At 66.9% G+C, this 57671-nt stretch carries 47 protein-coding genes, 1 other RNA gene and 1 pseudogene (2 of these 49 running past the window's edge); 18 read left to right on the forward strand and 31 right to left on the reverse strand.

Going from position 1 to position 57671, the window contains the following annotated elements; all coding sequences use genetic code 11:
* The 7 genes and pseudogenes from PT282_RS05530 to PT282_RS05560 form a co-directional block, all read right to left on the reverse strand.
* Positions 1-1831 carry the 5' portion of a hypothetical protein gene (locus PT282_RS05530; RefSeq protein WP_277168541.1) on the reverse strand. It extends 806 nt beyond the left edge of the window, so 1831 of the gene's 2637 nt are visible here — the first part of the coding sequence; the start codon lies at positions 1829-1831; its stop codon lies beyond the left edge, outside the window.
* Positions 1832-2023: 192 nt separating this feature from the next.
* On the reverse strand, positions 2024-3082 hold the full coding sequence (locus PT282_RS05535; RefSeq protein ID WP_277168543.1) for a class C sortase: 1059 nt from the start codon (positions 3080-3082) through the stop codon (positions 2024-2026).
* Between the two features lie 113 nt (positions 3083-3195).
* Positions 3196-3579, reverse strand: coding sequence for a 50S ribosomal protein L20 (rplT, locus tag PT282_RS05540; protein WP_277168544.1), 384 nt, complete (start codon positions 3577-3579; stop codon positions 3196-3198).
* Between the two features lie 54 nt (positions 3580-3633).
* Positions 3634-3828 carry a 50S ribosomal protein L35 gene (gene rpmI / locus PT282_RS05545; protein ID WP_277168545.1) on the reverse strand — a complete coding sequence of 65 codons (195 nt, stop codon included), beginning with the start codon at positions 3826-3828 and terminating at the stop codon, positions 3634-3636.
* 90 nt (positions 3829-3918) lie between these two features.
* Positions 3919-4702, reverse strand: a pseudogene (gene infC, locus PT282_RS05550) (translation initiation factor IF-3).
* 376 nt (positions 4703-5078) lie between these two features.
* Positions 5079-5609 carry a GNAT family N-acetyltransferase gene (locus PT282_RS05555; protein ID WP_277168547.1) on the reverse strand — a complete coding sequence of 177 codons (531 nt, stop codon included), beginning with the start codon at positions 5607-5609 and terminating at the stop codon, positions 5079-5081.
* Positions 5610-5616: 7 nt separating this feature from the next.
* On the reverse strand, positions 5617-5985 hold the full coding sequence (locus tag PT282_RS05560) for a VOC family protein (protein WP_277168548.1): 369 nt from the start codon (positions 5983-5985) through the stop codon (positions 5617-5619).
* 199 nt (positions 5986-6184) lie between these two features.
* Here PT282_RS05560 and PT282_RS05565 point away from each other — a divergent pair, with 199 nt between their 5' ends.
* The 6 genes from PT282_RS05565 to PT282_RS07610 all read left to right on the forward strand — a co-directional run bounded on the left by PT282_RS05565 (position 6185) and on the right by PT282_RS07610 (position 11116).
* Positions 6185-6955, forward strand: a complete 771-nt coding sequence (locus PT282_RS05565) for a thiamine diphosphokinase (protein ID WP_277168549.1) — start codon at positions 6185-6187, stop codon at positions 6953-6955.
* 165 nt (positions 6956-7120) lie between these two features.
* Positions 7121-7549 (forward strand): arsenate reductase family protein, encoded by a 429-nt coding sequence (locus PT282_RS05570; protein ID WP_277168550.1) that lies wholly within the window; start codon positions 7121-7123, stop codon positions 7547-7549.
* A gap of 75 nt (positions 7550-7624) precedes the next feature.
* Complete coding sequence (gap, locus tag PT282_RS05575) at positions 7625-8680, forward strand: type I glyceraldehyde-3-phosphate dehydrogenase (protein ID WP_277168551.1); 1056 nt, start codon at positions 7625-7627, stop codon at positions 8678-8680.
* A gap of 273 nt (positions 8681-8953) precedes the next feature.
* Complete coding sequence (gene ybaK, locus PT282_RS05580) at positions 8954-9463, forward strand: Cys-tRNA(Pro) deacylase (protein ID WP_277168552.1); 510 nt, start codon at positions 8954-8956, stop codon at positions 9461-9463.
* Positions 9464-9807: 344 nt separating this feature from the next.
* Positions 9808-10761: an aldose 1-epimerase family protein gene (locus PT282_RS05585; RefSeq protein WP_277168553.1), complete on the forward strand. Its 954-nt coding sequence runs from the start codon at positions 9808-9810 to the stop codon at positions 10759-10761.
* A gap of 280 nt (positions 10762-11041) precedes the next feature.
* Entirely contained in the window at positions 11042-11116 is a 75-nt protein-coding gene (locus PT282_RS07610) for a 50S ribosomal protein bL37 (RefSeq protein WP_369803150.1), read from the forward strand.
* 247 nt (positions 11117-11363) lie between these two features.
* Here PT282_RS07610 and PT282_RS05590 read toward each other — a convergent pair whose 3' ends face one another.
* Positions 11364-11627, reverse strand: coding sequence for a hypothetical protein (locus PT282_RS05590; RefSeq protein WP_277168554.1), 264 nt, complete (start codon positions 11625-11627; stop codon positions 11364-11366).
* Between the two features lie 90 nt (positions 11628-11717).
* Positions 11718-12416: a sigma-70 family RNA polymerase sigma factor gene (locus PT282_RS05595; RefSeq protein WP_308201376.1), complete on the reverse strand. Its 699-nt coding sequence runs from the start codon at positions 12414-12416 to the stop codon at positions 11718-11720.
* A 103-nt stretch (positions 12417-12519) separates the two neighbouring features.
* Between PT282_RS05595 and PT282_RS05600 the strand changes: the two genes are divergently transcribed.
* The 4 genes from PT282_RS05600 (at position 12520) to PT282_RS05615 (ending at position 17016) form a co-directional block, all read left to right on the forward strand.
* Positions 12520-13266 (forward strand): exonuclease domain-containing protein, encoded by a 747-nt coding sequence (locus PT282_RS05600; protein ID WP_374114144.1) that lies wholly within the window; start codon positions 12520-12522, stop codon positions 13264-13266.
* Positions 13267-13323: 57 nt separating this feature from the next.
* On the forward strand, positions 13324-14895 hold the full coding sequence (locus PT282_RS05605; protein ID WP_277168556.1) for a UDP-N-acetylmuramoyl-L-alanyl-D-glutamate--2,6-diaminopimelate ligase: 1572 nt from the start codon (positions 13324-13326) through the stop codon (positions 14893-14895).
* A gap of 148 nt (positions 14896-15043) precedes the next feature.
* Complete coding sequence (locus PT282_RS05610; RefSeq protein ID WP_277168557.1) at positions 15044-16288, forward strand: carboxylate--amine ligase; 1245 nt, start codon at positions 15044-15046, stop codon at positions 16286-16288.
* Complete coding sequence (locus tag PT282_RS05615; RefSeq protein WP_277168559.1) at positions 16285-17016, forward strand: aspartate/glutamate racemase family protein; 732 nt, start codon at positions 16285-16287, stop codon at positions 17014-17016. Before PT282_RS05610 ends, PT282_RS05615 begins: the two co-directional genes overlap by 4 nt.
* Before the next feature lie 225 nt (positions 17017-17241).
* On the opposite strand, the gene PT282_RS05620 is transcribed toward PT282_RS05615, so the two are convergent.
* Together PT282_RS05620 and PT282_RS05625 are read right to left on the reverse strand one after the other, a co-directional pair.
* Entirely contained in the window at positions 17242-21033 is a 3792-nt protein-coding gene (locus PT282_RS05620; RefSeq protein WP_277168560.1) for an AAA family ATPase, read from the reverse strand.
* 198 nt (positions 21034-21231) lie between these two features.
* On the reverse strand, positions 21232-22848 hold the full coding sequence (locus tag PT282_RS05625; RefSeq protein WP_277168561.1) for a folylpolyglutamate synthase/dihydrofolate synthase family protein: 1617 nt from the start codon (positions 22846-22848) through the stop codon (positions 21232-21234).
* Positions 22849-23056: 208 nt separating this feature from the next.
* On the opposite strand from PT282_RS05625, the gene PT282_RS05630 reads away from it, so the two are divergent.
* The 3 genes from PT282_RS05630 to PT282_RS05640 all read left to right on the forward strand — a co-directional run bounded on the left by PT282_RS05630 (position 23057) and on the right by PT282_RS05640 (position 27122).
* Complete coding sequence (locus tag PT282_RS05630; RefSeq protein WP_277168562.1) at positions 23057-24655, forward strand: aminopeptidase P family protein; 1599 nt, start codon at positions 23057-23059, stop codon at positions 24653-24655.
* A gap of 294 nt (positions 24656-24949) precedes the next feature.
* Positions 24950-26209, forward strand: a complete 1260-nt coding sequence (locus PT282_RS05635) for an ROK family transcriptional regulator (RefSeq protein ID WP_277168959.1) — start codon at positions 24950-24952, stop codon at positions 26207-26209.
* 13 nt (positions 26210-26222) lie between these two features.
* Entirely contained in the window at positions 26223-27122 is a 900-nt protein-coding gene (locus PT282_RS05640; RefSeq protein ID WP_277168564.1) for a carbohydrate kinase, read from the forward strand.
* Positions 27123-27263: 141 nt separating this feature from the next.
* Here PT282_RS05640 and PT282_RS05645 read toward each other — a convergent pair whose 3' ends face one another.
* From PT282_RS05645 to ssrA, 3 genes are all read right to left on the reverse strand, one after another.
* The gene (locus tag PT282_RS05645) at positions 27264-27593 is read right to left on the reverse strand and encodes a type II toxin-antitoxin system YafQ family toxin (protein ID WP_277168565.1); all 330 of its coding nucleotides are present in this window, start codon (positions 27591-27593) and stop codon (positions 27264-27266) included.
* 1 nt (position 27594) lies between these two features.
* A complete protein-coding gene (locus tag PT282_RS05650) occupies positions 27595-27852 on the reverse strand; it encodes a hypothetical protein (protein ID WP_277168566.1) in 258 nt (85 codons plus the stop codon).
* A 371-nt stretch (positions 27853-28223) separates the two neighbouring features.
* Positions 28224-28619: a transfer-messenger RNA gene (ssrA, locus tag PT282_RS05655) on the reverse strand.
* Between the two features lie 138 nt (positions 28620-28757).
* Between ssrA and dtd the strand changes: the two genes are divergently transcribed.
* On the forward strand, positions 28758-29246 hold the full coding sequence (gene dtd, locus PT282_RS05660) for a D-aminoacyl-tRNA deacylase (RefSeq protein WP_277168567.1): 489 nt from the start codon (positions 28758-28760) through the stop codon (positions 29244-29246).
* 16 nt (positions 29247-29262) lie between these two features.
* Here the strand turns inward: dtd and PT282_RS05665 are convergent, their stop codons facing one another.
* The 12 genes from PT282_RS05665 to mraZ all read right to left on the reverse strand — a co-directional run bounded on the left by PT282_RS05665 (position 29263) and on the right by mraZ (position 43825).
* Complete coding sequence (locus tag PT282_RS05665) at positions 29263-30201, reverse strand: cell division protein FtsQ/DivIB (RefSeq protein WP_277168568.1); 939 nt, start codon at positions 30199-30201, stop codon at positions 29263-29265.
* A gap of 308 nt (positions 30202-30509) precedes the next feature.
* Positions 30510-32135: a UDP-N-acetylmuramate--L-alanine ligase gene (gene murC / locus PT282_RS05670; protein ID WP_277168569.1), complete on the reverse strand. Its 1626-nt coding sequence runs from the start codon at positions 32133-32135 to the stop codon at positions 30510-30512.
* A gap of 81 nt (positions 32136-32216) precedes the next feature.
* Positions 32217-33383 (reverse strand): glycosyltransferase, encoded by a 1167-nt coding sequence (locus PT282_RS05675; protein ID WP_277168570.1) that lies wholly within the window; start codon positions 33381-33383, stop codon positions 32217-32219.
* Positions 33384-33462: 79 nt separating this feature from the next.
* Positions 33463-34800, reverse strand: coding sequence for a putative lipid II flippase FtsW (gene ftsW / locus PT282_RS05680; protein WP_277168571.1), 1338 nt, complete (start codon positions 34798-34800; stop codon positions 33463-33465).
* Complete coding sequence (murD, locus tag PT282_RS05685; protein ID WP_277168960.1) at positions 34793-36253, reverse strand: UDP-N-acetylmuramoyl-L-alanine--D-glutamate ligase; 1461 nt, start codon at positions 36251-36253, stop codon at positions 34793-34795. The genes ftsW and murD overlap by 8 nt, the downstream gene beginning before the upstream one ends.
* 56 nt (positions 36254-36309) lie before the next feature.
* On the reverse strand, positions 36310-37413 hold the full coding sequence (gene mraY, locus PT282_RS05690; RefSeq protein ID WP_277168572.1) for a phospho-N-acetylmuramoyl-pentapeptide-transferase: 1104 nt from the start codon (positions 37411-37413) through the stop codon (positions 36310-36312).
* Between the two features lie 19 nt (positions 37414-37432).
* A complete protein-coding gene (gene murF, locus PT282_RS05695; protein WP_277168573.1) occupies positions 37433-38980 on the reverse strand; it encodes a UDP-N-acetylmuramoyl-tripeptide--D-alanyl-D-alanine ligase in 1548 nt (515 codons plus the stop codon).
* 108 nt (positions 38981-39088) lie between these two features.
* Positions 39089-39979: a UDP-N-acetylmuramyl peptide synthase gene (locus PT282_RS05700; protein ID WP_277168574.1), complete on the reverse strand. Its 891-nt coding sequence runs from the start codon at positions 39977-39979 to the stop codon at positions 39089-39091.
* A 21-nt stretch (positions 39980-40000) separates the two neighbouring features.
* Positions 40001-41797 carry a penicillin-binding protein 2 gene (locus tag PT282_RS05705; RefSeq protein WP_277168575.1) on the reverse strand — a complete coding sequence of 599 codons (1797 nt, stop codon included), beginning with the start codon at positions 41795-41797 and terminating at the stop codon, positions 40001-40003.
* Positions 41797-42255 carry a hypothetical protein gene (locus tag PT282_RS05710; RefSeq protein WP_308201369.1) on the reverse strand — a complete coding sequence of 153 codons (459 nt, stop codon included), beginning with the start codon at positions 42253-42255 and terminating at the stop codon, positions 41797-41799. The genes PT282_RS05705 and PT282_RS05710 overlap by 1 nt, the downstream gene beginning before the upstream one ends.
* Positions 42252-43328 (reverse strand): 16S rRNA (cytosine(1402)-N(4))-methyltransferase RsmH, encoded by a 1077-nt coding sequence (rsmH, locus tag PT282_RS05715; protein WP_277168576.1) that lies wholly within the window; start codon positions 43326-43328, stop codon positions 42252-42254. Before rsmH ends, PT282_RS05710 begins: the two co-directional genes overlap by 4 nt.
* Positions 43328-43825 carry a division/cell wall cluster transcriptional repressor MraZ gene (mraZ, locus tag PT282_RS05720; RefSeq protein ID WP_277168962.1) on the reverse strand — a complete coding sequence of 166 codons (498 nt, stop codon included), beginning with the start codon at positions 43823-43825 and terminating at the stop codon, positions 43328-43330. The genes rsmH and mraZ overlap by 1 nt, the downstream gene beginning before the upstream one ends.
* A gap of 915 nt (positions 43826-44740) precedes the next feature.
* Between mraZ and PT282_RS05725 the strand changes: the two genes are divergently transcribed.
* On the forward strand, positions 44741-47020 hold the full coding sequence (locus tag PT282_RS05725) for an AAA family ATPase (protein WP_277168577.1): 2280 nt from the start codon (positions 44741-44743) through the stop codon (positions 47018-47020).
* A gap of 216 nt (positions 47021-47236) precedes the next feature.
* Here the strand turns inward: PT282_RS05725 and nrdR are convergent, their stop codons facing one another.
* On the reverse strand, positions 47237-47704 hold the full coding sequence (gene nrdR / locus PT282_RS05730; protein WP_277168578.1) for a transcriptional regulator NrdR: 468 nt from the start codon (positions 47702-47704) through the stop codon (positions 47237-47239).
* Positions 47705-47915: 211 nt separating this feature from the next.
* Positions 47916-48260 carry a LysM peptidoglycan-binding domain-containing protein gene (locus PT282_RS05735; RefSeq protein WP_277168579.1) on the reverse strand — a complete coding sequence of 115 codons (345 nt, stop codon included), beginning with the start codon at positions 48258-48260 and terminating at the stop codon, positions 47916-47918.
* 169 nt (positions 48261-48429) lie between these two features.
* Here PT282_RS05735 and lexA point away from each other — a divergent pair, with 169 nt between their 5' ends.
* Positions 48430-49134, forward strand: a complete 705-nt coding sequence (gene lexA / locus PT282_RS05740) for a transcriptional repressor LexA (protein WP_374114164.1) — start codon at positions 48430-48432, stop codon at positions 49132-49134.
* 90 nt (positions 49135-49224) lie between these two features.
* On the opposite strand, the gene PT282_RS05745 is transcribed toward lexA, so the two are convergent.
* From PT282_RS05745 to hflX, 3 genes are all read right to left on the reverse strand, one after another.
* Positions 49225-50193, reverse strand: a complete 969-nt coding sequence (locus tag PT282_RS05745) for a cation diffusion facilitator family transporter (RefSeq protein WP_374114145.1) — start codon at positions 50191-50193, stop codon at positions 49225-49227.
* Between the two features lie 261 nt (positions 50194-50454).
* Positions 50455-51417, reverse strand: a complete 963-nt coding sequence (locus PT282_RS05750) for an L-lactate dehydrogenase (protein ID WP_277168581.1) — start codon at positions 51415-51417, stop codon at positions 50455-50457.
* Between the two features lie 336 nt (positions 51418-51753).
* Positions 51754-53229, reverse strand: a complete 1476-nt coding sequence (gene hflX, locus PT282_RS05755; protein WP_280925257.1) for a GTPase HflX — start codon at positions 53227-53229, stop codon at positions 51754-51756.
* A 293-nt stretch (positions 53230-53522) separates the two neighbouring features.
* On the opposite strand from hflX, the gene PT282_RS05760 reads away from it, so the two are divergent.
* Entirely contained in the window at positions 53523-54179 is a 657-nt protein-coding gene (locus PT282_RS05760; protein WP_277168582.1) for a class I SAM-dependent methyltransferase, read from the forward strand.
* A gap of 106 nt (positions 54180-54285) precedes the next feature.
* Positions 54286-57671 carry the 5' portion of an ATP-dependent RNA helicase HrpA gene (hrpA, locus tag PT282_RS05765; RefSeq protein WP_277168583.1) on the forward strand. It continues 856 nt past the right edge of the window, so the window shows 3386 of its 4242 coding nt (coding positions 1-3386); it begins with the start codon at positions 54286-54288; its stop codon lies off the right edge, out of view.

Genomic DNA, 57671 nt, shown 5'->3' on the forward strand with positions numbered 1-57671 from the left:
ATGGCGAGAATCTCAGCGTGCGGATGTTGGAGAAGGGCGAGGTCAGGTCGTAGCCGCTGGTCTGCTCGGTCTGCCAGGCGTGGTAGCGCTGGGTGCCGTCGGTGATGGGGTTGTCGGCGTCGGTGACCGACCACGTGCCGTCCTCGCCCACGATGGCGTGGCCCACGTAGCGGCCTCGGGTGGCCGCGTCGTCGACGTTGCCGTTGTCGTCGATCGGATTGGTGACGTCCTCGGCGTAGAGCGTCACCTTGTGGCCCGGCAGGCCGGTGCCGGTGATGACGGGATGCTGCACGGCCACGGAGTCCTGGGCGGGGGTGTCGATGGTGGGCGCCGGGGGTTCGGGCAGCGAGTACTTGTCGAACGCGGTGTCGATGGTCCAGCCCTTGTCGACCAGATAGTCGACCTGCGCCTGGTCCATGCCGTCGGTGATGCCCTGTTCGTGGCCGCCCTCAAGCGGGTTGAAGGCATCGTGCGGGGTGACGCTCTTGGCGTTGGGCGCCGTGGTGGCCAGGCACTGGCTCATCGAGCCGTCGTTGCTGGTGGTGATGGGCCAGGTGACCAGCTTGAAGTAGCCGTCGAGGCCCTGGTCGGTCTTGGCTTTCTCGAGATCGTAGGAGCCGTCGATATTGACCGCAGGACTCACCGAGCCGCCGGGGCCCTGGCGGGGCACCAGGCTGGCGGCGTTGGGGTTGAGGATGTTGCGGGCGTTGAACGCGGCGTTGGCGGTGGAACTGCCGGCGAACCACAAGCCGTCGTGGCCATTGAGCGCGTTCTGCCCGTCGACCCTTTCGGCGTGCGGCGTCAGGTCGTCCACGGGCACCCAGTCCTTGCCGCCCTTGAGACCGAGCCACTGATAGTAGAACGAGGTGTTCTTCGAACAGGGATCGCTGGCTGGCGCGCGGTTGTACCACATGACGAAGAACGAGCGGGCCGGCGCCCAGCCGACGCCAAGGCCGTTGAGGCCGTAATCGGTGACCAGCCCCCAGTTGGCCTGGTTGCCGCTCCACAGCAGGGGTGTGTCGTTCCAGCCGATGAACGACTTCGGACCGTTGCAACGCAGGCCGTCCTGGTTGTTGCCCGACCCGCAGACGTTGTCGTAGACGTAGGCGGGGTTGCCCGCCAGCACGTTGGTCTGGTAGCCGCTCTCGACGTCATTGCGCTCGTCGCTGTCGCTGGGCCAATTGCCGGAGGCGTTGGGGATCTGCGCCCACAGGTACTGGTTCATCTTCTCGCCGCCAAGCGCCGAAGTGTCCACGGAGTTGGGATAGTCGATGTCGCACTCCACTGAGATCAGCAGGTAGTCGTACTGGCCGGAGGCGATCAGATTGTGGATGGTGAAGAATTCTTCCTGGTTGTTCGCCCAGTTCAGCGCGCCCACCGTGCCGGCCATGTTGCTGCTGGCGATGGTGGGGATGTATCTGACGACCTTGCGCGAGCCGGTCGAAGAAGCCCCATAGCCAAAGCGCAACCGTAGCCCGCCCTTGGAGGCGGCATTGGCCTGTCCGTTCAGGTGGTCGACGCCTTTGTTGGCGGAGGTGTTGACCTGGTTGTGGGCCACACGCAGCACGAAATCGACGCGCATCTCGTCGGCGGCGGTGTCGATGCGCTGGTTGTTGGCCAGCATCTTGAAAAGCTTGGGGGCGTAGGAGATGGTGCCTTCGTCGCCGGCCCTGGACGACACCTGGTCGGCGTTGGCGATGGCGTTGAGCTGCGAGTCCGGGGAGGACGGGGCGAGGGGCGCGACGATCATCGTGGCGAGGGCGAGGCAGACGGCGCCCAAAGCGCACAGCGCCGAACGCCGCCACGTTGCCCACCTCTTGCGATTCGCCATCCAGCCACCTTGCATTGACATTGGAATTCTCGTACAACGTACTGATTTGAATTACAATTCTATACTAGCGTGAAAAACGTGAGACAACCCGTCTCGATGGCATTCATCGCACGAGACGCATCAAGATTTCGTTTGCCGCAAGATTCGTGTCGCCGGCCACACAGCGCTCCCACCCCCGCGGCGGCCTTGCAATCAGCCGGAAACCGTGGCGCGCAGCGCGTGGCGGACCGGCCAGCGGCGGCGATGGCGGACGAGGGTAACGATTATTCCAAGAGCGATAATCGACAGCGTCGTCACCGACCCGCGCAGCAACCCGTCGCCGATGGAGTCCTCCGGGTAGGGGATGTCCTTGGGGATCGGGCGGCGCTCGGCGGTCAGCACGAGGCGGTGGGTGTTGACGCCGTAGGGGGTGCAGGTCATCAGGGTGACCAGGTCCTTGCCCGGGCGCACCTTGTAGAGATGGACGTCGTCCGGGTCGACGACGTGGATGGCGGTGACCCGGTAGCCGATGGTGCGGCCCAGGGTGTCGATGTAGATCACGTCGCCGCGGTCGAGCTCGTCGAGCCGGGTGAACAGCGTCTCGTAGGGCCGGCCGCGGTGGCCGGTGAGCACGCTGTTGGTCGACGCGCCGCCGATCGGCAGGCTCGTGCCGTAGAGATGGCCCACGCCCTTGTCGAGCACCTCGTCGGAGGTGCCGTGGTAGATCGGCAGCTTCAGCGAAATCTTGGGGATGTGGATGACGCCCATCACGCCGCCGCCCTCGTCGAGCAGCCCCTGGTAGGTCGCGTCCTTCTGCGAGCTGGTGAGCGCCTTGCGCCCGCCCTTCGAGTTCCGCACGTCGGGGGCGAAGGGGTCGCTGTATTCGCCGAGCGAGCCCTGCCCGCCCGAGGCGATGGCCGCGTTGTAGCGCTGGGCGTCGTGGTATTCGCCCACGACCCGGCCCTGCGGCCACTTGCGCACCCGGTTCATCGCGGCGACGGCCTGCGCCTCCTGTCGCCGGGCGTTGACGTATTGGTTGGCCGGCAGCCAGAGCGCCAGCGTCACGGCCGCCACCACGAGCAGCGCGGCGAGGGCCTTCAGGACGTTGATCGCCCTGCGCTTGCGGCGGATGGTCGCCGCGTGCGCCATCCCCTCCCCCATCACCTCGGCGAAGCTCTTCGGGGCACGCTCCGGCCGTCCGGCGTCGCCCGGCGTCGTCCTCGCGCCGCAACGACCGTCGTGGCCGCGACCTCGTGCTTCGTCTGTGCTCATATCTGTTACGCTACACGGACGGGGCACACCCGGGCCGAAAAAGACCCCGGAATACGCGAAAAGCCCCCGCAAAAAGCGGAGGCTTGACGATTTCTGTGTCCGAAGTCGGAGGCTCAGGCCTTGGCCGGGGCGTTCAGGTCCTTCGGCAGCGCGGCCTTTGCGGCGTCGACGATGGTCTTGAAGGTGTCGGCGTCGGAGACGGCGAGTTCGGCCAGCGCACGGCGGTCGAGCTCGATGCCCGCGAGCTTCAGGCCCTGCATGAAGCGGTTGTAGGTGATGCCCTCGGCGCGGACCGCGGCGTTGATGCGCTGGATCCACAGCTTGCGGAAGTCGGCCTTGCGCGCCTTGCGGTCGCGGAAGTTGTAGTTGAATGAATGGAGCAGCTGCTCTTTCGCACGACGGTACGAACGGGAGCGCTGGCCGCGGTAGCCCGAAGCCCTCTTGAGAACGACGCGACGCTTCTTGTGGGCGTTCACTGCGCGCTTGACACGTGCCATATTGTTTCCTCTAGCTTTCTGTTAAACCTGTTAAAACCTGTGACCCGGGCCGATTCAGCGGCCGAGCAGCCTGCGCATGTTCTTGCTCTGCGCCGTGGCCAGCACCTGGTCGCGGGAGAGGTTGCGGCGCTTACGCGCGGACTTGTGCTCAAGGTTGTGGCGCATCGAGGTGCCCGCCTGCATGAGCTTGCCCGACCCGGTGACGCGGACGCGCTTTTTCGCGGCGGAATTGGTTTTCATCTTCGGCATTGCTGCCCTCCTATTATCTCGGGGGATCAAACTGTTCTTTGATGACCCTGCGCCCACCGGTGTCCCCATCGGCAGGCACAACAACTTGGTTTACTTCTTGCTCGTCCTCGGCTTGGCGGCCTTGGACGAGGTATTGCCGGACTTGTCGGCAGGCTTGGACGGCTTGGCAGCGGCGGGCTTGGCAGGCTTGGAGTCGCGCGCGATGCCGCTGACCACGGCCTTGGCTTTGCCGGCCTCCTCGGCCTTCGCCTTCTGCTTGGCCTCGAGCCGGGCCTTCTGGCGGGCCTGGCGCTCGGCGCGGGTGTCGGCGCCACGACGGCGCTGCTCGGACTTGGTGTGCACCTTCTTGCCCTTGGGCGCCAGCGTCATGAAGATGTTGCGGCCCTCGTGCTTCGGGTAGAACTCGATGGTGCCGTATTCGGCCACCTCGTCGGCCAGGCGCTGCAGCAGCTCCACACCGCCGATCGGCCTGGAACGCTCGCGGCCACGCAGCATGATGGTGACCTTGACCTTGTCGCCGCCGGAAAGGAACTTGACGACCTGGCCCTTCTTGGTCTCGAAATCGTGCTCGTCGATCTTCAGGCGGAACCTGATCTCCTTGATCTCGGCGGTGTTCTGGTTGCGACGGGCCTCGCGCTGCTTGATCTTCTCGTTGTACTTGTACTTGCCATAGTCGATGAGCTTGGCAACGGGAGGCTTCGCATTCGGCGCCACCTCGACCAAGTCGAGATTCGCTTCCTTGGCCAGATTCAATGCGACCGAGGTCGCGATGACCCCCACCTGCTCGCTGTTCGGGCCGATCAGGCGTACCTGGGAGACGCGTATCTCGTCGTTAATGCGTGGTTGTGCGCTGATGATGAACTCCAATCCTTATTGCCTCGGACGCATCTCGCTGCAAACCCCGGCATCAGCACTCTGATGTCATGCGCAACATGGATTCAAAACAGCGGCCGCGCAATGCGGACCGTGGAAGCATCGGCACAGCCGACATCCAGCCCCGGGCAGACCCGGAATGTCTTGAACCCGAAGCTACGACAAGCTTCCAGGTGGGGACGCACCCACTTTCTTGATTTCTCAAGCCAAAAGAACACTATACCATACCCGCCGACCAGCGGCGCCGGCCGGCGACACCCACCCGCCGCCACGGGCGAAGCGGACATGCATTCGCCTCAAATGGCCGCTTCATGCCGGCGACGACCGGCCAACCGCTTCGAGAGCGGGCGGTAGGCCGGTCGGCGACACCGCCGTTGTCAGTGTTCAGGCGACCCGGCCGCGGAGGCGAAGTTGGCGAATTCCAGCTCCGTGAAACCGCCGCCGTCCTCGCTCTGCGTCCTGCCGGTGGGACCGAAGCCCATGTGGCGGTAGAAACCCTGGGCCGCGGCGTTCGACTCCTGCACCCAGAGCACCACCCGGTCATGCGGCATCGCGGCGAGCGCCGCCTCCATGAGCCGGCGTCCGGCGCCGCGCCCCTTGGCCTCGGCGAGCACATAGATGGCGGCCAGTTCCGAGGTGCCCGGATAATCGCTCGGCGGACGGGCCGCTCCGCAGATCTCGGCGTATCCGATCAGTCGCCCGCCGTCCAGGGCCACGAACACGTTCGCGGGGTCGTGGCGCCTGGTGACCTCGAGCGCGAACTGAGGGGTGATCTTGTCGACCAGCCACTGGGGCAGCCGGCCCTGGTAGGTCTCGCGCCAGGTGCGCGCATGCACCTCGGCCTTGGCCTCGAAATCGTCGGGCGTGATGTGGCGCACCACGATGCCGCCCTCGCTTGCAACCGACATGGCCAGCCTACTTGTTGACGACGGCTTCGATGTTGTTGCCATCCGGGTCGTGCACGAAGGCGGCGTAGTAATCCGGACCGTAGTCCGGACGCGGGCCGGGGGCGCCGTTGTCGGTGCCGCCGTTGGCCAGGCCGGCCTCGTAGAAGGACTTGATGGCGTCGACGTCGGCGGCGGTGAACGCGACGTGCACCGGGGCCGGGATGACGCCCGGCTTGGGGGCAGAGACCCAGACGCTGTCGCCGTCCTTGCCGTCCACGAACATCACGGCGCCCGGGAACTCGGCGGCCTTGACATAGCCGAGCGGCGCGAGCGCCTTCTCGTAGAACGCCTTCTCGGCCTCGACATTGGACGTGGAAATGGTGAGGTGATTAATCATGGTATTCCCCTTATCTTGATGCAGGCTCACATTTTTTCGAGCCCCCGAAAAAATGTGAGCCGGAAACGAACATCGCTGAAAGCATAATAGCATCATTCCAACGATTTCGAGGCATCGTTCGACATACCCGATGTTCGTTTGACTCACATTTTTTCGAAGGCTCGAAAAAATGTGAGCCGCCACCTTGTAAAATCCATATATGCATTCCTCTCACTCCTGCGCCATCTTCGCCGCGGGCACCTATTACGGCGGCGAGCCCCACGGCGACGCCATCGACGCCGACACGCTCGTCATCGCGGCCGATGGCGGGCTCGACCACGCCCGGCGGCTGGGCGTGCACGCCGACATCGTCATCGGCGACTTCGACTCTCTTCCCGGCGGCGCTCCGGGGACCTGCGACGCCGGCCCGGAATCCCCCGAGGTGATCGCGCTGCCGCCGGAGCACGACGACCCCGACATGCTCTCCGCGCTCAAGGTCGGCTGGAGCCGCGGCGCCCGCACCTTCCGCATCTACGGCGGGCTGGGCGGACGGATCGACCACACCATCGCCAACATCCAGATGCTCGCGCTGCTGGCCCACAACGGCGGCCACGGCATGCTCTTCGGCCGGCGCGGCGTGGTCACCGCCATCGCCGACGGCTCGCTCGCCTTCCACGCCGGGGCCCTGCCCGCCCAGGAGCGCAACCGCATGGTCTCCGTCTTCTCGCACGGCGACGTCTCGCGCGGGGTGACGATAGCGGGGCTGAAATACGAGCTGCACGACGGGGTGATGCGGGGCGACACGGTGCTCGGGGTGAGCAACGAGTTCCTCGACGAGCGGCCCGCCTCGATCGGGGTGAGGGACGGCACCCTCATCGTCGTCTTCCCCTCGCAGGCCATCTTCCCGGCCTTCTCGACCACCATCGTCCCCGCCGAGACGCTGGGGCCGCTCTCCTCCCAGGTCTCCTCGCTGCTCAACCCGTCGCGCTAGCGGCACGTCTGCCTTTCGGCCGGCCGCAACCGCACCCACGCCGCATCCGCCCACCACAGCTCGCAGGGATGGGACGGATATGCCGAATTCCGTCGCCCGCCCTGCCATCGCACGCCGTCACCGCCTAGAATCGAAACGGCATCATCACGCGTCGAAAGGAACACGATGGCAACGAACGACATGCGACACACGACGGGCGCGGCCCCCGATCCGGCCCAGCAGGACGGCAAGGTGCTCTTCGTCTGCTACAACCACTGCACCACCTGCGCCCACGCGCGCCAGTGGCTGCGTGAGCACGACGTCGACTTCACCGAGCGCAACATCAAGGCCGACAACCCCACCGCCGCCGAGCTGAGGCGCTGGTGGAAGGCCAGCGGACTGCCGCTCAAGCGCTTCTTCAACACCTCGGGCAAGCCCTACCGCGAGCTGAGGCTCAAGGACCGCCTGCCGCAGATGAGCGAGGACGAGCAGCTCGAGGTTCTTGCCAGCAATGGCATGCTCGTGAAGCGCCCGATAATTGTTAACGCTAACAATATTTTGGTGGGTTTTCTGCCAAAAGCATGGCAAACGTCATTTTTTAGTACAGAAGCGTGATTAAAGTAAGGAGTGTTAGCAAATGAGGCCGCCGGCACAATTCCGTACCTCCGGCCGAATCACAGGGAGAATCACATGACAGTAAAGATTGGTATTAACGGTTTCGGCCGCATCGGTCGTCTTGCGTTCCGTCGTATCTTCGAGCTCCAGGCCCGCGGTGGCCAGGCCGGCGATATCGAGGTCGCAGCCATCAACGATCTGACGACCCCCGCGATGCTCGCCTACCTGCTCAAGTACGACAGCGTCCATGGCACCTTCCGTCACGATGACGGCACCCCGGTCAAGGTGGAGGCCACCGATGACGCAATCGTCGTCGACGGCAAGGAATACAAGGTCTATGCCGAGAAGGACGCCCGCAACATCCCGTGGGTGAAGAACGACGGCGTCGAGTTCGTGCTCGAGTGCACCGGCTTCTACACCTCCGCCGCCAAGAGCCAGGCCCACCTGGACGCCGGCGCCAAGAAGGTCCTCATCTCCGCCCCGGCCAAGGACGACACCACCCCGACCGTGGTCTTCGGCGTCAACCAGGACATCCTCAAGGCCAGCGACGACATCGTCTCCGCCGGCTCCTGCACCACGAACTCCTTCGCGGCGCTCGTCAAGCTGCTCGACGACCAGTTCGGCATCAAGGTCGGCTTCATGACCACCGTGCACGCCTACACCGGCAGCCAGATGCTGCTCGACGGCCCGCGTGGCTCCAAGCCGCGCAACAACCGCGCCGCCGCCGTCAACACGATCGAGCACTCCACCGGCGCCGCCAAGGCGATTGGCAAGGTCGTCCCCTCGGTCAACGGCAAGCTGCAGGGCCACGCCCAGCGCGTGCAGATCCCCGACGGCTCCTTCACCGAGCTCTTCACCGTGCTCGGCAAGGAGACCACGGTCGATGAGATCAACGCCGCGGCCAAGAAGGCCTTCGAGGGCAACGAGACCTTCGGCTACAACGCCGACAGCATCGTCACCTCCGACATCATCGACGACACCCACGGCGGCGTCTTCGATCCGACGCAGACCGACGTGAACACCATCGACGGCACCACGCTGGCCCGCACCGTCGCCTTCTACGACAACGAGTACGGCTTCACCTGCAACATGATCCGTACCCTGCTCTACTTCGCCGAGCTGAGCAAGTGAGCATGTCGCTCTAGCGCGCATGCCTGATTGACAGGCATCGCAAGCGATCGAAGGCCTCCATCCCCATCGGGTGGAGGCCTTCGCCGTACTCCGCCGCGGGTCACGGAGCGTTTCCGCCATAAACGGGCCACTGACGGCGCCTCACCGGCTCATTTATGGCGGAAACATATAATCCCGCCATAAATGAGCCACTGACAGACTCGCAGCGGCTCGAATATGGCGGAAACGCGCGAGGGGGGCGCGGGCGGCGAGGCTGCTGGTAGAACTGGAGGCATGAGCAAGAAGCACAAGAAGACGGCGGGGACCGCCTCGACGCCGGCGACGCGCGAGCTGACCGAGGCCGGCATCCCCTTCAAGATCTACGAATACGAGCATTCCAACGACCACATGGACGAGGGCTACGGCCTCGAGGGCGCGGAGAAGCTCGGCATCGATCCGCACCGCTCGTTCAAGACCCTGATGGCCGACACTGGCTCCGAGCGCGTCATCGGCGTGGTCCCCGTCAGCGGGCACCTCGACATGAAGGACCTGGCCGCGGCGGTGGGCGCCAAGAAGGCCGCGATGGCCGATCCCAAGGTGGCGCAGCGCGAAAGCGGCTACGTGGTCGGCGGCATCTCCCCGCTGGGCCAGCGCACCAAGCACAGGACGGTCATCGACGAAAGCGCCATGCAATACGACGAGATCCTGGTTTCGGGCGGCAAACGCGGCTTCAGCGTCGGAGTGGACCCGCACGACCTGGCCGGTCTCCTCGGCGCCACCGTCGCGCGCATCGGCACCAGGTAGGCCGGTGGCATGGCCGAACCAAGCGACCGGTCCAGCCATGCCATCGGCACCGGCCCCGATTCCGCACCATCCATCCCCGCCGGCCCACGCCACCACTCGGGTCCGCACCAGCCGCCCCGGTCCATGCCATCCGTCCGAGACCATACCGTGCCCCGGCGCACCCACCACTCGGGTCCGCACCGTCTCTTCCGGCCCATGGCATCGCTCGTCCACGCCGCCCCACACATACGCATCGGCATGTCCCACCTGCGGGCAGACGCGCAAAAACCGCCGTGCATGACCGTAGGCGATGAACTAGGATAGTGAGCGATAACAATCACGTCTTCATCGCAGAGGAGTCGATCATGAGCCCATCCACACTGCCCCCACGCTCGGGCCAGCAATACACCATCTCGCACGGCGACTACCAGGCCGTCATCACGCAGCTGGGTGCCTCGCTGCGCACGCTCACCTACCGCGGCCACGACATGATCGCCTCCTGGGACCCGGACGGGACCGTGCCGTGCAGCAACGGCCAGCTGCTCATCCCCTACCCCAACCGCATCGCCGACGGCGTCTACACCTTCGAATCGAAGACCTACGAGCTGCCCATCGACGAGCACGAGCGCCGCAACGCCATCCACGGCTACGGCTACCGCGCCTTCTGGAACCTCGAGCGCCTCGAAGAGGACGAGGCCGTCCTGAGCTGGCGCACCGGCGACATGCTGGGCTATCCCTTCGACCTCACCGTGCTCGCCGACTACCGTCTGTGCGACGAGGGCCTCAAGGTCACCATCTCGGCGCGCAACAACGACCGGGTCGACGCGCCCTGGGCCGTGGCCATGCACCCCTGGATCGCCAACGGCTTCGGCGGCTACGGCGACGAGATCGACGGCCAGAACGCCCAGTGCGAGGTCACCATCCCCGCGCGCACGCACGTCACCGTCGACGAGCGCCTGCTGCCGACCGGCACTGAGCCGGTGGACGGCACCAAATTCGACTTCCGCAAGCCCAAGGCGCTCACCGAGCAGCCCTTCGACGACGCCTGGACCGACGTGGAGCACGACGCCGACGGCAACGCCTTCGCCACGCTCACCCGGCCCGACGGCATGACCATCCACGTCGGCGGCGACAGGACCATCACCTCCTTCCAGATGTGCACCGGCACCCACTTCGCGCCGGAGAACCATCCGGCCGGCGTGGCCATCGAGCCGCAGACCGCCTATGCGAACGCCTTCAACTCGGGGCGCGACCTCATCGTCATCAAGCCCGGCGAGACCAGCGCCACCACCCTCTACTTCAGGGCCGAGCAGCGCTGAGCGCCCACCGATGACGGCCGTCCTTCCGCCGGTTCCCGCCGACGCCCGGCCGTCCGTTCCTGCCTCTTAGAGACCATTCCTGCCTCAAAACGTACATTTCCGGTCGCGAAAATGTGACAAAAAGAGCAGGATCGATCTGTCAGGGGCAGGAAGAGTGCCCGGCCAGGAACACCGAGAAGGCATCGATCCGGAATCGGCCATGGGAAAACGCTGCGGGAAGAAGTCGCAACAGCGTGCGATAATACCTAAGGCTTATTCATTGAATGCAAAGGAGTCCATCATGGGCATGCGCGGACGTAAGCGTAAGGCACGCCGCAAAAAGGCGGCCAATCACGGCAAAAGGCCAAATGCCTGAGTCGTCGAACACGGTGTGAGCAACACCGTTTCGCACCATCAATGCCTCGCATCCTTGCGGGGCATTTCTCGTATCCGGACTCGGACGGCCAAGCCTTGCGGAACGGATGCGCCGGGCCGATGCCTTCGGCGCCAACCGCCACGCGACGATGCGTGCGCGTCCATACCCGATATCAAAAAACCATCTGAAACCGCGGGTCCCCAATACGATGGAGACGAAGTCTTGAAACCAACCGAACGGCCAAGCCTCAGGAACGTGAGAGACCGGCGTCGCCGACCTCGCCGCAGCAGCGGTCGAGCGTGGCCTGAAGCCGGGAGATGAGGCATTGCGGCGCGCAGGTGGGCCGCAGCAGGAGGCGCAGTTCCTCGATCAGCGCCTTCTCGCGGGCGTCGCAGCAGGTCTCGGGGTCGAAACACTCGCCGTCGTCGACCTGGGTGACCTCCACGCGCATCGACGTCTCGCCGCCGTGACGGCTCACCGTCACGCGGCTGCGCTCAATTGACCCTGACATTCGATTCCCCTTACCGATTCGCTGCTGACATATAACTCAACATAATCCACCATCGACACCATCCATGAGTTCGCGGACAGTGAATATGCGTTACGAACTACGCGTTTCCGCCTCGTTTGCGGCACGTCGCGGCGTGGTCTTGCCCACATTCGCCGGTTGCGCCGATGCCGATCTGCCACCACCGCCACCGGAACCGCCGTCGCCATCGCCGCCCTTGGCATCACCGCCGAGCTGGTAGCCGTGCTGCCTGACGTATTCGGCCAGCTCCCGCTTGAGCTGGGTGCGGGCGCGGTTGAGCCGGCTCATCACCGTGCCGATCTTGATGCCCTGCTCGGCGGCGACCTGCTTGTAGGACTTGCCGTCGATGGCGGTGTCGATGAAGACCTGCCGGCGCTCCGGGGACAGGGAGTCCAGGGCCTTGATGATCTCGTCGGGCGCGAAGCCGTCGAGGTATTCCTGCTCGGCGGACTTGAGTCCCTCGGAGGAATGGTCGGAGGCGGAGTAGATGTCCCAGTCGTCGTATTCGCCCGTGGAGTCGTTGGCGCGCTGCGGGCGGCGCTTGGCCTTGGCGTACTGGTTGAAGTAGGCGTTGCGTTCGATGGTGGTCATCCACGCCTCGAAATTGCTGCCGGGGCGGAAACTGTCGAACGCCTTGAAGGCGCGCTCGTAGGCGTCCTGCACCAAATCCTGCGCGTCCTCGGGATTGTTGGTGAGCTTCATGGCCTGCCGGTAGAGCACGTCGACGGCGGGCATGGCCAGCTTCTCGAAACGCCGGCGCCTGTCGGCCATGGTCTCTGCCTGCTCGTTGTTCACGCCTTCAGTCTAAGGGGACGGGGGTACGCGGCGGGGAGGCCGCGTCCGGAGGCGCAATGTCGGTTTTGGGGCGCAGAATATGGGTATGAGCTCTACGAACGAAACACTGATGCACGCCCTCGACGCCGTCGCCGCGCAGGGCGAGGACACCCCGCTTGGCGAATCCTGGCTGCTCGGCTTCGACACCGAGACCACGGGCACCGGCCCCGACGACGCGATCGTCTCCGCGGCCCTGGTGCTGCGCGACCCGTCGCGTGGCTACGAGGGCGACACCGTGGCCGAATGGATCGTCAACCCGCACCATCCGATGAACCCGGGGGCCAGCCGGGTCAACGGCTTCACCGACGAGTTCCTCGAGGCCAACGGCGCCGAGCCGGGCGAGGCCATCGCCCAGATCGGCGCGATCGTGGCCGCCGCGCAGGCCTTGCGCATCCCCCTGCTGGCCTACAACGCGCCCTTCGACGTGCGCATGCTCGCCGGCGACCTGAAGCGTTGGAACCTCGCGCCGCTGCCGGCCGAGCTGCTGGTGGTCGACCCGCTGGTCATCGACCGCGAGGTCTCGCACCGCCGCGGCAAGCGCACCCTGACCTACACCACCGAATACTATGGCGTCGAGCCGCACGGCGACTTCCACGACGCCACGGCCGACACCACCGCCGCCGTCGACCTGGTCGCCCCGATGACGCGCCTCTACCCGCAGGTCGGCGGGCTGACGCTGGCGGGGCTGATGGACTGGCAGCGCCAGGCGCACGAGAAGTGGCGCGTCTCCTTCAACCAATGGCTGAGCTCGCGCGGCCGCCGGCCCATCACCGACACCTGGCTCTGAGCCCCGGGCCCGGCCCACACCATGCGGTAGCCTTACGTGTGGCAAGAAAGGTTCGGTATGGCTTTGAATTTGAGTGAAGCGGTCCGCCTCCTGGACGAGCGCCATCTGCTGCGCGAGATCATCCAGGGTGATCTGTGGTCGCGCGACCCGTCACGTTTCGACGACGCGGAGAAGCCCTTCGCGGCCATCACCTACAACAGCAGGGACGTGCGAGAGGGCACGCTGCTGTGCTGCAAGGGACGGTTCAAGGCGGAATACCTCGACGGCTGCGACGCCCAGGGGCTCGCGACCTACGTCGCCGAGACGCCGTTCGGCGAGCATACCGCCGCCCCCGGCATCATCGTCACCGACATCCGCAAGGCGATGAGCCTGCTCTCCGCGCAGTTCTACGGACGCCCGCAGGAGCGGCTGACGCTCATCGGCATCACCGGCACCAAGGGCAAGACCACCACCGCCTACTTCACCCAGGCCATCCTCAACGCCGCCAGCGACGGCAAGGCGGCCCTCTTCTCCTCGGTCGCCAACTGCCTCGACGGGCACACCTACCGCGATTCCGAGCTGACCACCCCCGAGTCGATGGACGCGCTGCGCATGATGCGCGAGGCGGCGGACAGCGGCATGGAATATCTGGTCATGGAGGTCTCCTCGCAGGCCTACAAGGTCGACCGCGTCTACGGGCTGACCTTCGACGTCGGCGCCTTCCTCAACATCTCCCCCGACCACATCAGCCCCATCGAGCACCCCACCTTCGAGGACTACCTCTATTGCAAGCGCCAGATCGCGTCCAACAGCCGCAGGCTCGTGCTGGGCGCCGACTGCGAGCACGCCGATCTGATCGCCGAGGACGCGAAGGACGCCGGCGTGCCGGTCACCACCTTCGCGCTGCACACTTCCGGGCGCGACGAGGGCACCCCCGCCGACACGGTCGCCTGGCCGGCCGACAGGGACCGCACCGCGTTCCATATCGCCGTCAACGGCGCTTCCGGCGCCACTGGCGGCACGGGCGCCGACACCTTCCGGCTGGCGATGGACGGCGACTTCAACTACGCCAACGCCGCGGCGGCGCTGACCATCGCCTCCCTGGCCGGCGCGGACCTCACCGACGCGAAGGTGGCCCACGCCATGGAGGGCATCCGCATCGAGGGGCGCATGGAGCGCTTCGAGGACAGCCACGGCGAGAACGTGGCCATCGTCGACTTCGCCCACAACTTCGCCAGCGTCTCGGCCCTGATCGACTTCGCGCAGGAACGCTACGGCTCGCGCCACCCGCGCATCACCCTGGTCAGCGGATCGGCCGGCGGCAAGGCCGTGGACCGCAGGCAGGGCATCGTCGAGGCGGCGCAGCACCGCGCCGACCGCATCATCCTCACCACCGACGACCCGGACCGCGAGCGCCCCGAGGACATCTGCCAGGCCATGCTCTCCTTCGTCGACGACCCGCATGTCGAGGCGGGCATCGTCCTCGACCGCGCGAAGGCCGTCGAGACCGCAATCGCCGAGGCCCGCGCCCACGATGGCTTCGACGTGATCCTCGTGGTCGGCAAGGGCGAGGAGCAGTGGCTCAAGGTCGACGGCGGGCACGCCCCCTACGAGGGCGACACCAACGTCGTCACCAGGATGTTCGCATGAGCGCGGCCGCGACGCTCGACGTCTCCTAGCGCCGGCCGCGGCCCGGAACCGCGCACGCGCCAATGCGCCGGCGCGCAAACGTGCCCTTCCCGCGCCGATACGCCGCCATCATCCATCGAAAGCAACGTTGAAGAGGTAATCTACAGTCATGAAGCAATTCCAGCCGGTATTACTGGGCAGCGACATCAACGCCTATGGCATGGCCAGGGCCTTCCACGAGGCCTATGGCATCGTCTCCACGGCCTTCGCGCACTTCCAGCTCGCACCCACCCGTTTCAGCAGGATCGTCGACGTGCACATCGTCGAGGGGTTCGGCGAGGCCAAGACCTTCCGCCGCACGCTGGTCGACTACGCGAAATCGATGAGGGAGAGCCACCCCGGCACCGTGCTGCTGCTCATTCCCTGCGGCGACGTCTACGCCAACCTGCTGAGCGCCTGCCGGCAGGACCTCGAGCCCTACTACGTCTTCAACACGCTCGACCCGGCGCTCAACAGGCAGCTGAGCTACAAGAACACCTTCTACCAGACCTGCGAGCGCTACGGGCTGCCCTACCCGAAGACCAAGGTGCTCACTGCCGAGGGCGTGGCCCACAAGGAGTACGAGGACCTGCCCTTCGACTTCCCCATCGCCATGAAACCGGCCGATTCCGCCGCCTGGCTCGACATCGACTTCCCGGGCCGCAAGAAGGCCTTCGTCATCGAGACGCCCGACGAGCTCGACCTGCTGATCAACCTGGCCTACGACGCCGGCTACCAGGCCGAGATGGTGCTGCAGGACTTCATCCCCGGTGACGACAGCCACATGCGTGTGCTCAACGCCTACGTCGACAGGCACCACCGTGTGCGCATGATGTTCCTCGGCCACCCGCTGCTGGAGGACCCGACCCCGGAGGCCGTGGGCAACTACGCGGCCATCATCCCCGACTTCAACGAGGAGATCTGCCTCAAGATCAAGGCGTTCCTCGAGGACGTCGGCTATGAGGGCGTCGCCAATTTCGACATGAAATACGACGAGCGCGACCAGACCTACAAGCTTTTCGAGATTAACCTGCGTCAGGGCCGTTCCAGCTATTTCGTGACGCTCAACGGGTGCAACCTCGCCAGGTACTTCGTCGAGGACCTCGTGGAGGACTCCGCCTTCGACGGCAAGACCGTCATCGGCCGCGGCGACAGGCTCTGGATGGAGATTCCGCGCTCGATCTTCCGCGACTACGTGGTGGAGGGCGACGACAAGAAGCGCGGCCTGGAGATGATCGCCCGGGGCGACTGGGGCACCACCCTGGAGTACCGCAAGGACATGAATCCCATGCGCTGGCTGCTGATCCGCCACATGTTCTCGATCTACCAGAAGCGCTACGCGCAGTTCTTCAAGCAGAAGGCGGACCTGAAATGAACAAGCCGTTCTTCGCCGTCATCGGCGGCATGGGCACGCTCGCCACCGAGTCCTACATCAGGCTGGTCGACAGGCTGACCGGCGCGCGCGACGACCAGGAGTTCCTGGACTACGTCGTCTTCAACGACGCCTCGGTGCCCGACCGGACGGCGTTCATGCTGGGCGACAGCGCGGACGACCCCTTCCCCGTCATCGCCGACGACATCGCCAAGGCCACGGCCATCGGCGCCAGCTTCATCACCATCCCCTGCAACACCGCGCACTTCATGCTGCCGCGTTTCCAGGAGCTCACCGAGGTGCCGATCCTGAACATGCTCACCGGCGCCGTCGAGCGGATGAAGGCGACCCTGCCGGTGGCGACGCACCCGCGCGTGGGCTTCATGGGCACCGAGGGCTCCCGGCATTCCGGGCTCTACCAGCGTGAGATCGAGGCGGCCGGCTACACCTTCGTCGAGCCGGATGACACCCTGCAGAAACGCATCGACTCGCTGATCTACGACGACGTGAAAAGCGGCGGTCCGCTGAGCCAGGAACGCTACCGCACCGTCATCGACACGTTCCTCGATCCGGTGGCGTCCGGCGGCTACGGCTGCGACATCGTGGTGTTGGGCTGCACCGAGCTCTCGGTCTTGAACGAGGCCTTCCCCCTGCCGCAACTGCCGATCATCGACGCCCAGACCATCCTCGCCGAGGACACGGTGGCCCGTGCCAAGGCGCTGCGCCATTAATTCCGTTCCCCAATTAATATCCGCGCCGCAGTTAATATCCGCTCCCCCAAATAAAGAGTAGCGAATAACCATCGCTAAACTAGACGCAACGTAGCATACCAAAGTAGTGTGTTCTCGAAATATGCGATGTTCGACCGTATGACTTGGCCGAGCGGCCCGGAGCGTGTCGAACATCGTATATTTTGAGAACACACGGTACGCAAAGTATCTAAAAAATCGTTACCGCTACTCTTGCTCCAACTTTTGGCTCACCACCGCCGTGACTCCGTCGGAGCGCATCGTCACGCCGTAGAGCGCGTCGGCGATGGCCATGGTGCGCTGCTGGTGGGTGATGACGATGAGTTGGGCGTGCCGGCGCAGGTCGTTGAACGCGTTGATCAGGCGGGTGAGGTTGATGTCGTCGAGGGCGGCCTCCACCTCGTCCATCACGTAGAACGGGCTGGGGCGCGCGGTGAAGATGGCGAAGAGCAGCGCCAGCGCCGTCAACGAGCGTTCGCCGCCGGAGAGCAGGCTCAGCTGCTTGACGCGCTTGCCCGCGGGGCTCGCCTCGACGATGACGCCCGTGGTGAGCAGGTCGTCGGGGTCCTCCAGGCGCAGCCGCCCCTTGCCGCCGGGGAAGAGCGTGGCGAAGACCTTCTCGAAGGCGACCGCCGTGTCGTCGAAGGCGTTCTTGAACACCTCGATCATGGTGTGGTCGAGGTCCTTGATGAGCTTCAGCAGGTCGTCGCGGCTCTTGGCCACGTCGTTGCGCTGGTCGTTGAGGTACTGGTTGCGCGTCTCTAGAGCGTCGAACTCCTCGGCCGCCAGCGGGTTGACCTTGCCCAGCGCCTTCAGGTCGCGCTCGGCCTTCTTGAGGCGCTTCTCCTGCTCGGCGCGGACGTAGGGCACCGTCTGGTAGCGCGAGATGTCGAACGTCCTGCGGGGCGCGTCGTCACCAGCGCCGGCTGCGGTATCGTCGTCACCGTCGCCGTCCAGTTCACCGCCACGATCGGATGTGTCATCGCCGGCAACGGCCATCCCGGGCGTCTCGGCCACGACGGCGCCGGCAGCGGAACCAGAACCGGCCATGCCGGCATCCCCGGCTTCGCCCTCATCGTTGTCCGTTCCTTCAATCGGCACCGGATGACCCTCGTCGTCGAGCACCGGCACCGGCCTGTCGGGGCCGTATTCGTCGACCAGCGCCTTCAGCCCCATGCCCAGGGTGTCGGAGACCTTCTGCTCAATCTGGCCGTACCGCGCCGCCAGCCGCTCGCGGTTGACGTCGAGCTCGTGTTCGCGCCGCTGCAGCTGCGCCACCTTCGGCTCCTGCCCGTCGCGCTGGGCGCGCAGCGTCTTGAGTTCCGCGTCGTGGCTCGAGGCGGCCTTGGAGAGCTCGTCGCGCCTGGCGACCACGGTTTCGAGCTCGGAGGCGACCAGGGCGGCCATGCCCCGGGCGTCCGCGGCGATCTGACGGTCGTGACGCTGCTGGCGCTCGCGCTTGTCGTTGAGGGCCTTCATCCTCGCCCGCCTGGCGACCGCCTCGTTCGACTGGTCGTGCAGCAGGCCGGCCTGGCGTTCGAGCGAATCGGCCTTGCGGCTGGCGTCGTTGAAGACGATCTTGGCCGAGACCTCCTGCTCGCGCGCCTTGTCGAGCGTGGTCTCCAAGTCGCGCACGCGCCGGTCCAGGTCGTCGAAATCGTCGTCGCCGGCGTCGCTGTGCTCCGCCTTGTCCAAGGCCTGCCTCAGGTCCTCGAGCTTGAGCTGGTGGGTCGCCCGCTCGTCGTCGGAACGTTTGATCCTCTCGTCGAGCCCGCTCATCTGGCGTTCGAACTGCCGGACCCGCTCCTCGACGCTGTTGAGGTTCTTGCGCGCCTGGTCGGCCTTGACCTTGGCCTGGATGCGCTGTTGCGACTGGCGGTCGACCTCGAGCCGGGCCGCCTCGAGCGCCTTGCTCGCCTTTTCGATCTTCGGCCTAATCGCTTCGGCCTCGCCTTCGAGCCGGGCCGCCTGCGCGCCCGCCTTGTCGCGCCGGGCGGCCAGCGACAGGTCGCTCTGCGAGCGTGACGAGCCGCCGATGGCGCCCACGGCGTTGACCACCTCGCCGTCCTCGGTGACGGCCTGGGCGAAACGGTGGTCCTTCAGGGCTCCGAGCGCGGCGTCCATATCGGGCACCGCGGCCACGTCGGCGAGCAGCAGGCGCACCGCGGCCACGACGCTGGAAGCGAAGCCTTGGTCCTTGGCGGACGGGTTGACGCCGATCAGCGCGGCCGCACATGTCGGTTGGCCGTCATCGGCCTTGGCGTCGATACCTTCATCGCCGGCTCCGGCACCTTCCGCCAGCGGGTGCAGCACGACGGCCTGGCCGAGCTTGCCCTCGCTCGCCCGCCTCAGGGCCTCGACCATGTTGGATTCGCCGGGCACCACGATGGCGCTGGCGAACTGGTCGAGCGCGTGGGCGACGGCCTCCTCCCAGCCGTCCTCGACATGGATGAAGTCGGCGAGCCGGCCCAGGGCGGCCACCGCGTCGTCGTGTTCGAGCTCGCCGGAGGCGTTGCGGCTTTCCAGTGTCTCGTTCAACGCGTCGGCCTTGGCCTTCAATGCCGTCACCTTGGCGGTGGCCGCACGCAGCTGCTCCCGCAGGGCGTCCAGCTCCTCCTGGCGCCGGTGCATCGCATCCTTCGCCTCTTCGAGGTCGGTGGCCGCATCGTCCCCGCCGGTTGCCTCGGTCTCGCGCTGCAGGGCGGTGCGTTGGGCCTCGGCGTCATCGCGCTGTTTGGCGACGGACTCGCGTTGGGCGTTGAAATCCTTGGAGCGGCTGGCGGCCAGGTCGATGGCCGACTCCTCGCGCGCGGCCAGCTCGCGCAGGTTGGCGACCTGGGAGGTGTGCTCCTGGGCGGCCTTGCGCAGCTGGGTGAGGGTCTGGCGTGCGGCGGCGAGCTGCTTCTCGTCGTCGGCGCGGGTCTCGGTGGCCTTGTCGTAGGCCAGGCGCATGTCGTCGACGGCCTTGCGCTGCTCGGCGGCCTGCCCGTCGAGCTCCTTGGCGCGCGACTCCAGGATGTCGGGGTCCTCGCCGAAGTTCGTGATCATCTGGCCGGCCAGCGAGCGGGCGCGCTCGTCGGCGAGCGAGGCCAGGGAGCGGAAGCGCTCCTCGATGCCCGAAAGCTCGTGCCAGATGTCGTTGATCCGGGCCATCTCGGGGCTCGACTTGGAGCTCAGCGCCTCGATCTGCTCGATCTGCACCTTGACCTGGGCCAGCTCGCGCTGCGCGGCCTCCAGCTGGTGGCGCACCTCCCCCAGCTCGCCCCGCAGCTCGGCGCGGCTGGCCATGGAGCGTTGCGCGTCCTCGGCGAAGATCCTCGCACGCGCGTCACGCAGGGAGATCTGGATGCTGGCGGCGCGACGGGAGATCTTGGCCTGGCGGCCCAGCGGGCCCAGCTGGCGGTGGATCTCGCGCAGCAGGTCGTCGGTGCGGGCGAGGTTGCCTTCGGCCCGCTTGAGCTTGCGCAGCGCGCGTTCCTTGCGCTTGCGGTGCTTGAGCACGCCGGCGGCCTCCTCGATGAAGGCGCGGTGGCCGGCCGGATCGGCCTTGAGGATCTCGTCGAGCCTGCCCTGCCCGACGATGACGTGCATCTGCTGGCCCAGGCCGGTGTCGCTCAGCAGCTCCTGGATGTCCAGCAGCCTGCAGGGCGAGCCGTTGATGGCGTATTCACTGCCGCCGTTGCGGTAGATGGTGCGGCTGATGGTCACTTCGGTGTAGTCGATGTTGAGCGTGCCGTCGGTGTTGTCGATCGTCAGGCTCACCTGCGCGCGGCCCAACGGCGGGCGCGAGGAGGTGCCGGCGAAGATGACGTCCTCCATGGAGGTGCCGCGCAGGTTCTTGGCGCCCTGCTCGCCCATCACCCAGGTCAGCGCGTCGACGATGTTGGATTTGCCGGAGCCATTGGGACCGACCACGGCGGTGATGCCCGGCTCGAAGCGCAGCGTGGTGGCGGAGGCGAAGGACTTGAAGCCCCTAAGCGTCAATTCCTTGAGATACATCGATGATGGCTTCCTTTGCTCTTCCCGCTCCGCCCGGGCGCCTTCATACGGCGCTTCCGCTTTCCCTAGCCATCATACCGTCTGGGGCAACCCAACAAACCGTCCATTCATGACACAACTGCGACGAAAAGCACGGAAACCGGCACGAAAACATGCTTTTCGTCGCGTCGGCCGAGGAGCTTTCCCACGGGCCTTGGCTTATTCGGCGGCCTTGCCGGCCTGGCTGTTGGCGTGGTGGCGCAGTTGCTCGGCGGTGGCGCCCGGCTCGGTCTCGTTGGCGAACGGCACCTGCTTCACCCCGAAATCGCCGAACGCGTCGCCGAAGACCTCGGAGACGATGTCCTCGTCGTCATCCTTGGCCGCCGCGGCGGCGTCGGTGGCGTCCTTCGCCTTGCCGGCCACGCGCTGGGCCTTGGGCAGGGCGAGCTCGGGGTTCTTGCGCTCGGCCAGCAGCGTGCGGGCGTCGCCGGCGGTGACGAAGCTGCCGCAGATCAGCACCCCGTGGCCGTAGCCCACGCCCAGCTCGTCGTTCTCGTCGACCAGGTCGACGGCCCTCTGGATGGCGTCCGGCAGCTCGTCGATGCGGGTGACCCGGTCGCGCCCGAAGACACCCACGGCGATCTTCTCGAGCTGCTCGGCGGGCATGACGCGCTCGCGCCACGAGTTCTCGGTGACGATCAGCTGGCTCAGGATCGGCTCGAGGGTGCCGAGGTACTCCTCGACCTGCTTGTCCTTCATCATGGCGACCACACCGACCAGCTGCTCGAAGTGATAGTTCTCCTCGATGGCCGCGCGCAGCGATTCGGCGGCGTTGACGTTGTGGCCGCCGTCGACGATGATGGTCGGCGAGGTGCGCACCTGCTCGATGCGCCCGGGGATCCGCACCCCGCCCAGCGCCTCGGAGACGACCTCCTCGGTGAGCCTGCCGGCCACGGGGATGACCGTCTCTGCCGCCGCGAGCGCCGCCAGCGCGTTGTGGGCCTGGTGCTCGCCGAACTTGGCGACGGGGATGTCCCTGTAGGTGCCGTTGGGCGTGCGCAGGGTGACCACCTGGCCGCCGACCGCAGGCTGACGCGAGACAACCTCCATCTCCTCGCCGTCGCGCACCATGGTGGCGTGCGCCTTGACGGCCGCCGCCTCGAGCACGGGCATGACCTCGGCCTCGTGGGGCTGGGCGCCGATGATGGCGGTGGACTCGTGCTTGATGATGCCGGCCTTCTCGGCGGCGATCTTGGCGGGGGTGTCGCCCAGCCACTGCATGTGGTCCATGTCGACCGGGCCGATGATGGCGGCGTCGCCGTTGAGGGCGTTGGTGGCGTCCCAGCGCCCGCCCATGCCGACCTCGAAGACGGCCACGTCGACCGGCGCGTCGGCGAACTTCCAGACGGCCATCGACGTCAGGATCTCGAAGTAGCTCATCGGCGCCTTGCCGTCGGCCTCCATCCTGGCGTCGACCAGGGCCACGAAGTCCTTGATCTGCATCCAGGTGTCGATGAAGTCGTCGTCGCTCAGCTGCTGGCCGTCCACGGCGATGCGCTCGTTGATCTTCTGCAGGTGCGGGGAGGTATAGAGGCCGGTGCGCATGCCGTAGGCGCGGCAGATGGCCTCGGCCATGCGGGCGGTGGAACCCTTGCCGTTGGTGCCGGTGATGTGGATGACGCGGAACGTGTCCTCGGGATGGCCCAGCAGGTCGAGCATCATGGCCATGACCTCCAGGTCGTGGTCCAGGGCCTCATGCGTGGTGCGCCGGCGCATGATCTCGCGCTCGACCTCCCGGATGGTGATCCCGTTGGTGTGTGGATGCTCGAATGACATAAGACCTCGTTAGTCGCTGGAACGCTTGGAAAACAACGGTCCCCATTCTAGGCAACGGTGCCGCCAGCGCTATGCCCCGCGAGGAACGCCCGGCGCGCCCACGCCCTCTGGCCTTCCCGCCGGCGTGCCGCGGCGTGGAAGCGGGCCTGAAGACGGGTACGCGGGCCACTAGGATGGAGGCATATCCATTCATCGACCAGGAGAGGACATGAGCGAAGTCGTGACGAGCAAGGACAGGGAATACGAGGCACAGGAAATGGCGCAGGCGCCGGGAGCCGACCAGCCGATGGCCGACAGGACGAACAACCGCACGCTGCGGCCGACCACCTCGAAGAAATTCGCGGAGTTCATGAAGACCGGCTGGGAGGACCAGGAGCCCGAGATCAAACCGCTGGAATCCAGCAGGTTCATCGGCGCGCGCCTCAAGGCACTGGGCAAGCGCTTCGAAGGCGAACGCATCGTCATCCCCGCCGGCCAGCCCAAGACGCGCAACAACGACGACGACTACGCCTTCCGCCCGAACACCGAGTTCTCCTATTACACCGGGCTCGGCCAGGACTACGAGGCCGGCGCCGTGCTCGTCCTGAACCCGGTCGACCCCGACTCCCCCGAGGCGAAGGCCGGCGCGACCCACACCCCCGAGCTCTTCGTCGCGCCCCGCGCCGACAACAGCACCGAGGCCTACTACGCCGACGCGCACTACGGCGAGTACTGGGTCGGCCCCCGCGCCGGCCTGAAGGAGCTCAACGCGATGACCGGCATCGCCACCCACGACATCGCCCAGCTGCCCGACGCCCTGGGCAAGGACGTCGGCGCCGAGGCCGGGGCGGTGCACATGCGCGTCATCCGCCTGGCCGACCCGCAGATGACCGACGAGGTCGAGGGTGTGCGCGAGGCCAACGGCTTCCCCGATCCGGACGCCAACGAGAAGGCCGACGACGAGCTGCAGGAGTTCGCCTCGACCGCGCGTATGGTCAAGGACTCCTACGAGGTCGGCGAGATCCGCAAGGCCGTGGCCGCCACCAAGCACGGCTTCGACCGCATCCTCACCCGCCTGCCCGAGGCCGTGGGCAAGCCGCGCAGCGAGCGCATGCTGGAAGGCGAGTTCAACGCCGTCTCGCGCGAGGAGGGCAACACGGTGGGCTACGACACCATCATCGCCTCCGGCGAGCACGCGCCCATCCTGCACTGGATGCGCAACACCGGCGTCGTGGGCCACGGCGAGATGCTGCTGATCGACGCGGGCATCGAGGTCGACAGCCTCTACACCGCCGACATCACCCGCACCTTCCCGGTGGACGGCAAGTTCACCCCGCTGCAGAAGAAGATCTACCAGGCCGTGCTCGACAGCCAGCAGGCCGGTTTCGAGGCCGCCAAGCCCGGCGCCACCTACTCCGACATCCACCATGCCTGCATGCGCGTCATCGCGCAGAAACTGCACGACTGGGGCATCCTGAAGGTCGACGTGGAGGAATCGCTCTCCCCCTTGGGCCAGCAGCACCGCCGTTGGCTCGCCTGCGGCGTGGCGCACCATCTGGGACTCGACGTGCACGACTGCGCGCAGGCACGCTACGAGTCCTACCAGGGTGCGAAAATCACGCCGGGCATGGTCTTCACCATCGAGCCGGGCCTCTACTTCGCCAAGAACGACCTGCTGCTGCCCCCGGAGATGCGCGGCATCGGCGTGCGCATCGAGGACGACGTCTTGATGACCGAGGACGGGCCCGAGTGGATCTCGAAGGACATCCCGAAGCAGATCTCGGACGTGGAGGAGTGGATGGCGCAGCGCGCGGCTGTCAGGAAGTAGGTCTTCTTCTTTAGCGTTCTCTTCCCATCGTGGGGGAGGTAAAAATATGTGTTGTCCGACACGCTCCGGGCCGCTCTGGCCAAGTCTTTACGGTCGGACAACACATATTTTTACCTCCCCCACTACGTATTGATGTCAGCAGGGGCTTATTCGGAACGCGCTGCGGGGTTTGGGGAAGCGGATAGAGAAACGGGTTGATTTTTTCGTTAACTTGGTTAATATATGAAGAACGTTAATTGAGTGTCGGTCACCGCGGGCGGCACCATGGCCCAAGGAGGTGTCGCTATGCAACCCATGTCGCCACGCACCTCGCCCTCGCTCTCCCAGGTCTCCCGCCGGGACGTGTCGGAATCGAACCGGTCGCATGTGCTCTGGCACCTCTACCGGCACGGGGTCGCCTCGCGCGCGCGGATCGCCGAGGCGCTGGGGCTCACCCCCGCCGCCATCACCAAGATCACCGCGCGCCTCATCTCCTCCGGGCTCATCGCCGAGACGGGCGACATCGAGGGCAGCCGTCGCCGCCGCTCGATAGGCCTGGCCCTCAACACCGAACGCTTCCACTTCATCGGCGTGAAATTCGCCCGCAGCCTCGTCGAGGTCGGCGTCTTCGACCTGGCCGGCGGGCGCATCAGCCTCATCGACCTGCCGGACGTCGCCGACGACACCGTGGGCGAGGCCGTCGCCGCGATCCACCGCACCATCGACCGGCTGCTGGCCGGAGACGAACGGATCGTCGCCATCGGCATGGCCGTCCCCGGCCCCTACCTGCGCCAGACGGGACGCACGGCGCTTGTCTCGTCGATGCCCCATTGGCGCGACATCGACTTCATCGAGGAGTTCGCGCAGGGCTCCCCCGTCCCCGTCATCATCGAGCAGGACGCGCGCGCCGGAGCCTTGGCGCAGCGGCTCTTCGGCGAGCCGGACGGCACGGGCAGCCTGGCCTACTACCTGCTGGGCGAGGGCGTCGGTCTGGGCGTGATCGAGAGCGGCAGGCTCGTCAACGGCAGCCTCGGCGCGGCCACCGAGCTCGGCCACGTCTCCATCGACGTAAACGGCAGGCCCTGCGAATGCGGCAACGTCGGCTGCCTCGAGCGCTACTGCTCGGCCGGCGCCATCCACGAGCAGATCGACCGGCGGGGCCTCGTGCCCGGCTCGCGCTCGATGACCCACCGCCAGGCCTGCGAGCGCCTCTTCGAGGCCTCGGAACGGGGCGATGAGGGTGCGCGGGAGCTGGTCCGGCAAGTCGGCCGGTACGCGGGCTACGGCTGCGTGACGATATGCAACGCCTTCAACCCCAGCCGCATCGTCATCGGCGACATCGGCGCGATGGGCGGCGATGTCCTGCTCGACGCGGTCCGCGCGACGGTGGCCGAACGGGTCATCCCCCAGATCGCCGACGCCACCGACATCTCGCTTTCGGCCCTGCCGACCGACGCCACCGTGCTGGGCGCCGCGGCCGCGGCCATCACCGAATTTTTGGACCATCCGATGCGTTTCGCCGGCATCCCCGGCGCACGCACGGGCACGGGGCGCCGCAAGACGCCCAGGAACTAGGAAAGGACCACTCATGGCCAAACCAATCGTCGTATCCCTGGGAGAGCTGCTCTGGGACATGTTGCCCGGCGGCAAGCGCGCCGGCGGCGCACCGGTGAACTTCGCCTACCATGCCGCGATGAACGGGGCGGAGGGCCACGCGATCAGCGCCGTGGGCGAGGACGAGCTGGGCGACGAGCTCATCGAGGCCACCAAGGAGTCCGGCGTCGACTCCATCATCCAGCGCAACGCCTGGCCCACCTCCACCGTGGAGGTCATGCTCAAGAACGGCATCCCCGAATACACCATCGTCAAGGGCGTGGCCTGGGACCACATCCTCTACACGCGCGAGCTGATCGCGATGGTGGAGCGGGCCGACGCGATCTGCTACGGCACGCTCGCCCTGCGCAGCCAGGAGTCGCACGACACCATCATCGAGCTGCTGAAGCACGCCAAGCCGACCTCGATGCGCTTCTTCGACATCAACATCCGCGGCGACCACTATTCCAAGGAGCTGATCGACGAGCTGCTGGGCTACGCCACGGTCTTCAAGATCAACGACGCCGAGCTGCTGCTCCTGCAGGACATGTTCGACATCCGCGGCACCTCCGACGAGCAGGCATGCCAGTGGTTCATGGACCGCTATGGGCTCAGCTACGTGATCCTGACCGCCGGGGCGACCTTCAGCACCATCGTCGCCAAGGACGGCGAGAGCTCCACGCTCGACACCCCGCGCGTCGACGTGGTCGACACCGTGGGCGCCGGCGACTCGTTCTCCGGCACGTTCACCTCCAAGGTGCTCACCGGCTCCTCGCTGGCCGAGGCGCACCGGGCCGCCGTCAACACCGCGGCCTTCGTCTGCACCCAGAACGGCGCCTGGCCCACCTACCCCGAGCGTATCCCCGACTATCTGGCCGAGGAGGCCAAGGGCTGAGGGCGGACACGCACCAACGCATGGAAAACGCCACCGAGGGGCAACCCCTCTGGTGGCGTTTTCGTTTTTTGGAGAGACTCGAGGTATTTGAGCAAGTCTCCCGTCAGAGTCTCAAGATTGGACGGGCGGCAAAACCAGCGTTCACCGGGCATCTCCTTTCGGCCACTCGCGTCCGAACCGGCCCGTCGTCAGCTCGGCGTGGGTGCAGATGCGGCGCATGGTGACCGACGCCTTCGGCTTGGCCGGAGTGTAGAGGACGAGGACGTCATCGCGCAGATGGAACTCCACGCAGCCGTTGTACAATCCACCGGGATTGTCGAGGATATGAGGCCGGTAACCATCCGGCACACGGCCTTCCACCTGCAGCTCGTCCACCATGAGATCGCGCAGCTCCTCGACGCACGCACGGTCATAGCGCTTGAGCCTGCGAAGGTCTGCCAGGAACGCGGCCGAATAGTAGACCTCCAACATGTCAGTCCTCCGCAAGAAGAGAGTCGAACAGTCTCCGGGACTCCTCGGGCGTACGGCACACCACATCGCCCGGCAGTGGGTGCATGGCCCGCCAGTCGGACTGCTCAGGCGTCAGTCCCCTCATGCCCTTTTCGGCGGCCATGACTTCGATGTACATGTTCAGGTCATTGACCAGCGTGCTCCCGTTGTCCCTCGCCTCCTGGTCAGCGAGGTGGTATTGCTCGTCATCGACGGGCAGATTAATCGTCACTGTTGCCATGCCAGGCTCCTTCCAAATCCTCGATATCGCGAGCGTCCACTACCCGACATTCTAAAGACATCGGATTCGACTTCTTCCAGCTTACGCTTACGGCATCTCCTCCAGCGTCCTACTGTCCGACATCAACATCATCACACGGCGACAGGGCTTCCTTGCCTCGCCCAACGGCATCGCACGGACATCACTTCGCCGAATCCTCCATTCACATGAGCTCATTCGTTTAAACGGACGAATTCCCGCCACTCCGATTACCACCCCAAGTACCACCTGAACATGCCCAGACGGTTTTCGTAAGCCCTTTCCCCGAACCCACGGGAACCTTGCGATTCCAACGAAAAAGGGACTTCCGAATCGCTTCGGAAGCCCCTTGTCAGTGGAGATGCGGGGAATTGAACCCCGGTCCGATGGCCGAACCCTCAGTCTTCTACGTGCGTAGTCCGCTGGCCGTATGGCGATTTTTCTGCCCCCATCCGTGTCGCGGACGATGGATGGCGAGCATATCCGCAGTAAAAGTCCCTGAGTCACCCTGTGGCGCGATGGCTCAAGCAAGTCCTCTAATGACGCCCAGCATCCTCCCGAAGACGAGAAGGAGTGGACGGAGCAGCAAGCTCACTGGTTAATCCTGGCGCGAAGCTCAGGCAGCGAGTGCGAACTCAGTGCGATTAGATTTAGCACTTGTTGTTTCGTGGAGGTCATCTCGAGAGGACTCCACATTCTCGGCACGCTTCCCTGCGACGAACAGGTCACCGTCGAAACCGATCATCCCCAATCTTGAATTATCAAGCCCCGGCTCTCACCGGACTTTTCATGATACCGCCGCTCAGCGACGAAAGCGCGCGAACGTGGCTGAAAGCGTAACGGGGGGCCACGGCGCCCACTCCCCCGCTCCGGCTAGACTGGACGGCATGAGAATCGTGTTGCAGAAAGTCAGCGAGGCCGGCGTCGACGTGCTCGACGAGGCCACCGGAAAGCAGGACCCCACCTTCGAGCCGAAGCACATCGGCATCGGCTACATGCTGCTGGTGGGCGTGGCCGACACCGACGGCGACGAGCAGATCCGCTGGCTGGTCCACAAGATCGCCAACCTGCGCGTCTTCGAGGACGAGGCGGGCAAGATGAACCTGTCGCTCAAGGACGTGGGCGGCGCCATCCTCTCGATCTCGCAGTTCACGCTCTTCGCCAACGTGCGGCGCGGCAACCGGCCGAGCTTCATCGATGCGGGCGAGCCGACGCATGCCGAACGGGTCTGGCACGAGTTCGACGACGCGCTGCGCGCCGAGGGCCTTGAGGTGCAGGAGGGGCGCTTCGGCAGCCACATGCGTGTGACGCTGACCAACGACGGCCCGGTGACGATCGTCTTCGACACCGACGAGCTGATGGCCAAGCACAAGTAGACCACCAGGCCAGCCGCTATTTGATGATGGGGTGCAGCGGCGCGGAGACGTCGATCTGGTGCTTGTCGCCGATCTTGCTCGGGTCGTTGCCGATTTTGTCGACCACTGCCTTCTTGAGCTTCATCTGCGAGGAATCGCCCCAGATGATGACGCGGTCGCCGCCGTTGAGCTCGGTGGTCACCGAATCCTGGGTCTTGGCCTCGACCTTGGTGACGCTGTGGCGCATCTGCGCGGGCATCTGGTTGAGCACGCGCACCGCCTGCTGCACCGCGCGGCTGCTCAGGCCCGAGCCCACGCGTTTGACCTCGATGACGGGGATGCCCTGCGCCGAGACGTTGCCCACGGAGTTGAGCACGCGGCCCTGGCCGTCCACCGCGACCATGTTGCCATTGCGGGTGCGCAGCATGGCGGCGGGTTCCTGGGCCACGACGCTGACGCCGAGACCCTGCGGGAACTCCTTCTTCACCTTGGCCTGCGAGACGCCGGGTATCGCCGTGAGCTGCTTGGTCACCTCCGAGGAGGAGACCAGGAACAGCGACTTACCGGACTGCTTGCGGGCGATGGAGACGATCTGCTGCCTGCCGACCCACTTGTTCTGCCCGGAAACCTCGATCTGGTTGCCGTCGAGCAGGAACACCGGCGAGAAGAACAGGAACCAGGCGAGCGCGGCCACGCCGGCGAGCGCGACGACGGAGACGAGCGCCTTGCGCACCACCACCATCCGCCTGGCGTGCTTGTGCTCCTTGAGGCGCGCGTTGAAATCGACCACCTTGGGGCGCGCGGCCACGCCCAGCATGTTCGTGGTCTCGCCCAGGGTCTTGGCGATGAGGTCCTCGCCCTGGAGCTCCCTGGCGTCGACGAATCCGCCCGGCGCGCTGCGGGAGCGCCGTTTGCCGGCCGAGGAGACCGAGCGCGGCCCGCCCTTGGCGCCGGTGGCGCGTCGGGTGGCGCGCATCGACCTTGCGGACCTGCGGCGGGTCGTCACCTTCCCTGAAGAACCCGTCGAACGGCCCGTGCGTGTGGAACGGCCAGTGCGCGAGGAACGCTTCCGAACCTTCGACGCCGAAGCGGAACGAGGTGCGGTCGCCTTCCGCGATGACGATGACGATGGGGACGTGGACGACGACGAGCGACGGGTGCCTTGGACCGTGCGTCCGCCCTTGCGCTTCAAGCCGGACGCCCCGGAAGCGGCGGCACGGCGCGTCGAACGGCGGGACCCGCCACCCGACGAAGCCCCGCCACCTGTCACCACACGACGTCCGCTCACAGCCGCTCCGTCTCGTCGCGGGCCGCGAGACGTTGGAGGATGACCGCATCCATGGTGGTCACGTCCCCCGCGCCGACGGTGATGATGACGTCGCCCTCGCGGGCATTGTCGGCAAGGGATTCGGCACCCTCGCGCAGGCTTTCGCACGTCGCCATCCAGCCGGTAGCAGGGTCGTGCGCCAGCCCCTGCGCGGCGTCGACGATGTTGGCGGCGACCACGTCGGGGAAATCCTCCTGCCGCTCGCGGGCGGGGTAGATCGGGGCGACGAGCACCTGGTCGGCGGCGGCGAGGGCCTGGGCGAACTGGGGGGTGAAGAACTTGGTGCGGCTGAACAGGTGCGGCTGGAAGAGCACGCGGATGGAGGCCGAGGGATAGCGCCTGCGCGCGGCGGCCAGCAGCGCCCCGATCTCGGTGGGATGGTGCGCGTAGTCGTCGACGACGGTGACGCCGTGGGCCTGGCCGTTGATCTCGAAACGGCGCGAGGCACCCAGGAACGTGGAGGCGGCGCGGGCGGCGAGGTCGGGGTCCATGCCCAGCAGGGCCGCACAGATGATGGCGGCGGTCGCGTTGCGGGCGTTGTGCATGCCGGGCACACGCAGGCCGACGGGGACCTTGCGAGACTCGGCCGACGAGGCGAATCCGGCCGGCAGCTCGATGACGAAGCGTTCGGCGCCGTCGCCCGCCGACTCCTTCTCGGAGAGGATGCGGACCAGCAGGGTGCCGTCGAGGCCGGAGTCCCCGCCACGCCCGTCGATTCCGGCGATACTGGCGACGCTTCCGGACGCCTCGGTGGTGTAGCAGATCGTGCGGCGGCGGACCTCAGGGGGCAGCATGCGCATGATGGCGCGCGAGCCGTCGTCGTCGAGCGACATGACGACGTGGCCCTTGGCATGCCCGGCGTAGCCGACGAAGGCGCGACGGTAACGCCCGGCGTCGCCGTAATGGTCGAGGTGGTCGGCCTCGGCGTTGACGATGAGCGCGATGTCGGGATGGTATTTGGCGAAGCTACCGTCGGATTCGTCGGCCTCGGCGACCAGCACCGCACCCTTGCCGGCGTGCCCGCCGTCCAGCGCCTCGCCGTCCGGGTTCTGGATGGAACCGCCGATGGCGTAGCTGGGGTCGGCCAGCCGTCCGGTGCCGGCGTTGACGAGGATGTGGGAGAGCAGCGAGCTGGTGGTGGTCTTGCCGTGCGCCCCGGCCACGCTCACCGACCGCTTGCCCGCCATGAGCAGCGCGAGGATGTCGCTGCGGTGCACGATATGAGAGCCCTGCGCGGCGGCGGCCACGATCTCGGGGTTGCCGGGCTTGATGGCGGTGGAATAGACGACGGTGCGGGCCCCGGCCACGTTGGCCGCCTGCTGGCCGACGAACACCTTGACGCCCAGGGATTCCAGACGCGCGGTCCGGTCATTTGCGGCGCGGTCGGAACCGGAGACCTCGACGCCCTGTTCGACGAGCATCTCGGCGAGCACGCTCATGCCGGCACCGCCGATGCCGATGAAGTGGGTGTGGCCGAGCCCGGAAAGGGTCTGCGAGCCGTCGAACGCTGCGCGCTCGGGGTTCAGATCGATGCGCTGGCCGCCATCGTGGCCCTCATTGCTTGCTGGTGTGCTCTGCGACACGACATGCTCCTTGGACGTTCTGCGCCGCGTTCGACGACGGCTGGTCTGCTCTCCATTATGGACGAACCCATGGCCTTGCGGCTAGGCCCGATCGGCCTTCTGCAGCACCACGCGGGCCATGGTCTCGGCGGCGTCGCGGATGCCGTAGGACCAGGCGGCCCGGCCCATGGCCCCGAGGCGTTCACGGTCCGCGATCAGGGCGGGGACGTTGGCGCGCACCCAGTCGGCGGTGAACTCGGCGTTGGAAACCATGATGCCGCCGCCGGCGTCGACCACGGGCTGAGCGTTGAAGCGCTGCTCGCCGTTGCCGATCGCCAGGGGCACGTAGATGGCGGGCAGGCCCACGGCGGCCAGCTCCGAGACGGAACCGGCCCCGGCCCGGCAGATCACCAGATCGGCGGCGGCGAACGCCAGGTCGATGCGTTCGAGATATTCGGCGACGTGGTAGTCGCCCTGCCCGGCGTGCGCGGGATCCAGGTCGGTGAGCACACCTTCTTCGGCCCGCTGCGCCACGCTTTGGCGCACCTCGTCGCTTTTGCCGCGGCCGGTCAAGTGGATGACCTGGCCCAGGGCGAGCAGCTCGGGGGCGGAAACGCTTACGGCACGGTTGAGGCTCACGGCGCCCAGCGAGCCGCCGGTGACCACGATCAGGGGGCGCTGCGGGTCGACGCCCAGCGCGCGTGCGGCCTCGGCGCGGGTGGCCTCGCGGTCCTTGGCAAGCCTGTCGCACAGATCGGCGATGGCAGGGCGCAACGGCAGCCCGACGCGCCTGACCGTGGCGCCCTTACCGGCCTTCAGGCCGGTGCCGTCGTAGGCGGTGCCGATGAAGCCGGCCCAACGGCCGCCGAGTCTGTTGGCCATGCCGGCCCGCGCGTTCTGCTCGTGGATGACGATGGGCAGGCCCATCCTGTGGGCCACCGAGTAGACGGGCGCGGAGGCGTAGCCGCCGAAGCCGACCACCACGTCGGCCTGACGCCGCTCGAGGATGCTGCGCACGCGGCGACGCTCGCGCCGCCAGGCGGCGGGGAAACGCAGGGCCTGGGCGTTGGGCCTGCGCGGGAACGGGACCTTCTCGATGGTGTCGAGCTCGAAGCCTGCCTGCGGCACCAGATCGTGCTCCAGGCCCACCGCGGTGCCGACCACCGACACCGCCGCCCGCGGGTCGAGCCGGCGCACGGCCGCCGCCACGCTCAGCAGGGGGTTGACATGCCCGGCGGTGCCGCCGCCGGCCAATACGATATGCTTCATGCTGCTTCCTCCAAGCTCGCCTCGACGCCGCGAAACGCCCGCCACCAGTCCGAATTGTCCATGGCCCGACCGGGCCCGCTCACAGGCTCAACGCCAGCGCGTTCGCCTTGATCTGCGGCTGCTCCTTCATCATACTGGTGGCGACGCCCGCCGCGATCAGGCACATCACCAGGCTCGAGCCTCCCGCCGAGACGAAGGGCAGGGGCACGCCCATCACCGGCAGCAGGTCGACGACCACCATGATGTTGACGGCGGCCTGGCCCACGATCCACACCGCGATGCACACCGAGACCATCGAGGCATAGCGGTCCTTGTTCTTCACGGCGATGACGATCATGCACCAGCCCACGGCCACGAAGAGCAGCAGCACGATGACCGCGCCGACGAAGCCGGTCTCCTCGCCGATGATGGCGAAGATGAAGTCGTTGTGGGCCTCGGGCAGGTAGTTCCATTTCTCGCGCGAGTTGCCGATGCCCACCCCGAAGAGGCCGCCGGAGGCCATGGCGTACTTGGAGTGCGTCGGCTGGTAGCAGGTGGGCTGCGAGTTGGGGTCGCTGCACAGCGTCGAGAACGCCAGCACACGGCGCATGCGGTTGGGGCTGGAGAAGACGAAGAAGAGCACGGCCGCCACCATCACCGTTGCGATGGCGAAGAGCCACTTCCAGGGGAATCCGCCGGTGACGAAGGCCGCGGCGCCGATGAGCAGCATGATGATGGCGGTGCCGAGGTCGCCGCCCAGCATCACGGTGCCCAGGCACAGCAGGAAGACGGCGCCCACCACGAAGTAGCCCTTGATCCGGTCGCCGGCCTTGCGCTTGGCCACGTTCGCCATCGCCGCCGGCATCCAGATGCACAGTGCCAGCTTCATGAACTCGGCGGGCTGCATGGTCACGCTGCCCACGCCGATCCAGCCCTTGTTGCCGTTGATCTCGATGCCCAAGGGCGTCAGGGTGAGCAGTTGCAGGAGGATCGAGACGACCACGACCCCCATGGAGGCCTTGCGGTAGAGCTCGACCGGCAGGCGCAGGGCGAGAGCGCCGAACAGGAGGCCGATCACGCAGTAGAGCCCCTGGCTCAGCGCCTGCTTCCATGGCGAGAGGCCGTAGGAGATCATGGTGACCGAGGAGGAGGAGAAGACCATCACCACGCCGAAGCAGGTGAGCGCCAGCACCGCCAGGCGGAAGCCGTAATAGCACCACAGCGGGTTGAGCAGGCCGCGGATGCCGGTGTAGTCGCTGAGGTCCGTCTCGTCGCGCCCGGCGGCGGGTTTACGCCCGGCGGACGGTTTGCGCCCGCCCGCTGGCCCGCGTGCCTTGGAGGACTCGCGCGCGCCGGAGCTCCGGCCGGCCCTGGTGGGCCTGCCCGGCTTGCCCGCGCGCCCGCTGGCGCGGCGTCCTCTCGATGACCGGTCAGCCATGGACACTCACCCAACGGCCGGCGGCCTTGGCGAACCGCTCGCCGCGCTCGGCATACGATTTGAACTGGTCCATCGAGGCACAGGCCGGTGCCATCAGCACCACGTCGCCCGGACCGGCGTAGTCGCCGGCGGCCTGCACGGCGCGCTCCATCACGGAGTCCCTGTCGTCCGGGTCGATGAGGGTGACGGGGATGCCGGGAGCGCTGGCGGCCAACGCCTCGCGCATCGGGGCCTGGTCGACGCCGATGACGACGGCCGCCTTGATCCTGCCGGCCTGACGGGCCACCAGGTCCTCGAAATGGCCGCCTTTGGCCAGCCCCCCGGCGATCCAGACCACGGACTTGGGCCCGTAGCTGGAGAGGGAGGCGTTGGCGGCGTGGGCGTTGGTGGCCTTGGAGTCGTCGACGAAACGGATGTCGCCGCCCTCACGGCTGGCGCGGGCGACGGTCTGGATGCGGTGGCCGCCGGGCGCGAAAGCCCGCAGCGCCTCCAGGCAGTGACCGGGGTCGGCGCCGAGGCCCATGGCCAGCGCCAGGGCGGTCAGGGAGTCGGCGAGCAGATGTGGGTAGATGGTGCCGTCGGGCTCGCACAGGTGGGCGAAATCGGTGACCCTGGCCAGCGCGTTGGCCGAGCCGTAGGGGGCGCCGGCCAGGCCGCTGGCGTCCACGATCCATCCTTCGCTCACGCCGATCTGGCCGGGTTCGGGGGCGTTGAGGGTGAAGCCCACCTTGCGGCATTCGGGGCCGGTTTCGGCCTCGGCGGCGAGCTTCGAGACGCGTTCGTCGTCGGCGTTGAACACCAGGGCGCGCCGGGCGCGGTGGAAGACCTTGGCCTTGTCGGCGGCGTAGTTGGCCATGCCGCCATGCCAGTCGAGGTGGTCGGCGGCGATGTTGGTGATGGCGGCGCAATCCAGCGCCACGTCGTCGGTGAAGTGCATCTGGAAGCTGCTGAGCTCCACGCACAGCGCGTCGTGTGCCGGGTCGGTGGCGGCCAGGGACACGGACTTGCCGATGTTGCCCACGGCCGGAGCGTCCATGCCGCAGCCGGTGAGCATGGCCGAGACCATCTGCGTGGTGGAGGTCTTGCCGTTGGTGCCGGTGATGCCGATCCATGGCGCCGGCGCGGAGGCGAGGCCGGACTTGGCCGGCACGCGCAGGTTCCAGGCCAGCTGGACCTCGCTGATCACGGGGATGCCACGGCGCTGGGCCTCGAGGATGAAGGGGGTGCGCGGGTTGAAGACCGGGGAGGCCACCACCACGTCGATATCGTCGAAGTCGATGTCGTCGAAGGAACGCAGGTCGGCCTCGGCCTTGCCCTCGTCGACGCTCAGCACGCGGCCGGCCCGGCCCCTGAGCGCCTCGACGGCGCCCCGCCCGGAGACGCCCAGCCCCGCCACCAGGACGGTCTTGCCCGTGTAGTCCACGCCCTGCGACCGCTTGCCTGTCGTCCTCATCATCGTCCGCTTCCTTTATCTTGATTGCCTTGTCGTCGCCATGCCTCCGGCCCGCTTCAGTGCAGCAGTCCCGAAAGCGAGGCCCAGTTGGTGTAGAAGATCATCACGCCGACCAGCACGAAGATGAACTCGATCATCCAGAAGCGCACGACGACCTTCGACTCGCCCCAGCCGAGCAGCTCGAAATGATGGTGGATCGGCGCCATCTTGAAGACGCGCCTGTGGGTGAGCTTGAAGCAGCCGACCTGGATGACGTCGCTCATCGCCTCGATGACGTAGAGCCCGCCGATGATCACGGCGAGGAACTCGGTGTGCGTGGCGATCGACAGCGCGGCGAAGAGGCCGCCGAGGGCCAGCGATCCGGTGTCGCCCATGAAGATGGTGGCCGGATTGGAGTTGTACCACAGGAAGCCGAAGCAGGCCACGGCGGCGCAGGCGGCGATGATGGTGAGGTCCAGCGGGTCGGAGACGGCGTATTGGAAGCCGGGCTTCACCCCGCCCTTGAGGTGGTAGCTCTCCCAGAAGGCGATCATCGTGTAGCCGGCCAGCGAGATCATCGACGAGCCCGCGGCCAGGCCGTCCAGCCCGTCGGTGAGGTTGACGGCGTTGGTCCAGGCGCTCATCAGGAAGTTGACCCAGATCACGAAGAGGATGATGGCCACGGCGCGGCCGGCGAAATCGAAGCTGAAGAAGGGGCGCTCGATGAAGCTCATGCCCGGCTGGGCGCTGGAGAAGCCGGATTTGGTGGGCATCATCAGCGCGAGCACCGCGTAGACGGTGGCGAAGACGAACTGGCCGAAGAACTTGCCGCCCACCGACAGGCCGGTGTTCTGCTTCTTGCGCACCTTGGCGAAGTCGTCGATGAAGCCGAGCAGGCCCATCGAGACCATGGCGAAGAGCACGAGCACCGCCGACCAGGAGATGTGCTCTCCGCGGGTGAGGTAGCGGTAGGCCGCCGAGACGCCCCAGCCGAGGATGACGGCCAGGTTGATGACCACGCCGCCCATCGTCGCGGTGCCGCGCTTGACCAGATGCGATTGCGGGCCGTCCTGGCGGATGTACTGGCCGTAGTGCAGCCGGTGCACCAGGCGGATCATCACTGGCGTCCCCGCCATGACGACCAGCAGCGAGACCAGGATGGCGATGATGAGGGAGATCAATGTTCCAGCTCCACTTTCGTTATTGTCCTTGACTTTGCCTGTCGGCCCAACGTTCCGCCAGCGCGGAGAGGCCCGAGACGTGCGACCCCTTGAGCAGTACCACCGTGTGGCGGTGCTCGCGGGCGTTGCGGCAGACCTCGCGGTCCGCCTCATCGACATTATGCACCCTGCGCACCACAAGCCGTGGCCGCGCCTCGCCGGCCGCCGCTTCGGCGCCCCGGGCCATGGCCTCGGCGAGCGCGTCGAAATGGCTGTCGGTGCCGCTGCCCACGGCGATGATCTCGTCGAGGCCGAGGCCCGCGGCGTAGGCGCCGATCCGGGCATGCAGGCGCTCCTCGTCGTCGCCGAGCTCGAGCATGACGCCCAGCACCGCGACGCGATGGGTGGCGCGCTCTTCCTTGCCAGCACCGTTGCCATCGTCGGCGTGCCAGGCGGCCAGGCCGTCGAGGCCGGCGCGCATGGAGTCGGGATTGGCGTTGAAGGAGTCGTCGATGAGCGTGAACGAGGCGCCGTCCCGGCTCACCGTGGAGACGGCCATGCGGTGGGGGCTGACGTGGCGCACCTGGCTCAGGCCGGCGGCGATGGCCTCGGCGTCCATGCCGAAGAAGTGGGCCACCGTGGCGGCGGCCAGGGCGTTGATGACGTTGTGCGCACCGCTGATGCCGAGTCGTACCTCGGCGCTGGTGCCGTCGGGAAGGAGCAGGGTGAAGCGCGGATGGTCGAGCTCGTCGACGCCCACCTCGCCGCAGGAGACCATGCCGACCTGGCGGCCGTCCTCGCGGGTTGCGTTCGCGCCATCCTCGCCGGGCAGCCCGAAGAAGAGCACTTTGCCGGGCGCCAGGCCCTGCATGGCGGAGACCCTCGTGTCGCCGGCGTTGAGCACGGCGGTGCCGCCGGGCCGCAGCCCGCGCACGATCTCGCTTTTGGCCTGCGCGATGCGTTCGACCGAGCCGAACTCGCCGAGGTGGGCGACGCCGACCTTCAGGACCACGGCCAGGTCGGGCGGCACGATGCGGGTGAGTCCGGCGATCTCGCCGACGTGGTTGGCACCCATCTCCGCGATGAGGAAGCGGGTGCCCTCCCCCACTTTCAGCGCGGTGAGCGGCAGGCCGATGTCGTTGTTGAACGAGCCAACCGGCGCCACCGTGGGCGCGATCAAGGAAAGCAGCGAGTTGAGCAGGTCCTTGGTGGTGGTCTTGCCCACCGAGCCGGTGATGCCGACCACGCTGAAGTCCGCGCCCTCGGCACGGCGCCGGTCGATGTTGTGCCGGGCGAGCAGACCCAGCGCCTTGACGGAGTCGTCGACCACGATCTGCGCGATGTCGTCGGCGCCCTCGACCTCGTGCTCCACCAGCGCCGCCACGGCACCCTTGGCCCCGGCGCCGGCCACGAAGTCATGGCCGTCGACCCGTTCGCCGGCGATGGCGACGAAGACGGAACCGTCCACCAGCTGGCGCGAGTCGCTGAAGGCGGAGGTCGCCACGGCCTCGCCTTCGGCCACGCTTGCGGCGCCGGCCATCCTGCCGTGCACCGCCTCGGCGATCTCGGCCACCGTCATCGGCATCATAGGAGTTCCTCCATCCCTGTCATCCCTGTGTTCGACGCTTCGCGTCTCAAGTTGAAAATCCTGGTCACAGGCCGCGCGCACCGGCCGCATGCCCGCCCGCCGCGCGCCTCACCGCAGTTCCCTGGAGACCCGCAGCGCGTTGCGGATGTTGCCGCGCTTCACTCCGGCACAAAGCGCCATGGCGATGCACAGCGAAAGCCGGCGTTGCGAGGCCATGTCACGTTCGGCGGATCCCTGGCCGGCCAGCCAGCCCGATTCCTCGGTGCGGGTGACCAGGCCCGCGGCCTTGCCCGTCTGGAAACCATACCTGCCACGGATGTCATCGAAGGTCTCGGCGGCTTTCTGCCGGCCCAGCTCGTCTATGCTGCCGAGCACGTCGACGCTCACGCCGTTGAGCGCCCCCGGCCTCAACGTCTCGTCGTCGACGGCGATCACCATCGCGGCGACCCCGTCCTCGGAGCTGACCGCCAGGGCGTGCTGCACGTCGAGGACGCCGGCGGGATAGTCCATCCGCAGCCCGCGTTCCAGCGAGCTCGACCCCGCCTGGCTCAGCGTGCCCACGGGATTGCCCAGCATATGCAGGAAATCGGCCAGGCGCACCACGTCGGCGTGCACCTCGTCGGCGTCGGCGCCGCACACCGCGAAGACGGCCAGGGTGCTGGAGGGGGAACCGGCGATCGAGGAGGCCATGGCGCCCAGGGTGGCCGTGTCGGGCTCGCCCAGCAGCAGCGGCACGCCGGTGGCGGCGGCCTCGTCGCGCATGGCGTGGGGCACGAGCATCGCGTAGGCGCCGTTGGATGCGGCCACGGCTAGCGATCCGGCGTCCGTGCCGTCGTCTCCGGGCACGTAGAGCGCGCCGGGGCGCACGGAGTCGGGGGTGTCGGCCAGGGAGGTGACGGTGGTCGATGAGGCGAAGTCCGGCACCAGGTCGAAGCCATGGTGGCTGGCCAGACGGCCCAAGGTCATCCGTTGCGACATCGATTCGTCAACAGCGCTCATCGCTCACCCTTCCCGCCGTGGTTACCATTGCACCGGAATAGCACCCTTGCGGGGCGTGGAGTTGGGAACCTCGTACTTCTGCATAAGGAATTCACCGATCTGCTTGAAGAGCGGGCCGCTGGTCATGCCGCCGAGGCTGCCCTGCGGGTTGCCCATCACCACGGTGACCACAAAGCGCGGGTTGTCGGCCGGCAGGATGCCCGACCAGTCGCTGACGATGCCGGAGAGCTTGCCGTCGCCGCCGCTGACCTCCGCGGTGCCGGACTTGGCGGCCACCCGGTAGCCGTCGACGCCGGAGAACTGCTGGTAGTGCTCGGCGGAGGACTCCATGGCGTCGAGCAGCTGCGCGTCGGCCTTGTGGTCGACCACGCGCCGGCCGTTGGACTTGGCGGGCACGGTCTCGTGGCCGTTGGCGTCGGTGACCGTCTTGATGATGGAAGGCTTCTGGTAGACCCCGTCGTCGGCCACGGTGGCGATGGCGTTGGTCAGCTGCAGCACGTTGGTGGCGTAGCCCTGGCCGAAGAGGATGGTGTCGCGCGTGCGCCCATCCCAGGTCTCCGGGCCGCGCAGGGTGCCCTGCGACTCGCCGGGCAGGCCGAGGCCGGTGGGCTGGCCGATGCCGAACTTGGTGAGGAAGTCGTAGCGCTGGGCGCTGGTGTACTTCTCGGAGGCCATCACCATGCCCACGTTCGAGGACTCCTGCAGGATGCCCGCCATCGTCCAGTTCGAGACCGGATGCGGCAGCACGTCCTTGAAGACCTGACCGTTCTTGTCGAGGTGGTCGGGCACGCGGAACTTGTCGGACATCTGGTGCAGGTCGCTCTGCATGAGGCCCGCCATCGAGAAGACCTTGCCGATCGAGCCGGGCTCGAAGGTCTGGCTGACGGCGCGGGAGACGTTGAGCTTGGCCTGGTCGCTGCCGGCCTCGATCTCGTCGGAGTCGTCGAGGGCGATGATCTGGTGGGTGCGGGTGTCCTCCACGCACGCGATGGCCCAGTCGGCGTTGTATTTCTTCTTGCCGTCGACAAGCACCTTCTTGACGTACCAGTCCACGTCGGCATCGATGGTAAGGCTCACGTCGCTGCCGTCGCGCGCCTGCACGGACTGCGAGAGCGTGCCGGGGATCTCGACGCCGCCGTTGCCCTGCTGGTAGACCTTGTAGCCGTCCTTGCCCGCGAGCTCGGCGTTCTCCGTCTGCTCCAGGCCGGCCACGCCGGTGCCGCTATCGTCGACGCCGCCGAGCAGCGCCCCCATCATCGTGCCGTTGGCGTAGACCCTGTTCTGGCTGAGCTGGCCCTGCACCACGTCGCCGAGGTTGAGCTTCTCGATGGCGCGCTTGACATTGGGCTCCACGTCGCGCTTGAGCACCGCGTAGTGGCCGCCGACGGAGAGCTTTGCGCCGATCTCCATCGAGCTCATCCCCAGCAGCGGGGCGAGCAGGCGACCGACCGCCGCGGCGCCGGTGACGCCGACCGGCTTGCCGTCGACCTGGTGGCAGTAGTCCTTGGTCTGCGGGGTGCAATCGATGGGCTGGAAGCTCTGGGCGGCCTCGGGGTCGCCGATGATGGTGTAGCGCTCGACGCTCTGCGAGAGCACCGCCCCGTTGGCGTCGAGGATCTTGCCGCGCCTGGCCCCCACGGGCACCTTCATGGTGCGTCCGGCGGTGGCCGCCTCGGCGGTGGACTTGCCGTTGAGCAGCTGGATGCTGGCCAGCTGGCCGAAGCAGAAGACGAACAGCGTCGCCAGCACCACGCCGATGACGATGCAGCGGAAGGCGAACTGGCGGGTGCGCACGAAGTTGACGAGCCGGGGGAACATCACTGAGCCCCCTGCGACGGCTGGTAGCCCTGCAGGTCGATGGAGACGGAGCCCTGCTGCGGCACCATGCCCATCTTCTGGGCCTTGTCGGGAAGGCCCGCCTGCAGCCTGTCGAGGTCGGCCTGGTCATCCTCGATGTCCTGGTTGAGCTTGGTGATGTTGCCCTGCACCTGCGTCTGCTCGAAGGAGTTCTGGGCCATCAGGGTGCGGAAGCCGAGCGAGCAGAGCACCGAGGCCACCAGGAAGACCACCACGAGGATGATGTGCACGCCGGGCACGCTGCGGCCGCGCACCCACTCGGAGAAGGAGTCGAGCCGCGCTGAGAGGCCCTCGCCACCCCTGGCCTGCTCGTTGTCGACCAGCTTGAGCTTGGGACGCGAAGGCGCGGCGTATGGCTCACGCTCGCGGCCCGCCGGTGCCACGTTGGAACGCACGGTTCTCGCACTTGCCGCCATCATGCTCTCCTTGTCGCGTCGTCATGTCTGTTTGCTTCCCTGCCCGGGCGCCTCGCGCCGCGGACGGTGCCACGCGCCTGTTCGGCGAAGGCCTTGCGCCAGCGATCCGGCACCGGCCGGGAAAGGCGGACCCCGCGCAGCCGCACCGAGGCGGAACGGGGATTGCGCGCCAGCTCCTCGTCGTCGGCCTTCACCGCTCCGCGGGTGAGCTCGGCGAAGAAGGGCCGGGCGTCCTCGGGCACCACCGGCAGGTCGGCGGGCGCGTCGACGCGCAGCCCCTGGGCCATGAAGGCCTTGACGCTGCGGTCCTCGAGCGAATGGTAGGACTCGACCACCAGCCGGCCGTTCACGGCGAGGTGATTGGCGATCTGCGGCAGGGTGCGCGCGAGCTTGTCGAGCTCGCCGTTGACCTCGATGCGCAGCGCCTGGAAGACGCGCTTGGCCGGGTTGCCCTTGGCACGGTGGGCCTTGGGGACCACGCGGTCGACCAGCGCGTTGAGCTGGCCGGAGGTCGTCAGCGGCTCGGCGTCGCGCCCCTCCACGATCGCATGGGCGATGCGGTGGGCGAAGCGCTCCTGGCCGTAGTCCCTGAAGATGCGGGTGAGGTCGGCCTCGGAGTAGGTGGCGAGCAGGTCGGCAGCGTCGAAGTCCTGGCCCACGTCCATGCGCATGTCGAGCGGGGCGTCGTGGGAATAGGAGAATCCACGGTCGGTCTCGTCGATCTGCAGGCTGGAGAGCCCCAGGTCCATGAACGCGGCGTCCACGCGCTTCAGGCCGAGCGAGGCGAGCACGTCCGCGAACTCGTCGAACGCGGCGTGCACCGGGGTGAACCGGTCGGCCAGGCCCAGGTCGGCGACGCGCTCCCCCGCCAGCTTCAAGGCCTCGGCGTCGCGGTCGATGCCGATCAGACGGGCATTGGGGGCGGCCTTGAGGAAGGCGGTGGCGTGCCCGGCGAGCCCGAGCGTACAGTCGACCACCACGCTGCCCGGCTTGGCCAGCGCCGGCGCGACCAGACGCACGCAGTCGTCGAGCAGGACGGGCTGGTGGATGTTGCTCAGTTCTTCTAGCTCTGCCATCACCACTCCATCGCCGGCAACACGTCATCGGCTATGTCGGAGTAGCCGTCCTCCTTGGCGGCAAGGTAGGCCTCCCAGGCCGCCTTGTTCCAGATCTCGGCACGGGTGCCCACACCGATGACCACGATCTCGTCTCCGAGGCGGGCGTAGTCGCGCAGCATCTGCGGCACCAGGACGCGCCCCTGCTTGTCGGGCTCCTGGTCGACGGCGCCGGAGAGGAAGACGCGCAGGTATTCGCGGGCCGCCTTGTTGCCCATCGAGGTGCGCTGGATCTGCATGGCGATGCGGCGGAACTCACTTTGTGGCAACAGGTAGACGCAGCGCTCCTGGCCGCGTGCCATCACCATGCCCGCGCCGAGCTGGCCGCGGAACTTGGCGGGCAGGGCCATGCGCCCCTTCTTGTCCATCTTGGGGGTGTAGGTGCCGAGCAGCAGCGGAATCATGGGGGTGTGCTGCCGTGCTTCGGCGGTGGAATCGGCGGGCCCCTCGCCCGTCATCGTGCCGTCAGGCTCAGCCATATCCACCCCCTTGGTGTGACGAATTCGATATTCAATTCACCACTTTACCCCACCTATCACCATTTTTCCCCACTTAATCACGAAAAAACAACTTTTTTTAGGAAAATAACGATTTCCCCGGCGTTTTGTTGACGTCAAATGGTGGACAGGCCGGCGGTTTGCGGCTGAATCACGCGCGAAACGCCGATGCGGCGGCACGGCAAACCCACACGGCGGCCCTGTTGCCGTACATCATCGAAAACATCTGAGAAACTAGATATATTAAGACGATATGTCGGTTCAAAAGCCTCCCCAACGACCTGCCGACGTGGCAACCATCAAGACGTTCCGCACTTCGGATTCCCCACCTTTCCGCGAGCGCGCAACGCACTGTGCCGATCGTCGTTCGGCACAACCTTCACGCCGCCCCTACCCCCCCCGTGCGCAACGCCCCTCATGCCGGCTTTCCAAGCCACCGACATAAGCCTCCCGCTTCTCCCGCGCGCAACACACTCCACTTTCAAAGCCGTCATTGGCAAGGCCAACCTCTCCGGCTCCCTCCGCGCACGCAACACATCCCCTCAGCATGACGAGCCGGTGAGCACGGTATTGGCTGCCCCCCCCCCGCACTCAAGGCCTCCCTCACGTTGGATTTCAAAGCAACCGACATGAATCCCATCTTCCCCCGCACGAGCAACGCCCTCCAACGGATTCCAGCCGGCGCACGAGGAAATATGCCCGGCTCCTCCGCGTGCGACGCATTCTTGTCCAGAAACCGGGCACATGCTCCTTCCACGCGCGCAACACACTGGCCAGGGCGCGCACCGGGCTCGTCTCCCGGCGCAACCCCGTTTTCGGTAGGCCCGGAGCGGTATATTGGTATGCCTGAAGTTTGCCAATAAAAGGGAATCACGTATGTCGAGCTACTCCTCACAAATCGCCGAAGAACAGCGTGCGGTCACCCATGCCTACGGGAGGCTGGACGACCTGCGGGCGCAGACGAAGGCGCGCCTGGACGCGGTTCGCGCGGCGGGCGCGCACGGCTCACCGACCATGCGCACCGAACGCGACTCCTTCGCCACCCTCTACGAGGACCGGCTCACCCAGCTGCGCGCCGTCGAGGACCGCCTGGTCTTCGGCCGCATCGACGACACCACCGGCAACAAGCGCTACATCGGGCGCATGGGGCTTTCCAGCAGGGAGCACGAGCCGATCCTCACCGACTGGAGGGCCGAGGCCGCACGCCCCTTCTACGAGGCCACGCCCTCGCACCACGGCGACATCGTCATGCGCCGCCATCTGACGCTGAGCTTCCGCGAGGTGGTGGGCATCGAGGACGAGGTGCTCGACGTGAGTTCCGAGCAGGTGGGCGCCGCCGAGCAGTCCGGCACACTGACCGGCGAGGGCGCGCTCATCGCCTCGCTCAATTCCAAGCGCACTGGCAAGATGACCGACATCGTGGCCACCATCCAGGCCGAGCAGGACCGCATCATCCGCGCGCCGCTCGACCGGGCGACCGTGGTGCAGGGCGGGCCGGGCACCGGCAAGACCGCCGTGGCGCTGCACCGCGCCGCCTATCTGCTCTACACCCACCGGCGCAAGCTCGGGCGCTCCGGCGTGCTGGTGGTCGGCCCCAGTCCGGCGTTCCTGCGCTACATCGACCAGGTGCTCCCCTCGCTCGGCGAGACCGGGGTCGTCTCGCGCACCATCGGCGACCTCATCCCCGGCTTCGACCTGAAGGCCACCGACGAGCCGCACGCCGCGGCGCTGAAGGGCGAACGTCGCATGGCCGACGCCGTGGCCAACGCCATCGCCGCCCGCGTGCGCGTGCCCGAATACCTGCCCCAAGTAAAGATCAACGGCATCACGGTGGCCATGCGGGCCAGCGACATCGTGCAGGCCCAGGGCGACGCGCGGCGCACGCGCCTGCCGCACAACCGGGCCAGGGAGACCTTCGTCAAGAGCATGCTCTCGGCCATGCGCAACCGCTACGTCGAGCAGCTCGACTACACCCCGGAGCAGGCCGAGATCAGCGACGCGGGCATGCAGCTGCGGCTCAACGACGATATCCGCCACACGCTCAACCTCGCCTGGCTGCCGATGACGGCGCCGTGGCTGATCGACCAGATGTTCGCCAAGCCCGCGCAGCTGAGGCGTTTCGCGCCGTGGCTCTCCGAGGATGACGTCAGGGCGCTCACCCGCCCGAAGGGCTCGCCGATGACCGTCTCCGACGTGCCACTGCTCGACGAGGCGATGGAGCTGCTGGGCCCCGACCCCAAGGAATCCGCGCGCCTGAGGGCCGCGAAGGCGAAGCGCGCCGAGGAGGAGCAGTTCGCCAAGGACACCCTCGCCCAGGCCGGCATCGGCTCGGGCATCGTCACCTCATCGATGCTGCTCGACAACATCAACGGGCTGGACGCCGAGGACATCGCCCGCCACGCCGCCAACGACAGGGAGTGGACCTACGGCCACGTGGTGGTCGACGAGGCGCAGGAGCTCACCGCGATGGACTGGCGCATGCTGATGAGGCGCTGCCCCTCGCGCTCCTTCACCATCGTTGGCGACGTGGCGCAGACCTCGGCCCTGGGTGGCACGCACCGCTGGGAGGAGACCATGGACAGGCTCTTCGGCCCCGCCGGCTGGGACCTCAACGAGCTGACGATCAACTACCGAAATCCGCGCGAGGTCTCCGGGCTGGCTTCCGGCTTCGCCAGGGGCGAGGGCCTCTACATCTCGACGACCGAGGCGGTGCGTTCCGTCCCCGATTCCGTCGTCCGCCTGCAGGTCGCCGGCGCGACCGACCTGGGCCGGCGGACCGTCGAGACGGCCCTGCGCCTGGCCGGGGAGTTCACCGGCGAGGACGGCACCGGACGCGTGGCGGTCATCGCCGCCGGCGAGATGGTCGCCCCCCTGCGTTCCGCGATCGACGAGGCATTGCGTCAGGAGGCACACGCGGGGCTGGCCCGCCGTCTCGACATGGGCGACGGCGCCGACCGGCAGCTGGGGGTCTACGACGCCCAGGTCATCAAGGGCCTCGAGTACGACGCCGTCGTGGTGGTCCAGCCCGGCCTGATCATGCAGGACGCCCCGTCTCGCCTTTCGGCGGCCGCCGACCTCTATGTCGCCATGACCCGCCCCACCCAGCGCCTGGTGGTCATCCAGAGTGCCGACGACAGCCAGGCGATGAGCTTCTAGACGGCAGTCTCCGGTCCGATGGCCATTCGGTTCAACGGACCTTCGGTTCAACGGGCACCCGATTTTGCCAGAGGATGAGCGAATCACCAACCGGCACGTGGACATCCGTCATATGGATATCCGGCATACGGGACCGCCGACGAATACGCGGTGGTCCCCGGCATCCGTTCGGTGCCGGGGACCACCGCTTTCGAAAACTTGCCTGAAGGTTGCAGACTACTTGGACGACTGGCTGGCGGCCTTGTCCTGCTTGAGCTCGTCGATGGCCTTCTGGAAATCGTCGAGCCCGTTGAAGTTCTGGTAGACGCTGGCGAAGCGCAGGTAGGCCACCTCGTCGAGCTCCTTGAGCGGCTTGAGGATCGCCTTGCCGACGTCCTCCGATTTCACTTGGGCGGCGCCGTGGCTGCGCAGGTCATCCTCAACCTGCTGGCCCAGCCGCTTCAGGGCGTTCTCGTCGATCGGCCTGCCCTGGCACGCCTTGCGCACACCGTTGATCACCTTCTCGCGGTCGAACGACTCGACGCCGCCGGAGCGTTTGGCGACCAGCAGCATGGTGGTCTCGATGGTGGTGAAGCGCTTGCCGCATACGGGGCATTCGCGGCGGCGTCTGATGAGATGGCCATCCTCGCCAATACGGGTGTCTACGACCTTGGTATCGGGATTCTGGCAGAAAGGACAGTGCATACAGCAACCATAACGTAACGCTGCGAACATTGGCGATTCGCGGTTCACATGTCGTTGCCGAATGGCTCACCATGGACGAGAGCTCCGACCAATCCATTCATCTTCACCAAGCCCTGGTCCAAGCGACATCTCACAACGCACGAATCTCCAGCACTCCGATGGACCAAGACCGCGATGACCCGGACGGCTCACCGACCGTCAGTCGGCCCACTCAGGCGGCCGAGGGCACCTGTTCGGGGACGACGATGGTCTGCCCGGCGACGATCTGGGTGGAGGCCATGTTGTTGAGGCCCATGAGCATGTTGACTGTCTTCGAGACGCTCTGCCCCTCGGGCGTGATGGACTGGGCGTAGGACCACAGGGTGTCGCCGGGCTTGACCGTGTAGCTCACCACGGGCGTTCCGTCGAGGTCGGAGGCGACATCGTTGGGCTGCGCCGACTGCCAACCGCACCACATCACCAGTGCGGCCAGCAGCGCGACCGCCGCCTTGAGCAACGTCTTGCCCTCGGGGCCGCGACGACGCGAGCGGACATGGGACCTACGGACCGCCATCATGGGCATTGCCTTCGTTGCCGAATTCGCCATCTTCAACCTTCTTTCGAACGGATGTTTTCGAACGTTTGTTCTAGATTAGCACATCTGTTCGAATACGTCGAGAGCTCAATCGAACATCTGTTTGATTTTCCGGCGAAAAAAGGTTATGCTGAAGGCAAACACGAAAGGAATCCCCGTGAGCAGCTTCATTCCCAACACGAGCTCGGCGAGCGAAAGCCGACTGACCGACCGCCAGCGCAAGGTGCTCAACGCCATCCGCCACCATGTCGCGGAGTTCGGCTTCGCCCCCTCGTTCCGCGAGATCGGCAGCGAGGCCGGGCTCAAGAGCCCGTCCTCGGTCAAGCACCAGCTCGAGGTGCTCGAGGAGAAGGGTTTCCTGCGCATGAACGCCAACAAGGGGCGCGCCATCGAATTGGTCGAGGACGTTGACCTCGCCGGCCAGGGCGCGGTCAACGCCATGGCCTACGCCTCCAACCGCATCGACGACGAGGCGATCGACGAGTCCCACGACATCCCGCTGGTCGGCCGGATCGCGGCGGGCGCACCCATCACCGCCGAGCAGCATGTCGAGGACGTCATGCGCCTGCCCGAGCGCCTGACCGGCACCGGCACCCTGTTCATGCTCGAGGTCCACGGCGATTCCATGATCGACGCGGCCATCTGCAACGGCGATTTCGTGGTCGTGCGCGAGCAGGAGACGGCGGAGAACGGCGACATCGTGGCGGCCCTGCTCGACGGCGAAGCCACGGTGAAGACCTTCCGCAAGGAGAAGGGCCACATCTGGCTGATGCCCCACAATCCCGCCTACTCCCCCATCGACGGCACCTACGCCACCATCATGGGCAAGGTCGTCACCGTCCTACGCAAGATCTGAGACGGGAGGCGCAAAGCCACAACGGTTCCGATTGCTCCGTCAATCCCGATTGACCGGAACCTCCGGCGACACCGTCCAACCATAGTCGTGTCAGCGATGCACCTGCTCGTCGGTCTCGGCGTCGAAGCCCAACGGTTCCAGTTGGAAGGTGGTATGCGGCACGGAGACTGCGAAGTGAGCAGTAAGGCAGCCGTGCAGCTGCTTGAGGATCTGCCCCGCCTCCCTCATCGTCAGCCCGGGCTCGACGACGACGTGGGCCGTGAGGATCGGCATGCCCGTGGCCACCGTGGAGGCATGCACGTCATGCACGGCCACCACATGGTCCACGCCTTGCATATGGCGCCGCACCTCGTCGAGGTCCAGCCCCTCCGGGGTCTCCTCCAGCAGCACCTTGACGGCGCCCCGCATCAGCTTGAACGAGCGCGGCATGATCAGGATGGCGATAAACGCGCCGGCGACCGCATCGAAACCATCCCAGCCGCTGAGCATCGTCACCACCGCGGAGACGACCACCGAAAGCGAGCCCAGGGCGTCGTTCATGGTCTCCAGGAAGGCCGCGCGCATGTTCATGTTGTCCTTATGCTGGCCTGAGAGCAGCAGCACGGAAGCCACGTTGCACAGCAGCCCCAGGACGCCGAAGCCAAGCAGCATGCCTACCCCGCGCACGCCGCCGTCGGTGCGCCCGGTCAGCCGCAGCACCGCCTCGACCAGTGCGTAGATGCCGACCACCATCAGCACCAGCGCGCCCAATCCGGCGGTGATCGGCTCCAGCCGCGCCCACCCCCAGGTGCGCTCGTTGTCCGGCTTGCGCCGCATGAGCACGGCGGTGATGGTGGAGGCCGCAAGCACGGCCACGTCGGTGAGCATGTGCGCGCAGTCGACCAGCAGGGCGAGCGAGCCGGTAGCGACCGCGCCGATGACCTCGACCAGGAAGATCGTCAGGGTGAGCCCCAGCGTGATCATGAGCCTGGTCTGGTGCCCCTTGGCCCTCGCGTCGCCAAGTGCCTGAGACTGCGCTTGTGACCGTGACGAGACCGGTTTCGCTTCGTTAGATTCCATGGCCGCCTCCCCTTCCACCGGCCACTATACCGGCCGAAGCCCCGCGCCCATGCCCGGTTTTGCGACCCAGAGCCGAAGGGCAACCCACTCGCACATCATTGTTCGCAGCGGTGCTCGCTTGACATCGAAACCGACAATCCTTCTCAGATTTCCCAGCGCACCGACATCAGCATCGATAACGCGGACGCCTACGCCAACAAATATGCCGCCCGCGGCACCAAGGACGCGGACGGCATGGACGAAAACCCAAACAGGCCGGAATCAGAACCCGAAGCGGGCGACGGTGGCCTTGAGCGTGTCGGCCGAACGCCGCAGGGCCGCGAGCTCACGGTCGGAGACCGGGGTGTTGATGTGGGAGTTGACGCCGCCGCGGTTCATCAGCGTCGGCACCGACATGCACACGTCGCTGATGCCGTGGAAGTCGTTGAGCCACGAAGAGACGGGCAGGATGCGGTTGGTGTCGTTGAGGATCGACTCGATGATGTCGACGCCCGACATGGCAATCGCGTAGTTGGTGGAACCCTTGCCCTCGATGATGCGGTAGGCCGCGTTCTTCACCTCGCGGTGGATCTCCTCGCGCTTCTCGGCGTCGAGCGGTTCGTGGCCCGGCAACGCCTGCCAATCGCACATCGAGACGCCGCCGATGGTGGCCGAGGCCCACAACGGCACCTCGGAGTCGCCGTGCTCGCCGGCGATGTAGGCGTGCACGTTCTTGACGTTGACGCCGGTCTGCTGGCCGATCAGGAAGCGCAGGCGCGCGGAGTCGAGGTTGGTGCCCGAGCCGAACATCTGGTTGGCGGGCATGCCCGAAAGCTTCAGGGAGACCTGCGTGACCACGTCGACCGGGTTGGTGATGAGCATGTAGATGGCGTTGGGCGCCACCTTGGCCACGTTGGGGATGATGGACTTCATGATGTTGATGGTCGCGCCGGCCAGGTCGAGCCTGGTCTGCCCGGGCTTCTGGCGGGCGCCGGCGGTGATGACCACCATGTCGGCGTCACGGCAGATCTCCACGTCGTCGGAGCCCTGGATGGAGACCGACGGGTAGAAACTGGAGCCGTGCTGCATGTCGAGCACCTCGGCCTCGACGCGTTCCTTATTGACGTCCTCGAGCACGATCTCGCGGGCGACGCCCCGCTGGGCGGCCGAGAAAGCGAGGGTCGAGCCGACGGCGCCGGCGCCGATGATAGCGAGCTTCGTTGGTTTGATTGTGGAATCCATCATGTTTACCATTCACCTATCCTCATATGGACGCTGAAAAAGCCTGACGTCGCCATATTCTCTCTCGTTATTATGAGTATCACCATAATCGCGAATATCCATGCGGCGGGCCTCGGCCCGCCCGTATCCGGCCCGGCGTGACGCCGAACCGATGCCATGGCATGCCCAGGCGACATCTCTCAGCCTAGCAGATGACCCACCGTAACGGTAAGCCGCGTCCCGCAACGCGTGTCCGCCAAGGCGCGGGCGGCGTTTCCGGGCCTGACGCGCCCGGCGAAAGCGGCATCCGGGGCCCGGCCATAAGCGGCTGGGAATCGTTCGGAAACCGCGCGTCGCCCCTCATTCGTCGGCGTTGCCGTCGTTGGCGCTGTCGCCAGCATCGTCGTTGCCGTCGATGGCGGCGTCCATCACCTGCGCGGCGAGGCGCGAGTCCACGTCGGCGTCGAGCGAGACGCCTTCGCCCAGCCATTCCACCTGGCGCACCCTGCCGTATTCGCGCACCCGAGAGAGCAGGGAGCCGGCCGCATAGGGCAGCAGCGCGCGCACATGCACCTGCGGGGTCGGCAGGAACCCCTCGACCGCCGCGCGCAGGTCGTCGACGCCCCGGCCGCTGGCCGCCGAGACGATGTGGACCTCGGGACGCAGGCGTGCCAGCCGGCCGAGCACGGCGTCGTCGGTGCGGTCGGCCTTGTTGAAGGCGAGGATGCGCGGGATGTCGGCGGCGCCGGGAATGTCGGCGAGCACCTCGTTGACCGCGTCGACCTGCGCGAAGGGGTCGGGGAACGAGGCGTCGACCACGTGCAGGATGACGTCGGCCTGCCCCACTTCCTCGAGGGTCGACTTGAACGCCTCCACCAGCTGCGTGGGCAGCCGGCGCACGAAGCCGACCGTGTCGACGTAGGCGTAGAGCCTGCCGTCGCCGGCCTTGGCGCGGCGCACCGCGGTGTCGAGGGTGGCGAACAGCGCGTTCTCCACCAGCTCCCCCGAGCCGGTGAGACGGTTGACCAGCGAGGATTTGCCGGCGTTGGTGTAGCCCACCACGGCCACCGTGGGCAGCCCGTAGCGTTTCCTGGCCCCGCGCTTGACCTCGCGGGCCGGGGCCATGGCCTTGATCTGGCGCTTGAGCCGGGCGATGCGGGTGCGGATGACGCGGCGGTCCAGCTCGATCTGTGTCTCGCCGGGGCCTCGCGAGCCGATGCCGCCGTTGACGCCCGCCGCCTGTCCGCCGGCCTGGCGGGAGAGCGAGCCGCCCCAGCCACGCAGCCTCGGGAGCATGTATTCCAGCTGCGCCAGCTCCACCTGGGCCTTGCCCTCGCGGCTGGTGGCGTGCGCGGCGAAGATATCGAGGATGACGGCCGTGCGGTCGATGACCTTGACCTTGGTGACGTCCTCGAGCGCGCGGCGCTGGCTGGGGGCGAGGTCGTCGTCGACGATGATGGTGTCGGCCTCGTTCTGCGCGACGATGCCGGCGATCTCCTTGGCCTTGCCGCGCCCCACATAGGTGGCGGCGTCGGGCTTGGCGCGGTGCTGCAGCACGCCGTCGCACACCTCGGCGCCGGCGGTCTGGGCGAGCGCCGCCAGCTCGCGCAGCGACTCCTCGGCCTGGGCGGCGGTGGTCGTCATGCTCGACCAGACCCCCACCAGGACGACCCGTTCGAGGCGCACCTTGCGGTATTCGACGTCGGTCTCGTCCTGCATCTCACCCAGGCCAGTAACATGCCTGAGCTGGTTGCGCGACTCGCGCTCGGCCCATTCCTCCGAGCCGGCCGAGAAGCCGTCCCGTTCTGTGTCCGAAGCCGAATCCTGGTCCTGCAGGATGTCGGAACGGCGCCCCAGCACCTGGTCACGCCCGGACTCGTCCACGCGTTCCGCCTCGTCAATATCGTCGGTCAATAAGCCAGCCTTCCGCCGTGATCCGTGATTGCCATGTCGTCCTATATTGTAGCGGCTGCCACAGCCGGTGCGACGGCGGCGCGAACCGACTTGAATCCAAGCCGTATCCGCTCCCCGTCGCTGTTGCCGTCTGGGACTAGTATGGGGAACCTGATATCGGTGCCTTGGCCACGGCTCGAGACCGTGGACCAAGGACTTATGAGGAACGGAACGGCATGGGCACAGGCAACGGCACGGCGACACAAGCGGCACAGGCGGACGGCACGCAGGCGGAGCAGTATTTCTCGGCGACCCCGAGCTCCCGCGACGTGCGGCGCACCCTGCATGTCTCGCTGCGCGGCCACGAGGCGCAGGTCGAGGTCTCCAACGGCGTCTTCTCGGCCCACCGGCTCGACCTGGGCACTTCGGTGCTGCTGCGCCACGCGCCCGAGCCGCCACAGTCGGGCACATTCCTCGACATCGGCTGCGGCTGGGGCCCGATCGCCCTGGCGCTGGGGCTCGAGTCGCCGCAGGCCGACATCTGGGCACTGGACGTCAACGAGCGCGCGCTTCAACTCACGGAGGCCAACGCCAAGCGGCTCGGTCTCGCCGGACGCATCCACGCGGCCACGGCCAGCCAGATCGACGAGAGCCTGACCTTCGACCTCATCTGGTCCAACCCTCCCATCCGCGTGGGCAAGGACGAGCTGCATGCCCTGCTGATGGCTTGGCTGCCACGGCTGAAGGCCGGCGGCCGCGCCTACCTGGTGGTGCAGAAAAACCTCGGCAGCGACTCGCTGATCAAGTGGCTGGCCAATCAGCTCGGCAGAGACTACGCCGTCGCCAAGTACGCCAGCTCGAAGGGCTACCGGGTCATCGAAATCCGGCACTGAACGCAATGACGACACACACTAACCGCCGATTGAAAAAACGAACCCCGGAATTCCGCCGGTCTTTTTTTAATTCGCCACTTAGTGTGTGCCTACAATAGAGAGACGCATGAAATACCACTATCCTTCAGAGCTGCCGGTCAGCGCGGCACATGACCAGATCCAGCAGGCCGTACGAGACTCGCAGGTCGTCATCGTCTCCGGCCAGACCGGCTCCGGCAAGACCACCCAGATCCCCAAGATGCTTCTGGAGATGGGCCGCGGCACCCACGGCCACCAGATCGTGCACACCCAGCCACGCCGCCTGGCCGCACGTACCGTCGCCGAACGCATCTGCGAGGAGATGGGCGTGAGGCTCGGCGAGGAGATCGGCTACCAGGTGCGCTTCACCGATGAGAGCTCGCCCGCCACCCGTCTGCGCATCGTCACCGACGGCATCCTCCTGGCGCAGATCCAGCACGACCCGAAACTCACGCGCTACGACACCATCATCATCGACGAGGCCCACGAACGCAGCCTCAACATCGACTTCCTGCTCGGCTACCTCACCGCCCTGCTGCCCAAACGGCGCAACCTGAAGCTCATCATCACCTCCGCGACCATCGACTCGGTGAAGTTCAAGGAGCACTTCGAAGACGCGCTGCACACCAAGGTCCCCGTGATCGAGGTCTCCGGGCGCACCTACCCCGTGCAGGTGGTCTACGAGCCGCTGGGCGGCATGCCCGCGCTGATGCGCCACGTCCCCGGTTTCGCCGACGGCTCGCTGCCCGACGCCAACGGCGAGATCCCCGGAGCCGGCAACAGGGGACGCGGAGACCGAGCCGACAGCCAGGACATGGCCCGCGCCGTCGCCCGCGCCTGCGCCGAGCTGGCCATCCATTCCTCGCACGACCGCGGCCCGCGCGACATCCTGGTCTTCGCCTCCGGCGAGCGCGACATCCACGAGTACGAGGACGCCATCCGCCACCACTTCGGCCCCCGCGCCTCCGACATGCGCCGGCCCGACGCCCTGGAGATCGTGCCGCTCTACGCCCGGCTTTCCTCGAAGGAGCAGCACCGCGTCTTCGAACGCCACTCCCACCAGCGCATCGTCATCGCCACCAACGTGGCCGAGACCTCGCTGACGGTGCCCGGCATCCGCTATGTGGTCGACCCGGGCGAGGCCCGCATCTCGCGCTATTCCAAATCCGCCAAGGTGCAGCGCCTGCCCATCGAGGCGATCAGCCAGGCCAGCGCCGACCAGCGAAGCGGCCGTTGCGGGCGTATCGCCGACGGCATCGCCATCCGCCTCTACGCCAAGGATGACTACGAGTCCCGGCCCCGCTTCACCGAGCCGGAGATCCTGCGCACCTCGTTGGGCGCGGTGGTCTTGCACATGCTCTCGGTGGGCGTGGCGCGCACGGCCGACGACGTGACCCATTTCGGCTTCATCGACCCGCCCGACACCCGCTCGGTCTCCGACGGCTTCAACGAGTTGACCGAGCTCAAGGCCATCGCGCGCAAGCACGGCGAGGTGAGGCTCACCCACACGGGCCGCCAGCTCTCGCGCATCCCCATCGACATCCGCCTAGGCCGCATGATCCTCGAGGCCGCGCACTCCACCACGCCCAACACCCTGGCCGCCGTCATCGTCATCGTCGCCTTCCTGAGCCTGCAGGACCCGCGCGAGCGCCCCGACGAGATCCGCGCCGAAGCCGACCGCGTCCACAACCGCTACGCCGACCAGACCAGCGACTTTCTGACCGCCCTCAACATGTGGGACCAGATCTTCGGCCCCGACGAGGGACGCGACGGCAACCACACCGGCAACGCCAAGCTGCGCAAGGTCTGCAAGGCCGAATATTTCAGCTTCATCAGGCTGCGCCAATGGCGTGACCTCGTCCACCAACTCAACCAGATGTGCCGGCAGATGCGCTTCAAGGTAGGCACGCCCAAGCCGATCTCGCGCCCGGACCCCCAGATCATGGCGCTGCCAATCAACCAGCAGGCGGCGCACTCGCTCTGCCGCTCGTGGGACGCGCAGGGCATCCACACCTCGATGCTCGCCGGACTGCTGTCCATGATGGGCATGCAGGTGGTGCGCGAGCCCAAGGCCTCCGACTTCTCAAGGCTCAAGGGCGCGGCGAAGGCACGGGCGATGAAGCAGACCGCCAAACGCTCCAAGAACGAGTACCAGGGCGCGCGCGGCACACGCTTCGCCCTCTTCCCCGCCTCCGCGGTGGCCAAGTCGACCCCGCCGTGGGTGATGTCGACCGACCTCACGGAGACCTCGCGCCTCTGGGCGCGCTACTCCGCCGCCATCGATCCGGCGTGGGCCGAACCGCTGGCCGGCAGCCTCACCCGTGTCACCTACGCCGAGCCGCACTGGTCCGGCTCGCGCGGCAGCGCCGTCGCCAGCTCGAAGGTGCTGCTCTACGGCCTGCCGATCGTCAGCGACCGCCAGGTGCAGTGGGGGCGCATCAACCCCTTCGAGGCCCGCGACTTCCTCATCCGCCAGGGCCTGGTGGAAGGCGACATCGAGCAGCGCTTCTCCTACGATGATTTCGTCGAAGCCAATCGCGACATCCTCGAGGAGGCGGTGGACGACACCAACCGCACCCGCCAGGTCGCCGACACGGTGAGCGACGAGGACCTCTTCGATTTCTACAACGCCGTCATCCCTGCCGACGTCACCAGCGTGGCCGACCTGGGCAAGTGGGTCAGGTCCATCCACGCCAGCCAGCCGCATCTGCTCGATTTCGACCCGGAGAAGGTCGAACGCCTGCAGTCGCACGAGTCCGTGGACCTGAACGACTACCCCGACCAGTGGCACACGCTCGGCAGCGACGGCACCCCCATCGACCTGCGCCTGAGCTACGTCTACAACCCCGCCGACCCGGCTGACGGCGTGACGGTGCACGTGCCCATCAAGGTCCTCTCGCGTCTGACGCCGGAGCAGTTCACCTGGAATGTGCCGGGGCTTCTGGACGAGCTGATCCTGGGCTATATCAAGTCGCTGCCGAAGTCGCTGCGCGTCCAGTTCGTGCCCGCCCCCGACACGGCGCGCACCATCCGCGCCGCCATCGACGAGCGCTACCCCGACTTGCCCGGCAGCGGCGCCGAGAGCAAGCCGAACCCGCCCGCCGTCGACGAGGCGACCGGCACCGCGCGCTGGCCCGATTTCGCGCACGCCTTCACCTACGCCGCCATCACCAGCGTCAACGCCACCATCCATCCCGAGGACTTCAACGACGAGCAGCTGGGCAAGCTCTCCCCCTACCTGCGCGTCACGTTCAGCGTGGAGGAGCCGCTGCCCTCGGCCGGCAAGGGACGCCATGGGCACAAACGGGGCGGCAATGGCGAGCGCGCCGAACATGCCCGGAACAACGGCAACAATGGAAACACCGGGAGCGCAACCGGCACCGGCAAGCCGACCATCATCGACGACGCCTCGTTCCGCGCCCGTGGCCACGGCGGCACGCGCCGCTTCCGCGTGCTCGGCTGCGGCAAGTCGCT

Origin of the sequence: Bifidobacterium sp. ESL0763 (assembly GCF_029433395.1) — a bacterium.
GTDB lineage: Bacteria > Actinomycetota > Actinomycetes > Actinomycetales > Bifidobacteriaceae > Bifidobacterium.

Excerpts from the sequence above, each read along its gene's own strand:
- rplT (WP_277168544.1), bottom strand. The coding sequence starts at position 3,579 with ATGGCACGTGTCAAGCGCGCAGTGAACGCCCACAAGAAGCGTCGCGTC.
- PT282_RS05735 (WP_277168579.1), bottom strand. The coding sequence starts at position 48,260 with ATGATGGCGGTCCGTAGGTCCCATGTCCGCTCGCGTCGTCGCGGCCCC.
- PT282_RS05745 (WP_374114145.1), bottom strand. The coding sequence starts at position 50,193 with ATGGAATCTAACGAAGCGAAACCGGTCTCGTCACGGTCACAAGCGCAG.
- ybaK (WP_277168552.1), top strand. The coding sequence starts at position 8,954 with ATGAGCAAGAAGCACAAGAAGACGGCGGGGACCGCCTCGACGCCGGCG.
- ftsW (WP_277168571.1), bottom strand. The coding sequence starts at position 34,800 with ATGGCTGACCGGTCATCGAGAGGACGCCGCGCCAGCGGGCGCGCGGGC.
- PT282_RS05750 (WP_277168581.1), bottom strand. The coding sequence starts at position 51,417 with ATGATGGATTCCACAATCAAACCAACGAAGCTCGCTATCATCGGCGCC.
- PT282_RS05615 (WP_277168559.1), top strand. The coding sequence starts at position 16,285 with ATGAACAAGCCGTTCTTCGCCGTCATCGGCGGCATGGGCACGCTCGCC.
- PT282_RS05555 (WP_277168547.1), bottom strand. The coding sequence starts at position 5,609 with ATGTCGGTTGCAAGCGAGGGCGGCATCGTGGTGCGCCACATCACGCCC.
- mraZ (WP_277168962.1), bottom strand. The coding sequence starts at position 43,825 with ATGACGGGCGAGGGGCCCGCCGATTCCACCGCCGAAGCACGGCAGCAC.
- PT282_RS05625 (WP_277168561.1), bottom strand. The coding sequence starts at position 22,848 with ATGTCATTCGAGCATCCACACACCAACGGGATCACCATCCGGGAGGTC.
- PT282_RS05570 (WP_277168550.1), top strand. The coding sequence starts at position 7,121 with ATGGCAACGAACGACATGCGACACACGACGGGCGCGGCCCCCGATCCG.
- PT282_RS05675 (WP_277168570.1), bottom strand. The coding sequence starts at position 33,383 with ATGAAGCATATCGTATTGGCCGGCGGCGGCACCGCCGGGCATGTCAAC.
- PT282_RS05585 (WP_277168553.1), top strand. The coding sequence starts at position 9,808 with ATGAGCCCATCCACACTGCCCCCACGCTCGGGCCAGCAATACACCATC.
- murD (WP_277168960.1), bottom strand. The coding sequence starts at position 36,253 with ATGAGGACGACAGGCAAGCGGTCGCAGGGCGTGGACTACACGGGCAAG.
- PT282_RS05650 (WP_277168566.1), bottom strand. The coding sequence starts at position 27,852 with ATGGCAACAGTGACGATTAATCTGCCCGTCGATGACGAGCAATACCAC.
- PT282_RS05600 (WP_374114144.1), top strand. The coding sequence starts at position 12,520 with ATGGGTATGAGCTCTACGAACGAAACACTGATGCACGCCCTCGACGCC.
- PT282_RS05665 (WP_277168568.1), bottom strand. The coding sequence starts at position 30,201 with ATGCGCGCCACCCGACGCGCCACCGGCGCCAAGGGCGGGCCGCGCTCG.
- PT282_RS05700 (WP_277168574.1), bottom strand. The coding sequence starts at position 39,979 with ATGAGCGCTGTTGACGAATCGATGTCGCAACGGATGACCTTGGGCCGT.
- PT282_RS05595 (WP_308201376.1), bottom strand. The coding sequence starts at position 12,416 with ATGGCCGACAGGCGCCGGCGTTTCGAGAAGCTGGCCATGCCCGCCGTC.
- PT282_RS05760 (WP_277168582.1), top strand. The coding sequence starts at position 53,523 with ATGGGCACAGGCAACGGCACGGCGACACAAGCGGCACAGGCGGACGGC.
- PT282_RS05565 (WP_277168549.1), top strand. The coding sequence starts at position 6,185 with ATGCATTCCTCTCACTCCTGCGCCATCTTCGCCGCGGGCACCTATTAC.
- rpmI (WP_277168545.1), bottom strand. The coding sequence starts at position 3,828 with ATGCCGAAGATGAAAACCAATTCCGCCGCGAAAAAGCGCGTCCGCGTC.
- PT282_RS05535 (WP_277168543.1), bottom strand. The coding sequence starts at position 3,082 with ATGAGCACAGACGAAGCACGAGGTCGCGGCCACGACGGTCGTTGCGGC.
- PT282_RS05635 (WP_277168959.1), top strand. The coding sequence starts at position 24,950 with ATGTCGCCACGCACCTCGCCCTCGCTCTCCCAGGTCTCCCGCCGGGAC.
- rsmH (WP_277168576.1), bottom strand. The coding sequence starts at position 43,328 with ATGGCAGAGCTAGAAGAACTGAGCAACATCCACCAGCCCGTCCTGCTC.
- PT282_RS05725 (WP_277168577.1), top strand. The coding sequence starts at position 44,741 with ATGTCGAGCTACTCCTCACAAATCGCCGAAGAACAGCGTGCGGTCACC.
- PT282_RS05705 (WP_277168575.1), bottom strand. The coding sequence starts at position 41,797 with ATGTTCCCCCGGCTCGTCAACTTCGTGCGCACCCGCCAGTTCGCCTTC.
- PT282_RS05710 (WP_308201369.1), bottom strand. The coding sequence starts at position 42,255 with ATGATGGCGGCAAGTGCGAGAACCGTGCGTTCCAACGTGGCACCGGCG.
- gap (WP_277168551.1), top strand. The coding sequence starts at position 7,625 with ATGACAGTAAAGATTGGTATTAACGGTTTCGGCCGCATCGGTCGTCTT.
- nrdR (WP_277168578.1), bottom strand. The coding sequence starts at position 47,704 with ATGCACTGTCCTTTCTGCCAGAATCCCGATACCAAGGTCGTAGACACC.
- PT282_RS05620 (WP_277168560.1), bottom strand. The coding sequence starts at position 21,033 with ATGTATCTCAAGGAATTGACGCTTAGGGGCTTCAAGTCCTTCGCCTCC.
- PT282_RS05560 (WP_277168548.1), bottom strand. The coding sequence starts at position 5,985 with ATGATTAATCACCTCACCATTTCCACGTCCAATGTCGAGGCCGAGAAG.
- PT282_RS05610 (WP_277168557.1), top strand. The coding sequence starts at position 15,044 with ATGAAGCAATTCCAGCCGGTATTACTGGGCAGCGACATCAACGCCTAT.
- PT282_RS05605 (WP_277168556.1), top strand. The coding sequence starts at position 13,324 with ATGGCTTTGAATTTGAGTGAAGCGGTCCGCCTCCTGGACGAGCGCCAT.
- PT282_RS05640 (WP_277168564.1), top strand. The coding sequence starts at position 26,223 with ATGGCCAAACCAATCGTCGTATCCCTGGGAGAGCTGCTCTGGGACATG.
- PT282_RS05645 (WP_277168565.1), bottom strand. The coding sequence starts at position 27,593 with ATGTTGGAGGTCTACTATTCGGCCGCGTTCCTGGCAGACCTTCGCAGG.
- PT282_RS05630 (WP_277168562.1), top strand. The coding sequence starts at position 23,057 with ATGAGCGAAGTCGTGACGAGCAAGGACAGGGAATACGAGGCACAGGAA.
- murF (WP_277168573.1), bottom strand. The coding sequence starts at position 38,980 with ATGATGCCGATGACGGTGGCCGAGATCGCCGAGGCGGTGCACGGCAGG.
- dtd (WP_277168567.1), top strand. The coding sequence starts at position 28,758 with ATGAGAATCGTGTTGCAGAAAGTCAGCGAGGCCGGCGTCGACGTGCTC.
- PT282_RS05590 (WP_277168554.1), bottom strand. The coding sequence starts at position 11,627 with ATGTCAGGGTCAATTGAGCGCAGCCGCGTGACGGTGAGCCGTCACGGC.